The sequence below is a fragment of the Pseudanabaena sp. UWO311 genome, from assembly GCF_006937785.1.
Taxonomy (GTDB): Bacteria; Cyanobacteriota; Cyanobacteriia; order Pseudanabaenales; family Pseudanabaenaceae; genus Pseudanabaena.
In genome coordinates this window covers 1-55,537 of sequence record NZ_SJEE01000017.1, presented here as the reverse complement: position 1 = coordinate 55,537, position 55,537 = coordinate 1, and the positions used below count along the sequence as shown (strand labels likewise).

The following is a 55,537-nucleotide window of genomic DNA, read 5'->3' as shown; positions in this document are numbered from 1 at the left end:
CTTGCTGTCGCGATCGCAGAATCATGCATCTCTGGCAAACTCACGGCACAAATCAAACTAGCCAATCTTGAAGGCAATCACCTTACTCAACTCCTCTTTGGTGAAGGCGCGAGTAGAATAGTGGTATCCGTGAAAGAATGCGATCGCAATGCTTGGGAAACCTATCTCACTAGCCAGCTAAGCAATAACTGGCAATATATTGGCATTGTCAGCGATGCAGCAAGAGATTTGGAGATTATTGTTGGAGGAGAGAAGGCGATTTCTGTATCTTTATCTCAAATCACAAAAAACTTTAATGAGGCAATTCCCAAACGTATGGGACATATTTTGTAAAGAAGCAACATAAAAAGTTAAGCAGCGCGGAGCGCTGCTTAACTTTTTATGTTGTTAGAACCAAGTGCGATCGCTTATGGCTGCTTGCATTTTGCTAATCGCCTCATCCACAGAGATTACACCGAGCTCACCATGCTTGCGGCTGCGAATGCTGAGAGTGCCAGCATCAACTTCTTTCGCACCAATTACTGCCATTACAGGTACTTTCTCCATCTCAGCTTTGCGGATTTGCTTCGCCATGCGATCGCCGCTATGGTCTAGCTGGACTCGCAAACCTGCGGCTTTCATCTTGGCGGCAACTTGCTCAGCATATTCCATTTGACTGTCAGAAACCGCAATTAGCTTAGCTTGCACAGGAGCTAACCAAAGAGGAAAATCACCAGCATAGTTTTCAATCAGTACGCCGATGAAACGCTCGACGGAACCAAAAAGTGCACGGTGAATCATGATTGGTTGATGACGTACACCATCTTCACCAACATATTCCATCTTGAAGCGATCGGGCAAATTGAAATCTAGCTGAATTGTCGAACATTGCCAACGGCGACCGATCGCATCTTCGATCTTGATATCAATCTTTGGACCATAGAAAGCGCCACCACCTTCATCGACCACATAGTCCCAGCCCTTATGATTGAGAGCCTGTTTTAGCGCCTCAGTAGACTTTTCCCAAATCTCGTCAGAGCCAACATATTTTTCGGGACGGGTCGAGAGATTGATCTCATAATTCTCAAAGCCAAAGGTCGAGAGAATTAATTCCGCAAGATTGAGTACGCCAATAATTTCCTGTTCGATTTGTGCCTCAGTACAGAAGATATGCGCATCATCTTGCGTAAAGCCGCGCACACGCATCAGCCCATGCATGGTTCCAGAGCGCTCATAACGATAGACTGTGCCAAGCTCAGCATAGCGAATCGGAAACTCTTTGTAGGAATGTAAAGTGTCTTTGTAAATCAACACATGGAACGGACAGTTCATCGGCTTAAGCTGATAAACTTGATGCTCCACTTCCATCGGCTGAAACATACTTTCGCGATAGAAGTCGTTATGCCCTGAAATTTTCCACAGGTCAAGGTTTGCCATGTGGGGAGTGGTTACTGCCTCATAGCCATTCTGGGCATGAGTATCTTTCCAGAATGCTTCGATGGTGTTGCGGATAATCGCGCCGCGAGGATGCCAGAAAACCAAACCGCCACCAGCTTCTTCTTGAATGCTGAATAGTTGCAGATCTTTGCCGATGGTGCGGTGATCGCGACGTTTGGCTTCTTCGAGCATTTGGTGATACGCCTGAAGTTGTTCAGGAGTTTCCCAAGCCGTGCCATAAATCCGTTGTAGCATTGGATTCTTTTCGTCGCCGCGCCAGTATGCTCCTGCAATGCTTTCTAGGGCAAAAGCATCGGGATTAATATCGCCAGTAGCATCTAGGTGGGGGCCAGCACACAAGTCCCACCAAGGCTGTTTTTCAAATTTTTCAGGATCGCCAATGAAATAACGGCTAATATTTTGCCCTTCAGGAATGGCAGCTAGCAATTCAATTTTGTAAGGCTCATTTAGTTTCTCGATTTCGGTAAGCATCTCAGGACGTGGTAATTCCTGACGCACAAGGGGTTGATTCCACTTGATGATCCGCTTCATTTCCTTAGCGATCGCCTTTAGATCACTGGGTGTAAAATGCTCAGAGCGATCGAAATCGTAATAAAAGCCATTTTCAGTTGCAGGGCCGATAGTCACCTTAGCATCGGGATATAACTTTTGAACTGCCATTGCCATCACATGAGAGCAGGTGTGGCGAATCCGCGCTAGTTTTTCGGTATCGGCTTGCCGCAGGATATCACTAGGTTTAATATCACTAGGTTTGCTTTCGCTGGGCTTTACTGCAACTGCATCCATAACTTGATGTCGTGACCTTATTTATTACAAGAATTATCGAATACTATACTTAGAGTCTACCATCTTAACTTTTTTCGCTGAGTATATGATTAATGATGTGAAGCAAAAGCTATTCTCATGCTAAAAGCTGATTTTGAGATTTTTAGCCATAGGCTCTAAAAAAACAAAGGCAGTTTCATATAGCGCTTTGCGCTCAAACCAGAACCGAAATAAATTTATTGAAAGTGTTGCATCGCAACACTTTCAATAAATTTATTTCGGTTCGGTTGATCGGAAATTGCTGTAATTAGCATCGACGGGTATAGCGATCGCGACTCTATCGATGCTGTTATCAACAAACTTTATTCTTTATTTTAGTTGCCATGACTAATGCTGATTCCGAGCAATTTCTTGATACCTCAAGCCAAATCATCACAGTAAGTCCTGATTGTGAAACCTCCACCTTGCAAAAACTTCCCTATTTTGTTGGCATCTCTGGGGCTACTGCGGGATCAAAGGGGATTTCGATGAATTTGGTGATTATTCCCGCAGGAGGCTCCGCTGAGCCACATTTCCACCGTGACTATGAAACCGCAATTTATTTGGTCAAAGGAAGGGTGGAAACTCGCTATGGCAAAGGTTTACAACATTCAGTAATTAATGAAGCAGGTGATTTTCTGTTTATTCCTGCTGGTGTGCCCCATCAACCGCATAATCTCAGCGATACTGAGGCAGCCCATGCGATCGTTTCACGTAACGATCCCAACGAACAAGAAAATGTAGTTCTTTATAATCCCGATATTGAGTAGTCAAAAAAATGGATATTCACGCCCTAAGAGAAGATTACAAGCAAGGAGAGCTTAGACGCAAAGATCTTCACGATGATCCCTTCAAGCAATTTGAAAAATGGTTTCAGCAAGCCTGTAACGCCGAGTTACTAGAACCAAATGCCATGACCCTATCGACAGTTTCTGCACAAGGTCAGCCATTTATGCGCACGGTATTGCTGAAATACTTTGATGCCAATGGATTGGTTTTCTTTACAAATTATGAGAGTCGTAAAGCAACTCAGATGAATGCAAATCCAAAGGTTTCTATTCTGTTTACTTGGTTGCCACTTCAAAGGCAAGTCCATATTACAGGAACTGCTGAGAAAGTAACTACTGCCGAATCATTAGAATATTTCACCTCTCGCCCTAGAGGTAGCCAGTTAGGAGCTTGGACTTCTCAACAAAGCTCCGTGATTTCTTCAAAACAACTTCTGCTGATGCAATTTGAACATATGAAGAACAAGTTTTTGGATGGAGAGATACCTCTACCAGATTTTTGGGGTGGCTATCGGGTCGTTCCTGATAGTTTTGAGTTTTGGCAGGGCTGTACTAATCGCTTGCACGATCGCTTTTTATATACTCACCAAGAAGAGCAAGCATGGCAAATTCAAAGGCTAGCGCCTTGATATAAAAGCAATAGAGTGCGTAGCACTCTATTGCTTTTGATCGTAAAATTCAAGCTTCAGGAGGAGTTGATGCAGGTATCTGAGGAACAAGTTGCGATCGCTGAGATTCTGAAACTAATCCTATCAAGATTTCTTTTACTTCTAGCTGCTTCTTTGCATTAGTGGAGACGTAGTTAACTCTAATTACAGAATCGCTAAAAGGTATGTCAGCAGAAGATTGAGAATAAACATCAATACGAGGAGTCGGCATATCAGTCTGACTTGACAACAAAGCAGAGGCTACTGCCATATCATCCATATTTAAGAGCCGAATGATTTCATCCCTAGATTCTTCAGTTGCACTGCCAATCAATTTTGTTTCTCCATACCATTCATTACCTTCTTCGTTGAATGGTTCCTTTGCAGCAGCAAAAGGAATAGAAGCAGCCAAGAAACCAACAATCCCTAACTCGATCAACCAGAGTAAATAAGTAAAAGTATCATTGAGTTTAAGTTTGCTACTGCCTCTACTAATGCTTGTCCCTTCTTTTGCAGACATTTTCAAGAAGCCAACAAATCCTGAAGAACCCGTCTCTTGTTGCAAAAACACATTAATTTGTTCGTTTGCTAGATTCTTATCTGTAACGTTGTACTCTCGCTCCATGATTGATGCAGTTTCTTGTTGAAAATTCATGTACTGCCCATACATCAGAGCCCCATAGGTAACAATACCACCCAAAAGCCCCATTCCAAGAGCGACAAGCGGACTCCGAATTTTTCCTTTTTTAACGGCAAATCCCAATACACTTCCTGTGGCAAATCCCATACCCATTGGGAATAGAACAATGAAGTAAATAAATTTACCGATAAATGCAGTTGCTCCGCCGATCGCTACACCTGAGACCAAAGAAGAGACAGCTAATATAGCAACACCCTGTGATGGCGCAATATTGCTCGGTTGGTAATTTCTCATGATTGATTGAAAGCTATAGTTTGTATAGATTTAATCCCGCTATTTTGCCGTAGTTTATAACGTTTAAATAATAAGAAATTTAATATTGAGTAACTACTCCTTTCCCATTCGAGAAATAGCGGTGCGGGGTAAAGCCCCGCACCGCTATTTCTTGGTTTTATCTATTAATGGGAAGAGAATAGTTATTAGCGATCACCAATAGGCATATAGGTTACATCATGTAATCCTGTATAAACTTGAGTTGGACGGAACAGGCGGTTATCGGAAAGCTGTTCTTTCCAGTGAGCTAGCCAACCAGGCACACGGGCGATCGCAAAAATAGTTGTAAACAAATTACTAGGAATTCCTAGTTTTTTGTAAACCAATCCCGAATAGAAATCCACGTTAGGATGAATCCCCTTGCTAGCTAACTTCTCATAGGCTTGCTTTTCTAGTTCTAGAGCAATGTCATAGTAAGGATCATGACCAAACTCATCAAACATTTTATGAACTAAGTCCTGTAAAACGATCGCTCGTGGATCTTTGACTTTATAAATACGATGTCCAAAGCCCATGAGCTTTTCTTTGCGCTCAATCTTTCGCTCAAGGTAAGCAGTCACATTCTCAACTGAGCCAATCTCTTCGAGCATCATCATTACTTGCTCATTAGCGCCGCCATGTAAAGGGCCAGCAAGAGTACCGATTGCTGAAGTCATCACCGCATAGGGATCAGTCAAAGTTGAAGCAGTTACTAAAGCCGCAAAGGTCGAAGCATTAACAGTATGTTCTGCATGAAGAGTTAAACATACATCAAAAATATAGGCTGCGAGAGGATCAGGAACCTTCTCGTTTAACATGTATAGGAAATTAGAGGCATAGTCCAAATCATCGCGAGGCATCACGGGATCATTGCCTTGACGCATCATATGAAAAGCTGCCACCATCGTCGGTACTTTTGCTAGCAGTCTTACTGTCGCCTGATAAATGTAGTCTGCATCATGGAAATTCCCCAGAGGATAGAACATTCCTAATGCTGCGACACTTGTTTGGAGTGCATCCATGGGATGAGCATTATCAGGAAATGACTTAATCATGTCGCGAATGCGATACTTAATTCTTCTTCTATGGGTGAGATCATGCTCAAACTCTTCTAGTTCCGTAGCTTTAGGCAATTCACCGAAGATTAGTAAGTAGCTGGTTTCAAGGAAATGGCTATGCTTGCAAAGATCCTCAATGCGGATACCTCGATATTCCAGCAAACCCGCTTGACCATCAACATAACTTATATTTGACTGGGTTGCAGGAACCCCCTCTAAGCCAGGCTTATATTCTCCGATCGCCATATCTTAAGCTACCTTACATGATTAGTTTTATTTATTTCTTAGCTTATTTTATCGTTATGTATGCTTATGACTGTACATACCTAACAATAAACCCAAATATCAAGAGAGGACGCTTAGCGTCCTCTCTTGATATTTGGGTTTTACGCTGAAATTATTGGAAAGGATTGTTACCTTGCTTACCAAATAGGGAAGCTTCACCCTTGATTACAGCTTTTCCAAGGTTAAAAGCTGCCCATGCAGCTACCAAAACAATCGGGCCTAATACTATTAATACTCTTAAATCCATATGTTTATACCGATTAACTAGAAATTGATTTTAGTACTCATTATGACAGCAAATCTGAAAGTTGAACCCTAAAAAGTCGATGTGAGAGCAAAGCTTGCACATTGACTTTTTAGGGTTTTGCCAATTCGTGATATATGTCATTTGTCTAAATTTTAATTTTTATGGAATACTGGCAAGCTTTTGTTTTAGGGATCGTGCAAGGACTAACTGAATTTTTGCCGATTAGTAGTACAGCTCATTTGAAGGTGGTTCCTGCAATTTTTGGGTGGAAAGATGCTGGTCTATCTTTTGATGCTGTGATTCAACTTGGTAGTATTGCCGCAGTTGTCGGCTATTTCTGGAAAGATCTTAGCAATATTACACTAGGCAGTATCAAAGCTGTCCGATCGCAAAACTATAAGTCCCAAGAATTTAAGTTAGCAGTGGCGATCGCCCTCGGAACAATCCCAATTTTATTTGGCGGCTTACTAATTAAAGTTTTTGTCCCAGACTATGACAAATCACCTCTGCGGAGTCTGACCGCGATCGCGATCGCTTCAATAGTAATGTCAAGTTTGCTTGCCCTAGCGGAGATATTGGGTCAGCGAGGTAAAACTGAAAAGCGTCAATTTCATAGAGTCCGAGTAATTGATGGCATTTTGATGGGGATAGCACAAACAATGGCACTTGTGCCAGGAGTTTCGCGTTCAGGCTCAACTTTAACCGCAGGTTTGTTCCTAGGATTAGATCGCGTTGCTGCTACTAGATTTTCCTTTTTGCTAGGTATTCCTGCGATCACTATTGGTGGGCTGGTTGAGTTAATCAGCTTGATCAAAAAAGGGTTTGGTGACGTTGGTGCAGGACAGCTTGCGATCGGGCTATTCTCTTCGGTAATTTTTTCGTATTTAGCGATCGCATGGCTTTTGAAATTCTTTCAAACCCATACAACATGGGTATTTGTCGGCTACCGCTTAATTTTTGGAGCTTTATTACTTACAGGTGTGAGCTTAGGCTGGCTCAAATAAAAAATAAGGGAGTGCTTTGCACTGCCTTATTTTTAAATAAATCTTCAATAATTCTCAATTATGAAAGCCAATTTTTATAATGAAATAAACAAATAAATCTTCGCGCAGCGAAGATTTATTTGTTTATTTCATGTATAGTTGTAGATCGCACGATCTTTCATGCTCGGATCGGGTTATTTAGAAAATTGGTGAAACTAGATAATACTAATTTCCCAATACCTGTACGGCATCTACTGAATATTTAAACACCATGAGTTACGCAATCATTGAAACAGGCGGTAAGCAATATCGCGTCGAAGTCGGCAGATTTTATGACGTTGAGCTACTTGAAGCCGAAGAAGATAGTAAATTGACAATTGATAAAGTTTTGTTTGTCAATATGGATGGCGACATTTCTATTGGTCAGCCCATTGTTGATAGCGCTAGCGTAGAAGTTACCGTAATGCGCCATCACAAGGCGAAAAAAGTAATCGTATACAAAATGCGTCCTAAGAAGAAAACTCGCAGAAAGAATGGTCACCGTCAGCCATTGACTCGGATCATGGTTGAAGCAATCAATCTCAGTGGTCAAGCTGCTTAAAACCAGTTATCACATACAAAAGGCGCTTTATACCTTTTGTATGTAAGAGTCTTTAACTATTTAATGAGGATACAAAAAAATGGCACATAAGAAGGGTACGGGTAGTACAAGAAACGGACGTGACTCTAATGCTAAGCGCCTTGGCGTAAAGCGTTACGGTGGTCAAGTCGTTAAGGCTGGTAGCATCCTAGTTCGTCAACGTGGCACTAAGTTTCACCCAGGCAATAATGTCGGTCGTGGTAGTGATGACACATTGTACGCAACTGTTGATGGCGTTGTGACTTTTGAGCGCTTTGGCAAAACTCGCAAGAAAATCAGCGTTTATGCACCTGTAGCTGTAGAAGTTGCAGAAGCAGAAGTTGCTTAGGATCTTACGCAAAATAATCAAACAAAAAAAGAGCGACGGGCTAAGCCCGTCGCTCTTTTTTTGTTTGATTATGGATCGTTTTTTCATTAGAGTTATACCAATTCACAAAAGTGTGACAACACTTTCGTGAATTGGTATAGCAATGTAAGCTTTGCTTAGGACATAAAACCCAAAAGATGAAAGGCAGAGCGAAGCTCTGCCTTTCATCTTTTGGGTTTTGAATTGTCCTATCTATCTCTTACGTTGCTGTATAAGAGGCTGTGCAAAGCACAGCCTCTTATACCAAATTTGTTGTTTTAAGTGATGCGTAATGTTGCAAAAGATTTTTGAGCTTATCAATCTGAATTGGTTTGCTGATGTAATCATTCATTCCTGCATCACGACAGAGATTTTGATCGTCATCAGTTGCATTTGCGGTCATAGCAATGATCACAATTGGAGGGAGTTGTGATTCTGCTTCTTGCTTACGAATATATTTGGTTGCCTCTAAACCATCCATTTCAGGCATCTGAATATCCATCAAGATCAAATCATAGGATTTTTCGGAGATCGCTTTAACTGCTTTTAGACCGTTATTAACTATATCGGCTTGATATCCTAAGTGATTCAATACTCGTTTAGCGACCTTTTGATTGACAGGGTTATCTTCGGCTAAGAGTATTACGAAACTAGATATTGATGAATCGAGTTGGCCTGATGTATCCATAGGTATCTAACCCATAATTTGTGGTACGCGGAAAAAGTCTTCTTCACGATCAGGCGCACAATCAAGCAGGGTCTCGCGATCTGCAAAGGGTTGCAATATATCGGGGCGAGTAATATTGACAGTATTAACGGCTCTAGTTGTCGGTTCAACCCCTTCTAGCAAAGGATCGAGTTCATTTAGCTGCTGGAAGTAATCCAAAATACTATCTAATTGCTTAGTAAAAGAAATTTCTTCAGCTTCAGTTAATTGTAAACGTCCTAAATGGGCAACGTGACGAACTTGCTCTCTGTCAATCATGATTTTTATATAAGTTTAAGCAAATAATAATCTTTAAATAATGGAGGCTTATGTCCATTGTTTAAAGATTGGACAAAAGAACTATGCAACTCTTATGTGAATTTTAGAAGGTAGTCTAAAAGAATAAATTAATGTCGGCTCGACCAGTAGTTTTAAGCCAGTTTTGAGCTTCGATGTAGTTGTTTGGTGCAAGACGAATTGCTCTTACCCAATGCTCGGCAGCAACATTGAAATATTCTTCAGACTGTTCTTCGTCTTGAGCATTTTCACCTTTATGGTGATAAATCACCGCCACATTGTTAAGGGCTTGTGGCATCCGAGGATTAAGATCGATCGCCTGCTCATAAAACTCTAATGCTTTATCATGATCACCGTTGCTGGCATGAATTAAGCCCATGTTGTAATACACATAGCTGCGATCGTAAGAATTTTCCTCAAGTTTAAGAGCTTCTTCATAGTTAGCTAATGCTTCGGCATATTCTCCATCACCTTGAGCGGACATGCCATCTCGATAGTAAGCAAAAGCTTCTTTTTCTCTCTGACTGGCAGGAAAGAGTTTTAAAATCGTGTCGGCAATAACGGTAAAAGTTTGATCGACGAAGTTGTCATTACGTTGCGATCTAGGCATAGTTCTTTATAAATTTGCAGTCAGTTGTTAATTAGCATATCAAAATTAAAACCAATAAAGTTAAGACACCTGCTTCGCGGGTGTCTTAAACTTAGCTAGATGCACTTGTATAAAACTTCAAGGCAAATCGCCAAAATTGATTTGAGGCATAAAGTAACCCGATCGCTAAAAACATAGAACCCATAATCCACATTGGTTCTCCTCTTCCTAAGAGGGTTTCGGCAGGAACCGTTGTCAAAAAGGCGATCGGCACAACAAAAGTAAAAAAGAATCGATAGGATGCGGGATAGGCTGCCATCGGATATCTGCCAGCCTCCATTAAGCCGCGTAAAACTTCCGTAACGTTATAAATTTTTACAAACCAGATGCTCATTGCGCCAAGGATGAACCAAATGCTGTAAAGACTAATGCAGCCAAAAATCAGTGGGATTAAGCCTAAAAGATAATTGTTCACACTTAATCCTAGTTTGGTGCCTGCATAGATCAAAATGCCGATACCAAAAATTAAATTAGGAAATCCCCAAGGTGAGATTGCTCTTGCCGACAACCAAAACTGGCTACTGATTGGCTTTAAAAGCACAAAATCTAATGTCCCTTTCTGGACATGATCCACGATTTTACTTAAGTTCGGCGCAAGAAAAGTGCTAGAGAAACCTTCAAGGATCGTAAATATACCAAGTACAACAATCGCTTCTTCCCATTGCCAACCCGCGAAAGTGTAACCAGTGCGATAGAACAAAAATAGTCCGAACAAACTTCCTGCCAAATTACCAATGCTGCCTAGCGCAGCGATCGCAAAGTTAATCCTATATTCGAGTTCAGCCGCGATCGCGGTTGACCAGAAAAGCTTTAAGGATTGTATATATCTACTCATATTGATTTGCCCACTACAAATTGCGAAGAAAAGCTTCGCAATCCTTCGCAATTTGTGATTTTTGCAATTAATTTAGGCTTAGGCGTAACCACGACCCCTAGGGCGATCGTTGCTACGTTCAGCACGAGGCTTAGCCTTATTAACGCGAAGGGTTCGTCCCATCCATTCGGCTTCGTTTAGCGCCGCGATCGCCGCTTCTTCTTGAGCATCGTCCTCCATATCCACGAAGGCGAACCCCCGAACCCGACCTGTTTCTTGGTCGGTGGGCAATTGCACACGCTTTACGGTGCCGTAGTCTGAAAAGACGCTTGTTAAGTCGTCTTTAGCAGCTTGATAAGACAAATTTCCAACGTAAATAGTCACAGTCAGTTCGCTCCAAAAAAGAGATCGATATAATAATTTAGCCAGTCTTCGGAAAAGACTCGCTCGATCCGAGATCTCACAAATCCAACCTAAATTTCAGCTTTGATATAGTTTACCTTTTACCCGCAACAATTTGCGTAGGCTGTATTACAAAGCTTTGCGCAACTAATGGTAAAGAGCTTACTAACCTTTATAAAGCTATATAAATTCCTTACTAAAAGCGTCGTTTTTGACGATTTACGTTCTCTCGAATCACATCACTTTGAGATTCACCTCAAAATTTCTATCTAAAGACATAGGCTAAATCAATTAGAAAGCCCTCGGAATTGAGGCTAAACCCTTAAGTCTCATAACAAAAAAACAAGAAATTTTAATGACTGAGCCTCACTCCTTATTTTTTTAGTTTTGAGATGTAATACCCTAATAGCAGCCATAAATCATCATCTTTATCAATTACGTTGAATTTAGTTAAAAAAATATGAACAGTCGAAAACATTTATTTGCTTTTGTTTTGACAGCTAGCTTAGGAACTTGTATTTCGCCATCAGTCAGTCAGCCGCCAAAACCAAGCTTAAGCCAGCAAAGTGGTGTAAAGATTACATTACAAGCAAAAATTCCCGAAAAAGGCATAACAAAAATTACTCCGCAAATGATGGAAAGAGCTAAACTCGTTTTCGAGAAGCGCGTTAGTGGGTTAGGAATTTCTGGAGCATCTGTTGCGATCTCTGGTAACAATCAGTTGGTGGTTAAATTACCAAGCATAAAAGATCCTAGCCAAGCTAAGCGAGTAATTGGGACAACTGGGCTGCTTGATTTTCGCAAACAGAAGAAAGGCACAGAAAATGAGCTAAGGGCAAGAGTCCTGAAGCGGCAGGAAGTGATGGCTCAGCGTGAAGTTCTCAAATATTCTGGCGATCAAAAGGCGATCGCGGCAAATGAAGCCGCTTATAAAAAGAGTGTTCAAGCTCTTAGGGACATCTTTGAGAACCCAGTCTTAAGTGGCGATATGATCAAAGATGCTTATGCTGAACCTCTATTCAAAGGTTCTAGTACTTGGAAAATCGCGCTGACATTTGATGATCAAGGAGCTGTTTTATTCGCCAAGACTACTAGCGAAATTGCGGGAACAAATCTGGCTATAGGCATTTTTCTGGATGATAAATTGATTAGTGCGCCAATTGTTGCGGGTGAGTTTCAAGGCAAGGGTATTACTGGTGGGCGTGCTGTTATTGCGGGACAATTTACTAAGGATTTAGCGACTGAAATTGCTTTACAGTTGCGATCAGGGGCATTGCCGATCGCTTTTGAAGTTGTCAAAACTCATTCCTTTTAAGTCCCAAGCCCCGTAGGGTTGCGCCCCTGCGGAGCGCAACCCTACGGGGCTGAGTTTGCAATTAACTATGCTCATCTATATTATTAAAGCTATTTTTTCTCGATCAGGAACGTCAAATTTCTTATAAAAGCCTCACAGAGCTTGGCTTTTATAACTATAGCCAGAAAGTTTAAAGCTATCAAAATGATTTGCGGCGCGAAGCGCCGCAAATCATTTTGATAGCTTTATAACCAATTCAGGGCTGCTATTCGTGGGGTATGATGACAGATGTCTCAAAATATCCTCTGTTTAATCTGGCTCTAAGTAAAGCTCAAACGGCTATACAGAAAAGCTATACAAAAAGCTCCAAAAAAATATGGGTAAACAAAGCCGCCTGCTTGCCTTTGTACTGGCAATTTTAATCGGGGCTGTGTATCTAATCGTAAGTCATCCTCCTAAATTAGGGTTGGATCTTCGAGGTGGCGCACAGCTTACACTCCAAGCAAAAATCAATCCTGAACAAGGTATTAATGAAATTACGCCGCGCATCATGGAAACTGCAAAGTTTGTGGTGGAGCAGCGCATTAATGGCTTAGGAGTCTCTGAAGCAACTATTTTGCTGGCTGGAAATGATCAACTCATTGTTCAGTTACCAGGGGTAAATGATCCTGCTCAAGCTGAGCGCGTAATTGGTACAACTGCCCAGCTTGATTTTCGGAAGCAAAAGAAAGGTACGGAAAGTGAGCTAAGGGCAAGATTGCAAATCCAGCAGGCGGCGACAATTCAGCGTGAAGTCCTGAAAAACTCTACTGATCAAAAGGCGATCGCGGAGAACGAAGCAGCTTATAAGAAAAGTATTGAAGATTTAAAAGGAATCTTTGAACGCACAGGCTTAACGGGCAATATGCTCAAAGATGCCGTTGCTTCACCAACGGGAAATGGACCTGATTCTTGGCAAGTTGCACTGACTTTTGATGATAAGGGAGGTGATCTATTTGCTAAAACCACTAGCGAAATCGGTGGTACTGGTCGCGCTTTAGGAATTTTTCTAGACGATAAATTAATTAGCTCTCCATCAGTAGGTCCTGAATTTCAAGGTAAGGGCATTACAGGTGGTCGAGCAGTCATTACAGGAAACTTCAACTTAGATACAGCCACCGAATTAGCTTTGCAACTACGTGCGGGTGCATTGCCAGTACCAGTGGAAATTGTTGAGAACCGTACTGTTGGAGCAACTCTCGGGGCAGATAGTATCCTTAGTAGTATTTATGCTGGAGTTGCGGGCTTACTACTAGTACTAATTTTCATGGTGCTGTATTACCGTATTTTGGGAGTTGTTGCGGATATTGCACTGATCACCTATGCGATTATTACTTTTTCTCTGTTTGGCGTACTGGGCGTAGTGCTTACTTTGCCTGGAATTGCAGGATTTATTCTTAGTATCGGTATGGCGGTCGATGCGAACGTATTAATTTTTGAACGCACAAAAGAAGAATTAAAGGCGGGACGCACACTCTATAAATCAGTTGAAGCAGGTTTTTATCGAGCATGGTCTAGCATTCTCGATAGTAATGTGACCACTTTGATTGCTTGTGGTGCATTATTTTGGCTCGGTTCGGGATTTGTAAAAGGCTTTGCGGTTACGCTTGGGGTTGGGGTGCTGACCAGTATGTTTACGGCAATCACCCTCAGCCGATCGCTAATGTTAGCTATGATTAGCAATCCGATCTTCCGCAAGCCTGAATACTATGGGATGAAGGCTTTTGGCAAAACCTCAACGACAACGATCGATGTAGATGCAAAAACTGAAGATGAATCTAGCGATCGTAAAAACGACAATAAAAAAGACAATACAAGTGGTGCAGTGTTATGAGATTAGATGTAATCAAAAATGCTCGTCTTTACATCACGATTTCGACAGCAGTAATTTTGGCTGGGATCGTTGCCATGGTGTTATCTTTTCAGCAGCTAGGCTCGCCTTTACGACTGGGCATCGACTTTACAGGTGGCTCCAGCATCACATTGGGCTTGGCTTGCAATGCTGGCAATTGCGGCAAGCCGATTGATGTAAGTGTCGTCAGGCAAGCGATTGAGAGCAAAGGTTTTACCAATAGCGTCATTCAATTAGTTGAGGGAAAAGATCTCAAGGGTGTATCGGTACGGACGGCTCATCTCTCAACTGATGAACGCGAAAAGCTAAAAAATTCTCTCACCGAGGCTTTGAAGCAATATGGCGAAGTTGATCCTAAAAAGTCGCAAATAGATGAGGTTGGCCCCGCGATCGGACAGCAAGGGCTCAGAAATGGGTTACTTGCTCTTGCTTTGTCTTTTTCAGGCATTGGCATTTATTTAGCATTCCGTTTTCAACTAGATTACGCTGCCTTTGCGATTATTGCGCTATTTCACGACATGCTCGTAACTGTTGGGGCATTTTCTTTACTCGGACTAACGATGGGTGTGGAGATCGATAGCTTGTTTATTGTGTCGATGCTCACGATTTGTGGCTTCTCAGTTAATGACACGGTAGTAATCTACGATCGCATTCGTGAAAATGTAAAGCTCGATGCTGGTGCTTCTAACTTTAATCAGTTAGTTAATGCTTCGGTCAATCAGACTCTGGGGCGATCGATTAATACCTCACTAACCGCAACTCTTCCTCTTGTGGCTATTTTCTTGTTTGGCGGTGCAACCTTGCGATTCTTCTCTCTTGCTCTGATTATTGGATTCCTTTCTGGGGCTTATTCCAGTATCTTCAATGCCAGTATTTTGCTGGCATGGTGGCGCAGTCGTCAGAATCCTAACAGTAGTCAACCGACCCTAGAGGCAAATTAATTAAAGAAAAGCTCCCAACGGGAGCTTTTCTTTAATTAAAAACATTTCACACCAAGAATCGTGCTGAGTTATGAATGATCAAAATATCAATGTTGTTCCTGATTCGTCTGCTGAGCAAATATCCGACCAACTTCTAGAGCGCCAAGTCCAACGGTTGATCGAAGTGCAAACCTATTTGCGATGGATATTTGATGTTTTTCTATGGCTAACTATCGGAACTGCGAGTATTTGGGCTTTGCGCTCGGATATTGAGCTATGGATTGCGGCTTTTACATGGGCAGGAGTACGCATAACCCTAGCTTATAATCGTATGCCAATGTTAGGGTTGGGAATATGTGTAGCAATGACTCTAGCGACTTTAGTTTGGCAGAGTTCGATTATTTTGTGGGGAGTTAATCAACGAGAGAAGCGATCGCTAATTAATCAAGTAAAAAGGATACAGGGTAAAGGAAAAAGTCATCCATTATGGCGCTGGGTCTGTGAAGAAAAAATATTATAGCGGGTGCATTGCACCCACTATAATGCCTACTTCTGTTTAAGGACTAATAATGTAATGTCGTCATAAATTTTCTGAGTGCCAATATGCGATCGCAGATCGGCAATAACAGCTTGACGAATAGCGATCGCTGGGTCATCGACATGTTGACAGATGACTTCGCATAGACGATCCAATCCATAAAGCTGTCTTTCTTCATTCTCTGCTTCAGTAATACCGTCGGTATATAGCACCACGACATCACCTTCCTTAAGGTAAATATGCTTTTGAGAGAGAAAATCAAAAATCTCTTCCTCTAGACCAATCGGAAATCCCAAGTCAATCGTATCAAATCTTTCTAGCTTTCCATTCTTGCGCACGACAATCATTTCTTCATGCTGACCACTCAAGATCAATTTTCCATGCTCATAGTCAATCAACGATAGAGTTAAATTTTTATCGGATGACATTCTCTGAACATTGCCGTAAATTGTGCGATTGAGGATATCTAAAAAGCGGACAGGATCGTTCTCTTCACTTTGGAGTAAGGTTCGTACCGCAGTCTGCACCATGATCATTAACATGCCACTTTCTAGTCCATGTCCTGTTACATCGCCAATACCAATTTTAATTCGTCCATTTTGTTGCAGCACATCATAATAATCACCACCAACCTCATCAGCAGGCTCCATAAATCCTGCAATATCTAATCCTGCAATCAAGGCTAATTCTTTATCTTTAGGTAAAATCATTTGCTGAAGTTTGCGCGTTACATCTAGTTCGCTGCTCATCCGTAGATTTTCTAATTTGAGAAGATCGTTTAAAGCCAGAATTTGCTTATTCGCTTTCTCCAACGCAATTTCTGCCATCTTTCGCTGACTAATATCTTCGACAGTTCCTTCGTAATAAACTATTTTGCCATTGTCATCACGTAATGCTCGCACATTCTCGCTAATCCAGATTGTCGTGCGATCGCGTTTATATACCTGTGACTCAAAATTGGTAATCGTATCATTAGCCTCCATTAGAGACTGAAATTGCTGACGGCGATCACGATCAACATAGAGATCACTTTGGATATCAACAATTTCTTCAAGCATTTGCTCAACTGACTCATAGCCATAAATTCGAGCTAAGGCAGGGTTTACACTTAGATATTTACCTTCGACGGTTGTTTGAAAGATCCCATCTACAGAATTCTCAAAGATGCTCCGATATTTTGCTTCGGACTCTCGCAGTGCGATCGCCACACTGTTAAATGATCGGACAACCATCGATAGCTCATCTTTACTATCAAGATTAATTGATATTGCTCCACCCAATGTCATCTGTTTAGCAGCTACGTCTAACTGATGTACAGTTCTCATGACTGACAAATAAAAGCCAATGAATAGATAGAGAATTGCACTGAAGATCACAGCCACAAAAATCAAGATGAACTGCTTTCGCTGCGTAAATCCTTGGATTCGATAGATCAATAGCTCGTCGAGGCGATCGACAATTTGCTGAGAGAGTGTAAAACTATATTTAAATGAGCTTGCTATTGCTTGTCGATAAAAGCCATCAGCTAAAGAGAACTTATTATCTTTGCCGACTATTTGATTTGTATTGGCGATTACCTCACTTAAATTAGCAGCAAAAATGCGAAGAGAGCTGCTTAGCGAATCACGTAAATTACCGCGAGGATTATTTCTAAAGGCGCGTTCCAAATTTGACGTTAAATCGTTGTTATATTCTTCCAACAAACTAAGCAAAGAAATAAACGATTCTTTTTTTAAATTAGTGATTTCTTTGTCAAATAAAATTTCCGTAGAGGTTTGCATCATCTTATTTAAAATCTTTTGCATCTCAGGGAGCTTAACGGCACTCGCATCCATTAGATAGTAAGTATCTAAATCTGGATCGAGAATTAAATTCGAGGAATCAACTACATGAACTCGGAATTGGGCTAGTTTTTCGAGTAATAAATCATGGTTGCGAAAGCCTATAAACCCTGACATGTCTCGTAAGTCTTGCCAAGAAAGCTGAAGATTTTTTAGTTTCTCTCCTGTTTGAATAGTCACACCTAATCGCCTATCAACATTTGATAAGCTTACGAATTCATTATCAATTAGACTTTGTAGATCATCTAATTCCCTTGTCTGCAATTGGAGTGCTTCCGATTGAGCAGTGAGGTTAATGCTTTGCAGGCTCTTGTAAAATTGGTTCTGCAAAATTAATTGTCTTTGTGGAATGTATTGCCATAGTTGACTGATTGGGCGTAGATAGGCATTCCCGTAAATTTCCTTTTGGGTAAACTCTATGCGGCTATCAAGTTCTGACAACAGCAGATTCATCACCAATGCTAGTGGCAACACAAAAAGCAAACTGATCAGAAAAAACTTTTGGGGGTATTTCAGCCGATTCATGATAGCGATCGCTGGTTTGAATAGAAACATATTTTGCCTGAGAGTCAAGATGGGCATCACTTTGCCTTGCTAATCGACTAAGATTCTTTGTCATATTATAGAGATCGCCAAGTTCGGTAAGCATTTTTAAACTTGGACGTTAAGCACAGTCATGAATCGTTAAACCTATTGGGGCATTCTCTTGATGGATTGTATGTCCTCACTACTCATTTTCTCATTCTATAGCCGTTACCAGTCTGGATTTGTACAGCCCCTCGGATGAGGGATGTGCGATTTCTTATTACCACCAGCAGTTTTCTATCAAGCGAGCCAATAAATTTTTGAAAGTGTTGCTTCGCAGCACTTTCAAAAATTTATTGGCTCGCTTGTGAGTGCAAAACGTTGTGTAGCTGTCGCAAAATATACTAGGACATAAAACCCAAGATATTGATGTCGGCGCGGAGCGCCGACATCAATATCTTGGGCTGAAACAAGTGACTGTAGCTATAAAACTGGCTCGACTGAGATCTAGATCACAAATAATTTGGGAACTTATCACAAAGTAGGCAGTCATAATAAATTAAATCTAGGTTAAGATTAGGTTAATAAAACAAATTACGTCTAATTACTCATACCCATAGTCATCGAAATATGTTTCTAACGAAGGTAATATGTTCTGCATATTGGCAACATAGAGCCTTTCAGGATCTTAAGACTATCTAGAGTCACTCTCAGTTGTAATCTACAGAGGGAAGATTATGTCCGCAACCACCAAATGTCTGTTTCCCCAGTCTCGTTATTACGGCACATTTACGCCAGAGAACTTGATGTTTAATGCCAATTTACAAGAGTTTTCCCACCGTGTCAGCATTATTTGCAGTCTAGAGGCTGGCGGCAAAATTTCACCGAAAGAAGCGTATTTGCAAATCGCAGAGCTATGGCAGCAGCTTGAGATATCTCAACGTAATCTCTTTACATGAAAGAAAAAGCGGTGCTTTGCACCGCTTTTTCTTTTTAGGGCGGGATAAGTACATCTAAGATAATGTTAAAGCCCAGAGACAAAACTGTATCGCCTGCGCCGCAGGCGATACAGTTTTTGACTCTGGGTTTTATATCTAATTGTGCTTAGCTGATTATGTGTGGATTTGCCAACAATTTATTTAACTATTGATGTAACTTTCCCGCTTAGTGGTAATCTTATGAATGGCTCGGATCTACGCGATCGCAACGCCCGAATCGTGTCAGGGTCGGAAGACAGCAGCACTAAGGGATGCTTGAGATAGGCGTAGTACCCGGGCTACTTTTTTAGGTTTAGCAATGGGTTCAGGAGAGATTCATGGGTCGGGCGAAAAAAGTCGTACTTGCATATTCAGGCGGCGTTGATACATCTGTTTGCATTCCTTATCTCAAGCAAGAATGGGGTGTTGAAGAAGTCATTACCCTTGCAGCAGACCTAGGACAAGGCGATGAGTTAGATCCCATCAAACAGAAAGCTCTAGATTCGGGAGCATCGGTCTCTCTGGTTAGAGATGTAACTAAAGAATTTGTCACAGACTATGCGTTCCCAGCGATTAAAGCTAATGCGCTTTATGAAAATCGCTATCCATTAACAACGGCTCTAGCCCGTCCTCTCATTGCCAAGATTTTGGTAGAAGCGGCGGAAGAATATGGTGCTGATGCCGTTGCCCATGGATGCACAGGCAAAGGTAATGACCAAGTTAGGTTTGATGTGTCGATCGCTGCACTCAACCCAGACATTAAAGTATTAGCTCCAGCCCGTGAATGGGGAATGAGCCGCGAAGAGACGATCGCCTATGGTGAAAAATTTGGCATTGCTTCACCAGTGAAGAAATCTTCGCCATTCAGTATCGATCGCAACTTGCTTGGACGCAGTATCGAAGCTGGCCCCCTCGAAAATGCTTGGAATGAGCCACCAGAAGAAATTTATGCGATGACCAAGGCGATCGCTGATACCCCCGACGAGCCAACTTACGCTGAAATTGGATTCGAGAAAGGTATTCCTGTTGCGATCGATGGCAAAGCTCTTGAGCCTGTTGAATTGATTACTGCATTGAATGCGATCGCTGGCAACAACGGTGTTGGACGCATCGACATGGTGGAAAACCGCTTAGTGGGGATCAAGTCTCGTGAAATTTACGAAGCTCCCGCGATGTTGGTATTAATCCATGCTCACCGCGATCTTGAAAGCCTTGCTTTGCCTTCTGACTTGGCGCAATACAAGCGTGGTCTTGAAGATACCTATGGCAAGATGATTTATAACGGGCTTTGGTACAGTCCCCTCAAAACTGCCCTCGATGCTTTTATCGATAGCAGCCAAGAGCGTGTATCAGGAACTGTCCGTATCAAGTTCCATAAAGGTAACGCGATTATCGTTGGTCGTCAGTCTGTGAATTCACTTTATGACGAAGACTTGGCTACTTATACTAGTGCTGACCAGTTCGATCATAAGGCTGCTGAAGGATTTATCTATGTTTGGGGTATGCCTATTCGTGTATGGGCCCAGAAAAATAGATAGCTTTTGGCTTTTAGCTTTTGGCTTTTAGCTTTTGGCTTTTTCTCAAGGCGGCGCTTAGCGTCGCCTTTGCTTTTAGTTTTGAGAAAGCTCAAGGCGCTGTAAGATGTCATAAAACTATCAATTAATTAGCAATTAACTGGCAAATTTTTTCTATGACTAAAGTACCTCTACCCGATGAGCGCATTCTTTTTAAAGGTCATCCTGCGGTTATTGGTAGTGTGACAAGGTTGCTGATTTCGATTTTCACCCTAGGTATTGGTGCAATCTGGTATTGGTTGCAGTCGATCAATACGAAATATCTGATTACGTCACAACGAATTGTTATAGAGAGAGGTGTTTTCTCAAAAGATATTGAAACTCTAGAAATTTATCAAGTTGACGATATCCAGTTAGAAATGCCATTCAATCAGCGCATTATGGGCACTGGAAATATGCTTTTGTTAACCCGTGATATTTCTGCCCCCAAGTTGCTATTAAATCGTCTACCAACTGACGTAAGAGAGCTATACGAGCAGATGCGTCCTTGTATTCAACAGGCAAGATTTCGCTTTCATGTGCGTGACGAAGAAAATCCTAGAGAGTATCCTTAAAACCCTAATAGCAAAGGCGGCGCTTAGCGCCGCCTTTGCTATTAGGGTTTTAATTTATTTGGCGATCGCTATAAAACTCAAGCTAAACTAGGTAGAACGTCTTAACTAGTGCCAAGTTTAGCAACAATGACTTCATCATCGATTTCAGTTCGTGAATTGCCGCTGTTCCCTTTACCTGAGTTGGTACTATTTCCGGGACAGTCTCTACCGCTTCATATTTTTGAGTATCGCTATCGCATGATGATCAATACCGTGCTGGAAAGCGATCGCATGTTTGGGGTGGTAATGTGGGACTCGGAGACGGGTAAACCTGCAAATATCGGCTGTGTTGCTCAAATTGTTCAGTATCATCGCTTGCCAGATGATCGCTTCAAGCTTTTGACGATGGGACAGCAGCGCTTTAGAGTGTTGGAATATGTGCGCGAAACTCCCTATCGAGTAGGTTTAGTCGAGTGGATCGAAGACGAGCCTGGTAGCGACGCACCATTTTTATTAGCCACAGAAGTCCGTGAGTTGCTTAATGACGTGATCCGTTTATCGCAAAAGCTCACCGATCAAGAAATTGAGTTACCGAAGATTCCCCGTAGCCCAATCGAATTATCCTATTGGGTCGCCAGTAACTTTCAGGGGGCAAGTTTAGAACAGCAATCATTACTGGAAACCCTCGATACGGCTGGACGTTTGCGACGTGAGGCGGAAATTTTATCTTCAACTAGAAGTCAATTAGCAGCCCGTACAGTTTTGAAAGATACTTTTAAATAAAATCAAATAAATTTTTTGTTGAAAGTGCTGCTTTGCACCACTTTCAACATAGTTCTAAATTTTCAGGAGCAATAACCGTGAAGATCGGCGTACCGAGCGAAATTAAAGATCGTGAATTTCGGGTGGGAATGACTCCTGCTGGGGTAACGGCCTTAACGGCGCGATCGCATCAAGTCTTTGTAGAGACAAATGCAGGAGTTGGCTCTGGCTTTAGCGATCAGGAATATATCCAAGCTGGCGCAAAAATTGTCGCAACACCACAGGAAGTTTACGCCCAAGACATGGTGGTTAAGGTTAAGGAGCCTCTGCCCAGCGAATATGACTTGCTACACCCAGAATTAATTCTCTTTACCTATCTCCATCTCGCCGCCGATCGCCAACTAACGAGCGCATTAATCAAATCAGGCGCAACCTGTATCGCCTATGAAACTGTGCAATTAGATAATGGTCAATTGCCTTTACTAGTGCCGATGAGCATTATCGCTGGTCGTTTATCAGTACAATTTGGAGCGCATTATTTGACCAAGCAACAGGGTGGTAGTGGTGTATTACTAGGTGGCATTCCTGGGGTGAGATCAGGACATGTGGTGGTGCTAGGCGGCGGCGTAGTCGGTACTGAAGCTGCGAGAATGGCGATCGGGTTGGGCGCAAGGGTGACAATTTTAGATGTCAATCTTAATCGTCTCGGAGAATTGGAATCTCTGTTTGGTTCGAGGGTTCAGTTACTGTATAGCACAGCCAGCAATATTTCCGAGGCAGTGATGTCTGCGGATCTGGTCATTGGAGCGGTGTTAATTACAGGCAAACGTGCCCCGACATTAGTAAAGCGTGAACTTGTCCAAAAAATGCGATCGCATTCTGTAATTGTCGATGTTGCCGTGGATCAAGGTGGCTGCATCGAGACGGTGCACACCACATCCCACACTGATCCTGTCTATGAAGAAGAAGGAGTCTTACACTATGGTGTGCCAAATATGCCAGGGGCTGTTCCTTGGACAGCGACTCAAGCTTTGGTTAATGCGACGCTTCCCTATACTTGTGCATTGGCGGATTTTGGTTTGGATGCAATTAAGCGCGATCGCGCTTTGGCAAAAGGCGTAAATATCCAGAATGGAAATATTGTTTATGCGGCGGTTGCCGAAGCATTTCCTGATTTGCCAAAAGCCTAGATCCTGAAGCTATCTTTCTATTAACGTAGTGTCATTACCATACTTTACTCACCACTCCGAGCTAATACCTGACCCGACAGGTAATATTTTCCCTTCAAATATGCTAGGTTAATTTAACGAGAGTTCGACGAACTAAAAGCAAGCAGGAGGAAGAGCAGGCAAGCCTTTGAAGAGAAGATCCAAAGCAGGTTCTCGCGATAGGTATAGGCAACCAAACCAGCCAAAAGGTTAACGAGGAAATTGAAAAAACTGCGATGTCTTGAATGCTCAATCTGAGAAATGTTTTTCAGTTGATCATTGACTGCTTATCGGATGTAAAAAGAGAATGGCGACGTTTCGCGCCGCCATTCTCTTTTTGGTTTTATCAGGAAAATCAACGCATTAGATAAGGTGTTAGCGGTTTACTTTCCTCATCTTGGTAATTGCAGATATTAGTTTCTGAACGATGGATATATTCAACTTCTTCAGTGGACAATACAAGTTCTAGATAGAGTTCTCCCATCCATCCACGAATTTTGCTGAGTTTAAAGAAAAGCTGAAACTGTTGATCACTCAGTAATTCTTGGGTTCTGGCTATTTGTGTAGGTGTCATAGTAGTCCCCCTCGTTCTGAATAACATTTTGAATATCACTATTGTCGATGCGATCGCTAAATTGATTTGTGATTCAATCAATAGAAAATGAAGGATCTTAAACACTCAAAATCACGATTGCAATTACCGTAATGAACGATCTAGATCATTACTGAGATGTGATCTCATAAATTTGTTTCTATTATGCAAAAAAAGAACCAATAGTTTTGTGGAGAGGCAAAGCTGAGCCACAAAACTATTGGTTCTTTTTCGAGAACAAGTAGAGATTGAGCAAAGCTCAATCTCTACTTGTTTATAGACTTGGATAATCTGTATAACCTTTCTCATCACCACCGTAGAAGGTATTGCGATCAGGTGTATTCAAAGGTGCATTAGCAGCAAAACGTTCCACTAGGTCAGGGTTAGCGATGTAGAGACGACCAAAGGCAACCAGATCAGCAGCACCAGATGCGATCGCAGCGTTTCCAGTCTCAAGGTTATAACCACCCGCAGTAATAATCGTGCTATTAAAAATAGGACGGAAGAAGTCAGCACCAAGATCGGGTTGATCTTCAGCAGAGCCAAATCCTTCGACTCTGGGCGCAACTAAATGCAAATAGGCAAGATTAAAGCGGTTTAGTTCCTTAACTGCATACCCAAAAGTCACCGCGCGATTGGAATCATACACGCTACCAAATGTGCCACTAGGAGAAAGTCTCACACCTACGCGATCGCTACCCCATACACTTACAACCGCTTCTGTTACTTCCAATAATAGACGGGCGCGATTCTCAACTGAACCACCATAAATATCGGTGCGCTGATTGGTATTGTCTTGCAAGAATTGATCTAATAGATATCCATTAGCACTATGAATTTCTACTCCATCAAAGCCAGCTTCTAGAGCATTCTTTGCACCGAGGCGATATTGTTCGATGATTTGAGGAATCTCTTCTAATTCCAAAGCGCGAGGCGTGACATAAGGTTTCATGCCTGTATAGGTAAAGATTTCTCCTTCGGGTGCGATCGCTGATGGAGCCACGGGCAACTCGCCATTGGGCTGAAAATCTGGATGCGAAATTCTACCCACATGCCAAAGTTGCAAAAAGATTTTGCCACCTTTTGCATGAACTGCCTCCGTTACCAAGCGCCAGCCTGAGACTTGTTCATCAGAATAAATCCCTGGAGTATTTGGATATCCTTGACCCTGTGGACAAACCTGCGACGCTTCGGTGATTAGCAATCCTGCCGAAGCCCGTTGCTGATAATGCAAGGCATTTAAAGCTGTGGGGACGTTGCCAGCAGCAGCGCGATTGCGAGTTAAAGGAGCCATCACAATCCGATTTGGCAATGTATAACGACCGAGCTTAACCGAAGATAGAAGAGGAGCGCTCATAGGGATAATGTGATGTTGCATAAATTTCTATTGTTCGATTATATGCGAACAATAGAAATTTATGCAACATTATGAGAAAATTAAGACAATAAAAATGGCTTTGCCATTTTTATTGTCTTAATTTTCTCGGCTTTTTGTAATGCGCCAATATCACCACCCCGATCGCGACAATATTTCTTTAACCGACGTTCTCTATGGACTCAGCGATCCAACGCGATTACAAATTGTCAAAATGTTGGCAACCAAAAAAGAGATTACCTGTGGCGAATTTTGTTTGGAAATGAGCAAATCTACACAATCCCACCACTATAAGGTTTTGCGAGATACAGGCATTATGTATACGCGATTAGAAGGGACTCAACATTATAATTCTCTGCGTCGAGAGGATTTAAATGCAAGGTTTCCCAATTTACTAAATTCTATTTTGGATGCTATCAAGTAGAACCTTTACGAAGTGCAGGTTTTGTTAATGTCATTAATGATTCGCGCCCATAGATATAGAACTGTAGGGGCAGAGCATTCCCACAGAAATTTATGAATTTCTAGGCAGTTTTTTTTGGGAAGGCTCTGCCCAAAACCTTGCAACGTAGGGACAAATTATCTGCAAAAGCAAAGAGGGCATAGCATTTGCGGATCAAGATTTCTGTGATGATTTGTAAAATTGTGGCGCAAATGCTATGCCCCTACGGTCTTTCAGAAATAAATTGCTGGGAGCATAAATCAATCAAAACCTTAATTTATATTTTGTTTGATTATCGGATAAATTTGCGTGGCAAGATAATTAAAGACGGTGCTTTGCACCGTCTTTAATTATCTTGCTGAACCGCGATAGATGCGATTAGCTTGCTCAGGAGACATCCATGAAGGTAAATCTCCAGCATTTTTAGTCTCTACTTGCTGTGAACCATTCTGATACGCCGATGGAATGGGAGGAGCATCAGTATGAGTAAAGTTTTCACTTGACGAGCCGTTGGGATTGGCTAACAAAGTTTGTGGAACCTCAAAATCATCGGTCTCAGGATTGTAGGCAAGGACTTCACCTGACTCAATGTCATAAATCCATCCGTAGATTGACATCTTGTTTTGATGCAATTTAGAGCGAATTACTGGATAGGTTTTTAGGTTTTCGATCTGAGTGACGACATTCTCTGCCATCGTGATCGCCATCAGTTCTTCACCTTTAACGTCAGCATAATTTTCTTGAATCAAGCGGCGAGTTGACTCAGCATGTTGCAGCCATTCATAGACCAAAGGCATCTCGGTTCTTAGTTTTTCTAACTTGAGCAACCCTTTCATCGCCCCACAGTTAGAATGCCCACAGATAATGACCTGCTCGATCCCCAGCGCATGGATCGCATATTCGATCGCAGCGCCTTCACCACCATTAGCAGCTCCAAATGGCGGCACTAAGTTACCTGCATTACGGATGACAAACAGTTCGCCAACACCTGACTGGGTAATGAGATGGGGCACTATCCGCGAATCTGAGCAGGTAATAAACAACACACGCGGCTTTTGTCCATCGGCGAGTTGTTCAAAAATCTCTTGATTGGCAGGGAAATAGGACGATTGAAACTTGTGTAAACCCTTTAGTAGCTTTCTCATATACCAGTGTTGACCTTGGATGCCGCAATTTGTCACGTAATTAACTGATGTTACGTCGCAAGAATTCCTGTCATAGCTTAGATCTAGGGCTGGCACGGGGGCGCAGCCCCTACAAAATCTAAATTATTTAGGTAGGGGCAATGCCCCCGTGCTTGCTCTGTCACACTAGCAGCAACAGATCTATCATCTGTGTTTCACGTAACATCAGCTATTACTTTTAGTGTATAGCGGTTTGCGCTCCAGCTAAAAGGCAAAAGCTTTGCTTTGCAAAGCTTTTAATTTTTTATACCTGAGGAATTGTGCACCACATCGATCGCGTCAACTGAAAACCAAGCTTTACTGATATGCGATCGCCATTGATCAGGTATTGATAAGTTTTCTTTAAAATTTCATGAGTGGCGCAGTATATTCTTGCCACTGCATATTTGCGATTAGGCAGTAATACTCGCAAAAGTAACATCGTGCCACTTGACCATGCGATCGTCCGAAACTTGGTGTTCCTCTTTGGTGCAATCCATTGCAAATGTCTGCCACTAGATTGCAAATACGCACCAAAATCGCCCATTACCACAGGTATATTTGTCAGCATAGAGTTTATTGATCAGCTTAACCAAAATAATTATAAAAATATTTAGAAATATTCATCTATTGTCCTTCAAAAATCAATAGCTCTTTGGCTGAAATGATTATTTAGTTTGTAAAAAAAGCTAAAATCGCGGAGATACGCTTTGCGTGTTTTAATTCGTATTGCTGTACACACAAAGGAAATCATGGCAGTAGATCTGACTCGCGTTCAACCACCTCTCAAGGTTTATCCGCCCAAAGCCAATAAATTCATATTAAAAATCATACGAATATTAACGCCATTTTGGTTGCGGTGGCAATGTGGCATCAAGCAGATTGAAACCCGCTATATCGATCGCCTTGTTGAAGCTACAAAAAAGTTTCAGGATGGCAAAGCTCGTTATATGCTTGCTTTTCGTCATCCCACCACGGATGATCCCTTTGCAATGTTGTATTTGCTTGCCTACGCTGTGCCAGAAGAGGCAAGAGATATGGGCATCAAGTTAACTGCATTGCCCCATAGTGGGTTTGTGTACGATCGCGGCATTTCTCTATGGGCTGGAGATTACGTCAATTGGTTATTTCCAGCATTAGGAGGGATTTCCATTTTTCGCGGTAAGCTCGATCGCCTCGCACTAAGTTGGATGCGCAAACAAATTACGCATGGTGATGTGCCTCTCTCGATGGCTCCTGAAGGTGGTACAAATGGCAAAAGTGAAACGGTTGCTGAACTAGAACCAGGAATTGCTCAGATTGGTTTTTGGGCTGCCGAGGATTTGCTCAAAGAAGGGCGTACAGAGGAAATGTTAATCATTCCTGTGGGGATTCAATACGAATATTCGACTAAGGCTTGGGGAAAAATCGATCAAACAATCATCACGATTGAAAAAGAGTGTGGAATTATTAAACCCGCGATTACGCCTGATAACCGCTATCAAAGACTTTACGATTTGGGTAGTTATCTAGTGAAATGGGTTAGCGATTATTACAAAGCTTTCTACGGCAACTATGCCAAAATTAACAGCGAGAATACCAATCCCGATAATTTAGCAGCGAATTTGGAGGAACTAGCTGATCGCATTTTGAGTGTCGCGGAAATGAGTTTTGGGATCAAAGCAAAGGGTTCACCAATTGATCGCTGCCGTCGTCTCGAACAGGCAGGATGGGATCGGATTTTTCGTAATGACATTCAGGATATTGAAAAGTTATCTGGGGTAGAGCGAGGCTTTGCTGATCAATTAGCGCTCGAAGCTAGCTATAGTAACTGGCATATGCGAATCGCTGAAAGTATCATCGGTGTCACCAGTGACTATGTTCGCCAGCATCCTAGCCCTAGTCGCTATATTGAAGTTTTGAAATTAATGTGGAGCGTGTTACAGCGCGTCACCGAGCGAAATCAAGATTCTGCTTTTAAAGAAACTCCTAATTTTGGCGATCGCAAATTAACAATCTCAGTTGCCGAACCTTTATCAGTGTCGGAGCATCTAGCCGAATATCAATCTAGCCGAGCCGCCTCCAAGGAATGCACCCGCAAACTCACTGAAGATATTCATCGTGCGATGAAAGATTTGGTCGTGCCATCGGCTATATAGCTACAGTCACTTGTTTTCGGACAAATCAAAACCCAATAATCGATTGGCGGCGCGGAGCGCCGCCAATCGATTATTGGGTTTTATGTTTCATGTATACAAGCTTTGGCAATCTTCGAGATTGAGGCGCGATCGCGTCGCAATATTCATGGATGAAGTTTCGCCACGAGCGAGATGAATAGCTCCTGCACAGCCAATCATCGCTGCATTGTCCGTACATAAGCTCAAAGGCGGAAAAACAGCCCGAATGTTATGCTCTGCGGCACTGGTCACAAGGCGCGATCGCAAAGCACTATTTGCCGCTACACCACCAACCGCCACGATTGTTGATAAGTTGTGTTCAACTGCACATTTAACCGTGCGAGTTACTAGAGCAGTAGCGACTGTTTCTTGAAAACTGGCAGCAATATCCGCGATCGGTAACTCTTCACCATTGGGACTAAGCTTTTGGGTCAAGCGCAATACTGCTGTTTTTAAACCGCTAAAGCTAGAGTCATAGGGGAAATCAGGAATGCGCCCTTGCGGTAATTTGTATGCCTTGGGATCTCCCGCGATCGCAATCTTGTCAATTGCTGGCCCCCCTGGATAGCCTAAACCTAGCAATCGCGCAACTTTATCAAACGCCTCACCCGCCGCATCATCGCGAGTTTTGCCCATTACCTGATAGTCGGTATAGTCCTTGACTAAAATAATGCTGCTATGTCCCCCTGAAACTAATAGACATAAAAATGGCGGCTCTAAAGTTGGATCAGCCAATAAAGCCGAACAGATATGCCCCTCAAGGTGATGCACCGCTATCAAAGGCTTTTTATGTAACATCGCTAGAGTTTTTGCCGCCGTCACACCGATCATCAGCGAGCCAATCAGCCCTGGTGCAGTCGTCACCGCAATCCCGTCAATCTCAGCCCATGTTTTTCCTGATTCGTGATAGGCAAGGGCGATCGCAGGATTAATCGTCTCCACATGTTGCCGCGCCGCAATCTCAGGCACAACGCCGCCATACAGCGCATGGGTTAAAATTTGCGATGAAACCACACTGCTGAGAATTTGGCGATCGCATACAACTGCCGCCGCAGTTTCATCACAGCTAGATTCGATCGCAAGAATAGTAGGCATTTCTAAACAAAAATTAAGATGATCTAACTGCCGCGTCGCGGCAGTTAGATCATCTTAATTGATAATTTACTTTACAGGATGTGAAGATTGCTTTACCAAGGCGCGATCGCTGATATAGGATCTGAGGCTAAGTTCTCAAACGAAAATCTCGTTATTTTTGCCTATCTTATCAAAGGTAAATTAAGGTCAGTCCATGAAAAGACTTTTTGCTCTCATTCTAGTTATTAGCCTGTGGTTTGGCATTAGCCTTGCTGCAACCCCTGCTGCATACGCAGAATTCTCATTCAATGCTTTGACTCCTTGTGCCACCTCTTCTGCTTTTCAAGATCGCTTGCAAACTGAAGTTGATGGTTACACAGCCCGTCTAGCTAACTTCAAAGCTGGTAGCGGCCCTGCTGAATACCTCAAAGGTAAAATTGCTCAAACCGAAGCTCGCTTTGCAAAATATGCTAGCTCTGGCTTGCTTTGCGGTGAAGATGGCTTACCTCACTTGATCAGCGATGGTCGTTGGAGTCACGCTGGCGAATTCACCATTCCCGCCTTGATGTTTCTATTCATCACAGGTTGGATCGGCTGGGTTGGTCGTGCTTATCTGATTGCAATTCGTAAAGATCCAGCAACCGCAACTCAAAAGGAAATCATCATCGATCTTCCTCTTGCTGTTAAATGTATGCTGACTGGCTTTGCATGGCCCCTTGCCGCGCTCAAAGAGTTTGGCACTGGTGAACTGTTGGCTCCTGAAAATGAAGTTACCGTTTCGCCTCGCTAGTTTCTAAATCTAGCGATCGCTTTGCTAACTTTTCCAGAGTGTTGCGACAAATGTTTTAGTGCTCTGGGGAAAAATCAAAACTATCTAAAAGGAGAACTCCATTGAACGGCTTTTTATCTTCTGCTCCTGTCTTGGCTGCTGTATGGCTTACAATCACCGCTGGTGTATTGATCGAAGCTAACCGCTTATTCCCAGACACCTTGACATTTCCTTTCTAAATCTTTAGAAGCTTTAACTTAAGAGCATTGCTTTTAAATTAAATCCATAGATTTCATAACAAAAAAGAAGTAGAGCGTTAAACGCTCTACTTCTTTTTTGTTTTCTAGATTAATACCAATTCCCTTAAGTGTGACGACACTTTATCGCCTAATAAATCAAAATATCACCTATTACCCCCGTTTAAAGTTTGGCTTTGGTTGCGGTCATCATAAATGGGCGATCGCATCGATCTTCTAGTCTATAAGTTGCCATGAGATCGCCCAATCAATTACTAGTATCATAACCAGTCAATAGCCTCTGTCTTATAGCTTCTCTTTCCTTGAACCAATCAGACCAATCAAGTTTCCATCAAGATCTTTAAATTGGCACATATAAGTTCCATCCTCTCGATCTAATGGCCCTCGATAGAGTGTCGCTCCTAATTGCGTAGCCCGTGCTAGTGCTGCATCAAAATCTGTAACTTGCCAATAGGCGACATGTCCTGCGGCTCCTGATGGAACTTTATCATCTGCTTGATGAAACCACAGGTCTTGCGCTCCGACACGAATAAAGAAATGTTCAGGGTTTTCTAGCCATGTGATCTCAATGTCAAATAATTTAGAATACCAATCGGCAGCAGCACGACGATCAGCAACAAAATACATAACTTCGGAAACATATTTAAACATTATTAACTCTATGGAATTTTTTACAGTTCTAGCGATCGCCTATTCTCTGATTTGCCATGCGATCGCTCAGTAAATTGTTGATATACTAACCAGTCAATAAATTCAGATTTCTTTAATGCTTTGCAGTAGCCAATTTGTAAAAATATTACGCTCTAATTCCCCAGATGCTAAAGCCAAAATAATCACTTCTTGTTCATCAGTAGAGGCATTAATCTCAAGCCCATTTAGCACTAAGAATATTTCCATTGCTGCATGACCTGTACGCTTGTTACCATCCACAAAGGGATGATTCATCACGATTGAGAATCCTAGAGCCGCAGCTTTGTCAACAATTGTGGGGTAGAGATCTTCTCCACCAAATGTCATGCGCGGCTGTGCGATCGCCGATTCCAATGCGCCCAAATCACGGATACCCTCGGCTCCACCTGAGCGCTGGGTAACTTGATGATGGATATCAAGAATTTCTACTAATGTGAGATAACGAATCATGCTAAACGACGGTAGAGTTCAGCATTCTTTTGCAGTACATAACTTACTGCTTCGCTAAACTCCTTTTTGGGGCTAGACAACCAGGTTTCTATGCTTGCTTGTAGTAGAGCTTCTGGGGATACCTGACTCTCTTGAGCTAATTTATGTATTTTTTGAAGTTGCTCATCTGGAAGATTAATAGTAATAGAAGCCATCAAAAACCTCTTAATGTTCTAACTGACTAAGATTATAGCCTTGCGATCGCCTATTCTCTGATTTGCAATGCGATCGCCCAATAAATCAAATTATCTCAGTCCATCAAAGAGATTTTAATTAGAGGCAAGGTTCTTTGCGCCGTGAACTACAGCCAGAATATCTATTCTGTCGGAGCCAACATAATAAATAATGCGATAGTTTGCTTCAATGACTTCGCGTATTTGCTCTAAGTTAATTTCAGGCAACATCCTCCCTGAATTGGGAAATGTGCCAATTTGTTGCGATCGCTGTAATCAAGTCCACTAGTCGAGTCGCATACTGAGGCGAAACCTAAGCATGATAGCTATGAATTGCTGTCAACTGCTCGATCGCTTTGTTTGTCCAAAATACGTTCATGGTTGAAGTCCAAACTGCGATCGCACTTCTTCAACGGATTTCACTCGACCTTCTTGCCTATCTACTAGACCAGCTTCAACGGCTAGAATTACATACACTTGCTGCATGATGTCATCCCAAGTGCAGTTGTCAGGTAATTTTTCGATGAGGCTTTGGGCTTGCTGTTTGACGTTTAGTACTGTCATGGTTTAGCTTCCTCTAAAACTTTATCTTAGTATATTCAATTTAGATTATAGAATGTAGTAATTAACCTCAGAAATAGTAAATCTATGCAAATTAAAGCTGTTATTTGGCAAGAGGATGGCGTTTGGTGTGGTTCTGTTCCTGCGCTGAAAGGTTGCCATACTTGGGGAGACAGCTACGAACATCTATTGGAAATGTTGCAAGATGCTGTGCAGGCATGGTTAGAGGTTGCTAGTGAAAATCAAGATCTAGAAACTGATAAACAACTTGTTGAGCTATCCCTATGAAATCAATTTCAGGTAAGGCGCTTTGCAAAGTTGTTGAGCGCAAAGGATGGGAATTAAAACGGGTTACAGGTAGTCATCACATATACACAAAGCAAGGTTCTGAAGTAATTCTTTCTATTCCAGTTCATGGGAACCGCGATCTGCCAACTGGGACTCTCAAGAGCATTATGAAGGATGCAGGATTAAGTGAGAATGATTTGTAAGTTGTATTAGGTGCGATCGCCTAGTCGATGAGTTGCAATGCGATCGCCTAATAAATTGCCAATGTGATTAGCGATCGCTAAGTTTTTTCAATAATGCGTCGAACTTCTGCAACTTCAATTCCATCCCAAAGTTCAGAGATTGGGTGAGTTCTACCGTTCATAGCATCGTCCCAGCCTTGCTGAAAGCATTCCACCGCAGGATCTAGTTTTTGTTCTTGACTTGCAGTGATTTCTTGATTTAACAAGTCTCTCAGCTTTATTTTCTCTAGCAGTTCTAGAGATCGCATCATGTCGATAAGCGATTCAAAAGGGAGAGATAAATTTACGGTTACTTGGTTTGAAGGATTGTATTTAATCTCAACTTATGACAAAAGTTTAGTGATGTGGTCGAAGGCTGCAAGCTTTGCCGCATCTATTGTCTTGAAATTACCCCGAGCGTGATAAGCCGTCGAATCACCAGCCCCAACTGTCCATGCCCAACCATCAGCACGTCGATAAATGGTAATTCTATAACCATCAGCTTTAATAAGAGGATTGCCATTGCTAGATGTTTTCCAAGCCCTAGATGTCCAACGCTTACGTTTGCTTGCGCGGCTTTTCATGGATGCTTCACGTGCGCGAGATGCACTTAGATCTCCTTCCATATGCCCCGCACAAATACATCCAACTTGAAGCAATCCATCTCCATTTTGATATTCAGGATGTTTCATGTAATGAACAAATCGAATCTTTTGAGACTCACACATTTCACATTCGATTGAAGGCTCACCTAAGTCTTCAATATCTTCGCATACCCAACCTTTATGTGGAATACCAGCAGTAGACCATTTACCACGTTTTGATGATACGAGTTCTTCTTCGTTAATCAACATCATAAATTTATAGCAATTTTCAGATAAAAATAAATTTTCTCGACTCTATTTAGTTAACTTGGCTTGACTTTCTTTTTGCTTTTATTCTGTATCTTTTCAATTTTAGTTGAAAGTCAAAAACTCTTGAGCAATCATCTTAGAAAATATAGTAGTTAAGTAGTTAGACCAAATTATATATAAGTCTAGCCTAGGATTTGCAATGCAATTGCCTAATAAATCACCAATATCCTAATCAATAATTTCTAACAAAAAACATCTGAGAATCATTCATCTCGAATAGAAATTCCTGCTCTCATCAATGCATTATCAAAAGTATCCCATGATGGGTTAGTTTTTTTAAGTGGATGATTAATAATAAGACCTAGATGATAAGCAAAATCGCTAATAGTTAAATTGTTAATACTTTTTGGAATTGGGATTCTATGTCTATTATCTACACAAATACATAAGACATCGAAAACTCTTGTTCCTTCATAGTAAATATAAACTGGCAATCTCATTCCATCCTCTTTAGCAAAGCAATTCATCCAAGGCTCGATAAATCTTTCTTCAATATCGTAGTCTAGAACTATTTGAAGTTTAATATCCCTAGAATGAAAAAATGCTCCTGTTTCGTCATTGTAGTCGAAATCTTCTGGCTGAGAACGCATTATCTGATCAAGAACTTGATCTTTAGTAGTCGTTAATTTCACCCATCCAGAAAAGTGTTTTTGCAGTAAATCAGTATGTCCTGATAACTCTTGACTTATATCTTCCCAAAATAATATGTGAACTCTGAATTTTCTATTCAGTTTACGGATTTCTGCTTGTAACTTTGCATCTCTTAGTGCTGTAGTCATTATCAAATACTCTTTGAGAAGAGGATCAAAGTTTTCGGCTTTTATTATCTCCTTCTCAATAGTTGTAATGCATAGGCTATCTGTCTCCTTGCATTGTACACCAGCATAATCATATCCTCCTAGATGTTTAGGACATCCATAAATATCTACTCCATCTTGTCTTTGCCCTGAACGACCATGACGGGATAAATAGGGGACTCCCCACACTTTCTTCAAAACATCAGTACATATATCCTCAAATTCATCCCAAGATTTAGGGCGCGGAAGATTTGTCGTAGAAGGACTAGGCATAGTTTTTCAGGTTTAGTTACGATTAAGATAATTAATTTCATCAACTCATATTAATTTGAGAAAGCTCAGCTTGAATTTGCGGATCTTGTGCCATTGACGCTAATTCATTCTTAATCCGAATTTGATGCGCTATATGCTCCAAAAGCCATAACTGCTCAGTTATATTGAGAGCGTCTATGGATTTAGTAATAATCTTCAGTTCACTTGACCTTTCTCTAATTAGCATAATTTCTAAACTTGCTTAGCTCTGCTTGATTCAATATGAACAGGAGGTAATGATTAAGATTTACGCCATTCTTGCCCAAGACGAGTTACCTCATCAAAAGTCGTATCATTTTCAAAACTTCCAGCAACCTTTAGCCACCAAGGAGACTTTTTCTGTGTAAATGCAGATAGTATTTGCTTCATTTGCACTATTTCAGCCTCTAAAGTTGCTACTCGTGCTTCCAAAGATTGAGAATCTGCAATTTTTTGAGAGAGCATATAAGTGTTGACTACAAGTTTTGATAGCTATTGTAGCAAGACCTATATGCTATTTTTTGCGATCGCCTCTCTAATCGTAATGATGGGCTTATGCGATCGCCTTGGCTACTGAGTTTTGCTAAACTAGAAATAACTTGAGCGAGATAAAGATAAAATGACTACCTTAGAAATAGCGATCGCCAAAATAAAAAGCTTACCTGCCGAACAGCGCAACGAAGTGATTAGATTTATTGAGTTCTTAGAATTCAAAGTAAACAAACCTATTGATAGTCAAGAAAAGATAAAAACTGAAGAGAAAGAGATCTCTTTTGCTGAAGCCGCCAAAGACTTTATCGGTTGTTTAGATAGCAATCTGGAAGATCTATCTTATAACCCCAAATACATGGAAGGATTTGGCAAATAATGCAAAAAAACGTCATTCTCGATACAGGGGTTTTGGTAGCATTCCTCATGCCTAGCGATAAATACCATCATTGGGCTGTGTCGTCATTGCAAGCGGCTAAATATCCTGTCTTAACCTGTGAGGCAGTTGTAACTGAAGCCTGTTTTTTATTACAAAGAATCCCATCAGGGCGAGAAAAAGTCTTGCAATTAGTCAAGCAAGGATATATTCAAATCCCTTTTTGTCTGAGTGATGAAATTGAACAAATCGAAACCCTAATGCAGCGTTATCAATCAGTACCAATGTCTCTAGCAGATGCTTGCCTAGTCAGGATGTCGGAAATTTATAACCAGACTTCAGTTCTGACAATAGATAGTGATTTTAGAATTTACAGAAAGAATCGCAATCAAGAAATTCCCGTAATTATGCCTGAATTGGATAGATAATTGAGCGATCGCCTTGCCAAATCGTGATGATAGGCATAGGCGATCGCCTACAATCTATGGCTTCTGTTCAGGGAACATACACTTATCAGAATCGCAACCCGCAGGCCCCGCCTCCATCAACTCACCCGAATCATAACGCAACAAACTTGCGTAAAAATCATCAGACTTGCGACGTTCTAGCACCTCAGCACTGAGCTTCTCATAGGTAGCCTTATCAATTGGCTCAAAAGGCAAACGGGGGAAAGTTTGCAGGTCATCGAAACGCGCCAATAGCGCCGCCGAGATATAACCCTCATCATCACGAATCGCTTCGTAAATCTTCTTCCCTAAAGGCTCAATTTCATGTTCGCGCAACTCCAAGGTTGCGGAAGTATTATGACGGGTGTAATGCTTCTGCACCTGCATATAGAAATCAAACTGCGCCATCACATCAAACTTACTGATGTCTACCTTGTCCGCACCGTCAAGGTCAGCCCAAGACACGCTCACAGGAATCTCTACCAGCCATTCTGTACATCTCGGATCGAAAGGATCGTTTAGCAATTGTCCATTCTCATCCTTATCTGATTGCGAAGGAATAATGCTATAGCCATAGTCCATGCAAGCCCGCGCCACAGGATCTTCCTTACGGAAAGTAATCCGACGGATAAAGCGTTGCGCCTTCGGTGGATGCCAACCTGGGGAAGCCCCTGTCAGTAAGGATTTTGTTCCCGCAGGTTGTGTTGTCGTGCAACGATTCGGGCGGCGTAAGCCATGCGCGTCGCAATATTCCCAAACCGTCTGATGTACAATCTCACGCCAGCGATTTAGATAATTGGCTTCCTTCTCTTTGAAGTCTAGACCCTGCACAGTGTCAGGACGACCTGCTTCAAACCAGCGCAACCATTCCACACCAAAGGCATGAACGAAGAAATCAAATAGTCCCGTAAAGGATACACCGACAATCGGATCGACATCACGGCTAAATTGATAGCGCTTCTCGATGAATTGATGATTAAGCAGTGACGCTACTGATAAAGCCCCTGCTTTAAAGGCTGCTTCTTGTTCTTTTTCATCCTTAGGATTAATTAGATTAAGATGCACTTCCGAAAGGTTGCAATGGAAATCAGCTCCCAAAATTTCGCCGCAGGGATTCAGAGCATAACGCTGTAACCGATGCTCTAACTCGCGTTCAGAGACTTCAGGTTGATGCGATCGCAACCATTCTTTGCCTTCTCCTTTCACATAAGCAGCTAAGAAATCACGCTTGAGTTCGGGAGTTGTAATCAAGTCAGCATTAGAACGTGCGATCGCCTCACCTGCCCATTGAATTGCACCTTCCCCAGAATAGTATTGCTTGCGAACTGCATCCACACATTCCTGCTCAGTCGGTTTGCGATGGAAGACACGGGTATGATTCGCCATTCTCAAAGCGTCACGCTCAGGATCGATGCGCCAGTTACCTGCTTCATCCTGCTGCCAGAGATTATCCTTTGCGACAGAGCCTAAAACATCTTCAGAGGAAAATTGACGCATTCCGGCCGATCGCCTAATATTTCCTGCCACGATACAAACTGCGGCTTCATCGATGAGGATGCAGCACTCGACTGAGGTGAGTTGACGACCGATCGCTTTATTTAAAATGTTGGCGCAGCGATCGTAAAGCGTAGGCAACTTAACAGGATTTGCCATACCGCCGAAACCTTTGAGGGCTTCACCACTGGGGCGCACATCGCTGATATCAACAGTGACTTGGACAGGCTTAGCTGCGTCAAACTTTTCATCGCTGCATAGCTCTAATAGAGATTGATAGGACTTGACCCAACCTTGACGACTATCACCAACGAAGAACTTGACAGCATTGTTGGCATAGTCAAATTCGACCTCGGTATTGTGGCGGCGATCGCTAACAGGTGTTGCCCCGATCGCACCGATCACATTTACTTGCAACTGGTTACGGATTACAGGCAATTGGCTAATGTACTGAGGCTCTAATACGCCACCCGTACCAGATCCTTGCATGGCGAGATCCATCATCAAGCCAAAGGAGCGCCAGTCGATCACATTGGTGCTGGTGCAGTTATAAGAGCCTGAGAAATTTTCGGGGCGATCGACCCATTCCGTACCGCCAACCCACAGCCAACGTCCAGAGGTGAGTGACTTTAGCTGTTTCTGCATTTTGTCGATCAGGTCAGCTTGTTCTTTGGTCAGCTTACCGAGCGTCTTTAAACCTGAAAGTGTGCGATCGCATACTTCAGCCCAGCTTTCGCGTTTGTTATTATACTTACGGCTATATGTCCTGAAAAATACAGGATAAGCGGCAGGAGCGCTTTCGGGGAATCTAACCTCTTTGGAGAGGAGGGTGAGTTCTTGCACCATAAAAAATGCTTTTGTTTTAACGATGAGTCAGATAATACCTTAACTCACATTTAGCGTCAAAAGTTAAATAAAAATTATTGATCACACTATTAGTAGGTTTTCTTTTTTGCAGTAGGGTGTGTTAGCCATAGCGTAACGCACGCTTTAACTTTAACCGTGCGTTACGCTGCGCTAACGCACCCTACTACTGGCTACTACTGCTAATCTTCAGAGTTATAAGTCCCTCGAAACAAAATAAGAACTTAAAGTCTTTGCACCCACGCATCGGGCGCAAAGACTTTAAGTTCTTATTTTTCGCTGTAGACTTCTGCGACTTCCCAACCTTCGGGCAAGCCATTTTTTTGATATTTTTCGCACCGATCGAAGTACAACTGCGCCGCCACATCTTGCGGATTGATCTGCAAAATAGCCTGAAAAGATTGCTGGGCAAGGTCAAATTTTTGCTGATAATACAATACAATTGCTTCCTCAAAATCGCTTCTGGTGAGTTTTTTAGTTGTTGTTGCGACACACTGTCGCTATCGTAAATTTCAAAAACAGCAACAGCCTCTTTCTTCCCCTTAACCTTCACGCGATCTAGAAATCTATAGCCGTACTGTTCCATATTTTCTAATTGGAATAGTACCTTTTCACTAATTGCGATCGCTGTTCCATATTGTTTTGTCAATCCTTCCAAACGTGAAGCTAAATTCACGGCATCAGCAATTACCGTACCTTTCATCCGCTGAGTGCCGCCGATTGTTCCTAGCATCAAACTGCCTGTATGCAAGCCTATTCCAATTTTAATCGGTACTTCTCCTCTCTGTTGGCGGGATTCATTGTAAAGAGCCACCTTCTTTTGCATCGCGATCGCACTAAGTACAGCATCATTAGGCGACTCTGGGAAAAGAGCCATCACTGCATCACCGATATACTTATCAATAAAGCCATTGTGGGAATGAATCTCAGGTGTGACGATACTGAGATATTCGTTAATAAATAGGACTTACGCAAATCAACCAAGAACTAAAGTTCTTGGCTCAAAGCTCAAGTCAGTTAAAACTGATTAAAGAAAGCCTCAAACCAACCTGTTTCAACAGGTTTAAGCTTTTAGCCCGCAATTTATTGCAGGGCAGATGCGTAAGTCCTAATAAAGTTAAAGTTCTCCTGTGGCGACAGCCCTTCCTACTGACTGGTAAACGAGCGAATATCAGCGAAAAGAACAGTCATTTCCTGATCACCGATCTATCTGGCACAGGCAAATTTACGCAACATTTTGAAAAAGCAGCGAATATAGTACTTAATACCAAAACACAAAATGGCTGCGCCACTTTGTGTTTTGGTATCATACCCATCAATTGAGGCGCTAAGCCTCAATAATGACACGGACATTGCCGCGTTTTTTATTAACACGACAAGCAGTAGTATCTCCAGAACGCTCAAACTCTAAATCCAGTAATGTTTGTCCGATCCGCAAATTCTGAATTGATAGGCGATTAATGGAGTTAAGTAGACAGGGATCAAGAATCCGAAGCTGATTATTTGGTGCATCGGGGACAAAATTGACCATGACCGCGATTAATTGGAAAATGCTTCCCGTTGCCCAAGCTTGCGGTGAACAGGCGACTGGATATTGGACTGGAAGAGTAAAGCCATCTTGCTCATATCCACAAAACAGCTCAGGTGGGCGGTGATATGGTTGTGCAATGGTCATATCGATTAAACCTTGGGCAATTCTTAACGATTGCTTCACTAAACTATGCGATCGCATACCGACGGCAATCAAACTATTATCATGGGGCCAGACAGAACCGATGTGATATCCCATAGGATTATATGCGGGAGAAAGACTACTCAGAGTCCGAATACCCCAGCCATTGAACATATCAGGAGCATTTAAACGGGCTGCGACACTGATTGCCTTTTCATGATGGAAAATGCCCAAATTTAGGCAATGACCAGGATTAGAAGTAATGCTATCAACAGGCTTGCCTTCTCCATCTAAGGCAAGAGCGCAGTAATCTTGTTCGGGTAGCCAAAAATCTTGATTGAACCGCAATTTTAAATCTTGAGCCTGCGATCGCCAAAGTTCTGCTAGATCAAATAACTGCCTTTTTTCGGCTAATTCACTCATGCGGATCTTTGCCGCATACACATAGCCCTGCACTTCACATAAAGCGATCGCCCCTTCTGCTAATTCTCCTTTACTATTGATGATACAGTTTTCCGAATCTTTCCAGCCCTGATTGAGCAAACCTTTTTTTGAGGAACGATAATAACTGAGATAGCCTGTTTCTTGGCAGTTGCGATCGATCCATGCCATCGCTGAGATTGCGTTTGGCCATAGCTGATCTAAGGTTGCCTGATCGGCAGTCCAAGCATAATATTCGGCATAGAGCATTAACCAAAGAGGCGTAGCATCGATAGTGCCATAGTAAGGAGTGTGTGGAACTTCGTGACAACGCGCCATTTCTCCCAACCTAATTTCATGGAGAATTTTCCCCTTTTGTTCATCTTGCCATTCGTTATCAACTTTTCCTTGAAAATAAGCAAGGATAGAGAGAGTGTCTCGGGCAATCATCGGATCTAAAACTAAAGTTTGTGAAGCAGAAATTATGGAATCCCTCCCAAATAAAGTCGAAAACCAAGGAACTCCCGCCGAGAGAAAATTATGCTTTTCAGATGTCTGTCTAAGCAAATAAATATCCTGAGCGGCGCGATCAATTACCTGATTTAGCGATTTATTATCAGTTTGAATTCTCGTAATTTGCTCTGTCCAAAGTTTTTCTTCCAACAACTCTTCCGTTTTCGCCTGTGCAAAATTTTCGGGGACGCTAACGATTGAGGTTGGACAATTATTCGTGAATAAATGAATACGATATCCTAAAGTCCTCGACTCGTGAGCTGCCAAATCTAAGTGCCAGATGGCTGTATAGCCTTGAATTTCTTGGGGTTGAAAAGAATCAAATTGAATTCGCGATTCCATCAAAGCACCATCTAGTCCCTCATAGGCAAGCACAATTTCCTTAGGTAAGATTTCCGCAGATTTCTGATCATGATTCGGTAGATAGCGAAGAAAATTACCCCTTTTTTCACGCTTAGTTCCTCTCACTTCAAATAAATCCTGAAAATCAGCATCCAAGCTCAAACTAAGCATAAAACTAACGGGATGTGTATTGTAGTTAGTTACTTGTGTTTGCTCAAAAAACCCCCCTTTAATCGCAATTTCACGATGGATATCAATAGTTTCTGCTTTAATTTGATCACCCTTTTCATTGTTGATTTCGGGATTTGAACATAAAACGGTCATCGCAAAGCCTTTTCGTGCAGTGCTACTAAACGAAATAGGCGATCGCCCATTAATTTGTAGCTCTAAGCGACTCAGAAACCTTGTGTCACGACAAAACAAGCCCATACTATCTTCGATCCCACCAAGGCGGCAGCTAAGGTCAGAGATATTCCCCAAGGTATCGGTAATCAAGAATAAATCATCATCTTTCAAAGTCAGTGTGGAAATAGGATGTTCCCCAATTACACAATTCCATGGGGCGATCGCATTGCGATCAATAGGAATATATGTCCTTCCTCCGACTTCAATGGTAACAGGTTCAATTGTTGCTAGTTGTTCTGTATCGGGCATATTACTCAGTTGGCAGTATAGCAAAAATCAAATAAAAAATTAAGCTGACCTAGTAATGCTTGGCATTTTGTAATTCCAAGCTTGCTCATGCATAATTGATCTCGCTAACACATGACGATAGAGTTCACTCAACTGAATAGCCACTCCTGTCCAACTAAATCGTTGATTAACATTAGCTGATGCTTGCTTCCTCATTTTCCTCACCCATAGATCATCAAAGAGAATTCGTTGAATACCCTCAGAAAAAGCTTCTACATCCTTCGGCTCAACTAAGAGTCCTGTTTCTTCAGGAATAATTGTAAACTTCAATCCACCAACATTAGATGCAACTACGGGTACACCACATGCCATCGCCTCAATTGCTACTAATCCAAAAGGTTCATAGTGGCTAGGAATCACGCAAACATCAGCCGCAGTATAATAAAGCGGTAAAACATCATGCCCAATCCTACCTGCAAAAACAGTAGACTCTTGCAGTCCTAATTCATTGACAATATGTTCAATCCTTTTCCTTTCATCACCATCAGGCATATTTTCGGAACTGCCACCAACAATGATTAGTTTGAGATTTTGGAGATTATGGCTTTTGAGCAGAGCAAAGGCTCTTACTAAAGTCTCAATTCCTTTCCTTTCATCAAATCTACCGACATAGAGTATGATTTTCTCGCGGCTATCTAGTTTCAATTTAGTGCGAGCATGAATCTTCGATGTTAGGCGAAAGTTAGTCGTATCAGTTCCGCAAGGAATAACTTCGATTTGCCCGCGAGTTGAGACAAGCGATCGCAAAGTCTCTTGCTCTTGTGGACTAGTTGCCACAACGCAATTAGCGCGTTCTAAGATCTCTCGTTCAATCCTCAATCGAGTGTTCGCAACTTGAGGAATCTCTACTAGAGACTGATATTTTACAGCTCCCAATGAATGATAAGTATGCACCAATTGGATGCCACTAGTTTTTTGCAACTCTAATCCAGCCCAAGCCGATAGCCAGTAATTAGTGTGGATTAAAGGATAATTTAATCCCTGAGTTCTTTGGAATGCTTGAAATGAATCCACAAACTCTGGCATATGTTCAAACAAGCGATCTCTAGGGATATAGGTTTCCGTACCTGCTCTGAGTCGGATCGTTCGACAATGGGCTGAATGCTGCACAATGTCATCATCACTTGCCTTGACTTTGCGAGTAAACATATCTACATGCCAACCCAATGCGGCAAGAGTTTCGCCCACATGACGTACATATACATTCTGTCCACCTGCCTCCTCTAAGCCAATCTCTGCGGCAGGATCAGCATGATCGGAAATCAGCGCGATCGCCTGTCTATTCAAACTCAACATAATATTTTTCTCCTTTTGTATAGTGGTTTGTATTTTGCCTACGGCAAAATGCAAACCCTTACTCTGCTGGTTTTGTTCTTTCCATACGAACCATTTAGAGAGTTGGTGGCGCGAAGCGCCATCAATTCTCTAAATGCTTTGCATTACCAAATCGCGCTTTTGACCATTTCGAGAATATTTCTCTCCCAAAATTTTTTGATATATCGCTTCATAGCCATCTGTCATTAGTTTCGCAGTAAAATTCATGAGGACATGATCTCGACAAGCACGCCGACTTAACTGGGCAGCAAGTGCGATCGCATCTACACATTCGGTCACAGTCTGGCAGAGAAATCCACTTACTCCATGAGCAATCACCTCAGGAGCCGATCCTAAACTCATGGCAATTACAGGGGTTCCTGTGACCATTGATTCAATCATTACAAGTCCAAAGGGTTCTTGCCATGTAATCGGAAACAGCGTAGCAACGGCTCCACCCATGAGCACACTTTTTTGGTGGTGATTAGCCTCACCTAGGAACTCAATTTGACTATTGTCAATATGGGGAAGAATTTTAGTCTCAAAATATTCCAAATCTACAGCGTCAACTTTTCCAGCCATTTTAAGGTGCCATCCTGAACGTTTAGCAATTTCAATCGCTAAATGCGCTCCCTTTTCAGGCGACATTCTCCCTAAAAAAGCTAGATACGATGGTTTTTCTGGCTGGGGATAAAAGCTATAAGTATTAGGAGCAATACCGTTATAAACAGTAGATACATAGTTTAAACCTAAATTAGTATCCCTCTGGGAATTAGAAATACTGATAAAAGGTTGATTCCGCACATGGCTAAATAGCTTCTTATTATCGGGCGTGAAAATGCCATGTAGCGTATGAACTGTAGGTGTTTTCACCAGATTCGTATAAGGTAATGCTACACAACCAACATGGGAATGGATAATGTCAAACTTATCAGCGTTCTCATAAACGCGACTCATATTTAACATGTCATATATATTTGGGTCTTTAACGCTGGTATCTAAACGTAGGGCTCTCGGATGTACGGATTCTAATTTGGCTGAGGTATTGGAATCTCCTGATGCAAATAGAGTGACATCATGACCACGCTTGACTAACTCTTCGGTGAGTAAACTTACTACTAGCTCAGTGCCACCATAGGCGGGGGGAGGAACTTGTTCCCATAGTGGGGAAACTTGGGCAATTCTCATTATGCTTCTCCTATCTATACCCTTTAGACATAGGTGATTATCACGGCTGTGTCTAAAGGTTGTTGTCTTACTTAAGGAGACTATAACTGAGTGATGTTTGAGATAATGTATATCTAAAATCGCTGGAATGTTTGAGTTGTATAGTAATGTATTGAAACTTGATAGAAGCTATAATATCCAACGCAAAGCACTGAATATTATAACCATTGATGATGAACGATCGCTTCTAAAATTCCTTGGGCATAACTTCCTTCAGTGAAGTATATATGATCTTGTCCACGCAATTTTTCTAATTCAGAACTGTAATTTCCTACTACTACGGCATTTGCTCCACTAGTCAGCATTTGCTCATCATTCCCCGAATCACCTGCTACTAGAATGTTTGCCATCGAGAAGTTCCATTTATTCGCGCAATATTTTACAGCATCACCCTTAGAGGCTCTCAGAGGCAATATATCTAAAAACTCCTGATGCGAATAAATTGCCTGAACCTGAAGTTGATGTTTTCGTAGATGTGCTTGAATTTCCCTGATTGAAGGCGATTTTGTGGGATCGACTAGATAACTAATTTTATGAAGACGTTGTCCTTCAGTACTTTGCAACTTAATACCTGACAACTTTGCGATCGCTTGTCGTACGAGTTCAGGTTGCCATTGGTAATTAATGTGTTCGCACCAATCAAGATCTGCTTGCATCTCTTCACCATAGTGAATTTCGCTGCCGACTGAAGTAATCCATAGATCGGGGAGTGAAACTTTCCATTCTTCAAGAATTTGTTTAGCACTTTCAATAGAACGCCCAGTAGCAATACCAAAAGCAATTTCTGATGATTGCAGATAATTCATAAGTTTCGTTAAAGCGATGCGATTCCTTGCAGAATGTATACTGCCGCTTAACAAAGTATTATCAATATCTGATATTAATAAGCGATCGGTTATCAAAAGTTTGTTTGTGTTAGGTTTATGCATTTTCAAGCTCTTTGAGACTTGGTAAATCCATAATATTCGCATCAGCAGGATTTACTTTGAGAAGGTGATGCGTTAGGAGAAAACTAACAATCGTCCAAGTTTGATACAACCTTGCCTGTTGACCAACCCAAACTCCACTTGGCCCATCAAAATATTCTGCCCAATTTTCTTGAGGTAATCTTTTTAAGAGAATCTCATAGTTATCTTGCAGTAGTAAATCGATCGCTACATTATCCACTAATGGCTGTCGCTGTTTATCGCGGAGGGTTGCCATTACAAAAAACCAGAAAAGACAGGGCCAATGTCCTGCGTTGTGATAACACCATGGTAGATTTTTGCGATCGTAGCCAGTCTTTTTACGCCAGTCTTCACTTTCTAAAGGTGGATGGCAAATTCTGAGAGGCATTTGAGCGAATAAATCTGCTCGGTTTTGATACATTAAATGAAATAGCGATCGCTGTTGTGTAGGGCTAATCAAATCAAAAGTTGCACTCAAACAGTTTCCCAATGTAAAAAAACGAAAGTCGGGTCTACCAGTTCTTACATTGCCAATTAAATAGCCACCTCTGTCGCCTAGCCATTCCTGTAACCAATGGGGAATTGTTTCTGTTTGGATATTGTACTCATTCGCCACGCGATCGCCATATTGTTCGGTAGGGCGGCGGCGAATGGTTTGGACAATTTTAGAATTTACCCAATAATGCTTGAGCATATAGCTTCTTAGCTTTTTTAACCAAGCGATCGCATAGGATTTACGATAGATTTGCTGACCCATTAATGCATTTTCAGGATTACGTAAATCTGCCGTTGCTTGTTCGTCATCACATCCCTTCTCCTGCAAATCAATTTGAATTAAGCCCACTGCACTTAATAGAGCACCATACAAAAGTGCCTGTATTTCCAAAGGATTTCCCCATACGTCAAGAGCGCGATCGATCATAAATGCACCATCAGGCACAAATAATGTCGGTGCATCCCGAAAAGAGGGATGCAAAACTAAATTCAGAAGCTTCTGGATACCAATCTGGACTTCTGAAGTTACTGCCCATGCGCGATCGCCAGATCTCTTTACATAGATATAAGCTAAAATCACCCACCACAAGCTCGCATCTACCGAACAAACTCTGCCAATTGCTCTCTGTCCATAATCAGCAACTAGCTTTCCATCAGTCTCCACAAAGCTGGTCGGAAATATTCCTCTAGTATGAAATTGATCGCTTTGTAGTCGTAAACAAGTATTTAAAAAATGTCTGACAATCTCGAATTTTCCTTCGAGTAATAGATAAATCATTACAGGAACATTGTCCCGAATAAAAATCTCGTTATAGTTCAAGTCCTGACTATGGCTATTTCTGGGAATTGAAGCAACAGCACCAACAAATTCTCCATCAATTTTTACTAATGCGTTTTCATACAAAATAGATTTTGCTAGTTGCACTAATAGTTCTTCTTTCATGAGTTGCCTGAGATAAAGTCAGTAGAAGCGAAGCACATATTGAAAAAACGACTTGAGTGCATATCTTCTCTCTAAACATTTATATGAAAAGCGCTATAAAACTTTGTTTTATGTAAAGCATCCTTACATGTATAAGTTTTAATTTAAATATGTCGCCATATTTTTTAAGCATGTTAAAAAAATCAGTGGGTTTGGGTAACATCCTGCTAGTAACAACCAAAGCAACCACATACTCAAAAAGTTGCCAAAGACGAAGAGACCTAGTTAGGGTCAAGATGAGGATAAATCATGAAAGCAGTGCGATTAAATCTTGAAGATAGACAAGCTTGGCAGAAATTGCAGCATGTTCTGACTAGTCTTGCTTCCGATTATATGGATCTAGTGGCTGCTGAGCAAACTGAATTTAAGTTTGAGCAGCAAGTTCTATCCATTGCTTTTACCCTGATTACTTCTGATGCCGATCGCGATCGCCTCAATGAATTCACACAAAGTATTGATCGATATTTCAATCGCCTACAGTTAATTGGGGTGCGGCGCATTGAATGGGAATTTTATGTAATTGGTGAAGCAACGCCATTCTTAGCACAGGGTCGAGACATTCGACTAATCGATGCACCAGCCCCTTTGCCACAAAATGCCCTTGCCCGTAACGAGGCTAGACGCACACCTGTTCGTAATGCTAACGCGAGTTCTCTTTCTAAAGGGAAATCGAAGGTTAGCAATCTAGTCCGTCGTTTTCGTGGCTGGTTGGTTGATCCCAAAACTATTCAAGCAGCCCGTACCGTTAGCCGTATCACGATTCGTGATCCTAGAGGCGCTTTAGATGCAGTGCGCATTAATGCGATCGCTAAGTTTAATGACACGATCCAATGGGTTGATACTTTTCCTTGGGAAACTTGGACAAAGGAAAAAGCACAACAAATCAAACGTCGCCATCAACGCAATTTGGTGCGATCGGTAATTGAAGATGTTCTAATTGTTGGGGTAATGGTCATTGCTGCTCTGTGGCTGATCGAGTCTTTATCTGGCCCATCATTCAACCTGGCGCTGTTGCCTAAGCAACATCATGACAGCAACATGACTAGTGCCCAGTACCGTTGTGGGAATCCTGCTGTAAATCTCAAAAACTATGTCTGCCTAAATCGGGGAATGCGTTACGACCAAGTGGCAAGTATTTTAGGAACTGAAGGAAAGCCATTAGGTATTGATAGCAAGTTTGGAAAAGGGGCAGTAGTAATTAGTTGGACAGGTGCTGACTTAAGTATGAATGCTACTTTTGTCAACGATCAATTAGTCTCAAGGGCATATCGACAACTGACAGCAAGTAAATAAATTAAGTAAAAGGCTCACTTTAAAAGCCTTTTACTTAATTTATTTGCAGAGATGACGCTTTGCGCCGTCTCTCCCTTGTAAACCCAAAAGAGGATGGCAGCACAAAGCGTCGCCATCCTCTTTTGGGTTTTGAGCATTGTTTGTAATACCTATTCACAAAAATGTGGCGACACTTTTGCGAATAAAAAAACAAATCCCGTAAGGGTTTTAAAAACACAAAATGGCTACGCCATTTTGTGTTTTGGTATAAAAAACAAAAATCAGTTTCATAATTAGAATTGCCACTTTTTTGTATAACCAGCAGGAAGTTAATCTTGAAACGATCCCTAAAAATATTAGGTTGTTTAAATTTGTGCGGAATACTCACAAGCATCATGTCAGGATTACCTGCATTTCCAGCGATCGCGGTTAATCCCAATACAAATTTAGTGCAACCTCTCAAAGCAAACAAAGCCGATAAACGAGCCGCTGAAGAATATCGCCAAATGGGACTTGCCTATCGCCGACAAGAACGCTTTGATCAGGCAATCGAGGCTTTACAAAAATCAGTTGCGCTCGACCCCAATAATCTTGATGGGCGGATTATTCTCGGTTGGACACAGCATCTCTCTAAAAAATATGATGATGCGGCTATGTCTCTGTGGGAAGCAATTTATTTGTCCCCAACATCACTGCAAGCCTTTAATGCGATCGGCATTGTTTACTTAGTGCGGGGCGATTTACCTCAATCCGTAGTTCTACATAGTTGGGCTGCCCTGCTTAAGGCAGATAATGAAATTGCCCATTACAATCTCAGTCTGGCTTATCAACGCTTACAACAATATGATCTGGCGATCGCCTATGCTCAGAAAGCGATTGAACTCGAACCGAATAATCCACATCCCTTTGTTGCTAATGCGATCGCGCAATGGACATCGGGTGATCAGGCTAGAGCCAAAAAAACTTTTCGTGAGGCGATCGGTGTTGATGCTCGATATCGTAATCCTGAATTTTTAAATTTTCTCAATGAAGCAGGCTTTAGCAATGATCAAATTCAAATAGCTAAACAAGTTTTAGCAAGCTCATAGATTGCCCTATCCCAATCATAAAAGTCGCGTTGCATTTATTTGAGGTTCCCATCACCAAGAGAGCTGAAAACCTCAAATAATGAGGATTTCTGGCGCTGTGCTGCTCTTTGCTTATTAGATTTTAAATTTCTTAAGATTAGTGAGCATAGCTATAAATTCTCGAAAATGTGAATCTACTATCGAGAATTGGTATTATCCTATATAAAAATATATAAAATATGTGATTATTGCGATCGCACCTGTAATAGTGGTGGGTAAGCTATCATTACTTATCTAGTTTAGAATCTTTTAGAATCTGAAAGATCATGTTTGGGTAGAGCAGCACAGAGGATAGATCGTGGAAAACCCAAGAACATTTCGTATAGATCGCGGCATCGGTCAATATGACTTTAATGATTACTACGCTGTATTGGGCTTACCATTGACAGCAGAATCTTCTCTTGTGCGTAGGCGATATCTTCTAATTGCCAAATGCCTTCATCCTGATATTCATGGGCGATCAAATTCTCAAAAGGAAGTTGCTACTCAATATCTATCCAAGTTAGTTAATCCTGCCTACAACGTGCTTTCCCAAGAAAGAGAGCGAACAGAGTATTCAGCAATCCTAAAACTGCTTGGAAAACGCTTAATGAAGCGCAATCAAAAATTTGTGCCTCAAGCAGACATAGCCCAACAATATTTAATTTCCTCTAAAGATTTTAATTATGAACAAACTGTTCATGAAATTGCCAAAGTCCAGTATCAAGATCTTGGTCAAGCCTTAGAAAAGATTGCTTTATTAAGTGAACTGAATTTAATACATATTCTGCTGCAAGAGGGTTACAAACCTTTACCAAGTTCACCAAGTGCAAGTTCTTCGTCCTATACATCTTCTGTAAAACCTGCTGATGACGAAACCAGATTTCAGACTGGTAACACAGGAGTTAATAGAGCTAGTGCATCTACTAATACGGGTGTTAATAACACAGGGGTTAATAGAGCAGGATCATCTTATTCCAGCGCAGGCAGCAGCTACCAAATGCGAAGCGAGTCTCAAGCACCATTGCGTAATAACAGTAATGCAGCTAATACTTCAGCAAAAAATACTAGCCAAGCTAGTAATATAAACCAAACTAGTAATACAAACCAAGCTAGTAATGGTTCACTTAATCAATATATTCGACAAGCTGAAAACTATATCAATCAAAAATTATGGGCTTCAGCCCTAAAGGAACTGCGAAGTGCTATCCAACTTGATTGCAACAATAGTAAATGCCATGCTTTGCTGGGCTTTGTTTATATGAATCAGAAATTATCTGGCATGGCAAAGGTGAGTTTTTTGCAAGCACTGAAACTAAACCCTGACGAACCTATAGCCAAGCAGTATATTGACCAAGTGAGTGGGACAAATTCTGGCACTAATGCGTCAAAAACAGATCCTAAAGCCAAGAATGACAAAAAGGGCGGATTTTTTGGTTGGTTAGGTGGTGGTTAATTAGCTAGCCTCAAAAGTTGAAAGGCAACGCAATGCGCCGCCTCTCAACTTTTGGGGTTACACAATTTTCGATCAAACGAACCAAGAAAAATTTTAAAAGTGTTGCAAAGCAACACTTTTAAAATTTTTCTTGGTTCGTGTTTGAGCGCAAAGCGCTGTAATACTGACGGCGACTATAATTATGGAAAATTTATCGCAAGCTGAAATTAAATTAGCCATTCAACAAAAAGCGATCGCTCTCGGCTTTAGTAAAGTTGGTATAGCTAGAGCTGAGTCTGGACTTGAGACAGAACGCTTGCAGGAATGGCTAGCACTGGGATATCAAGCAGATATGGATTGGATGACAAATCCCAAGCGGCAAGATATTACGCAGGTAATGGAAGGGGGCAAGTCGGTAATTTGTGTGGCTTTAAATTACTACACCCCTCATCAACATTCAGCCGATCGCAATGTGGGCAAGATTTCCCGCTATGGTTGGGGACGTGACTATCACAAGGTCTTGACCAAGAAGCTCAAAGCTTTGGCAACTTGGTTAAACACTCAAGGGGAAAATATTCAAACTCGATATTATGTGGATACTGGCCCGATCGCGGAAAAAGCTTTTGCCCAAAGAGCAGGGATTGGCTGGATTGGCAAACATAGCAATGTAATTACGCGGGACTACGGTTCCTGGTTGTTTTTGGGAGAGGTGCTGACTAATTTAGAATTAGAGCCTGACACTCCACACACAGATCATTGCGGCACTTGTACACGTTGCCTTGATGCTTGTCCGACGGGAGCGATCGCGCAGCCATTCGTCGTCGATGCTAATCGCTGCATTGCTTTTCACACGATTGAAAATAAAGCCGAGCAGATCCCTGATGCGATCGCAGCTAATTTACAAAACTGGGTAGCAGGTTGTGATATTTGCCAAGATGTTTGCCCTTGGAATCAACGTTTTGCGCAAGAAACTACGGAATCTGATTTTCAACCTTTTCCCCATAATGTAGATCCTCAGTTGGACACTCTAGCAAATATGACTGAACAGGAATGGGATCAAAATTTTACAGGCTCAGCGCTCAGACGGATTAAACGCGATCGCTGGCAACGCAATGCGAAAACAGTAAGTGATAATTTACAGTGATGCTTTGCATCACTGTAAATTAAGGTAGGTTTGCTAAGCCATTTAGCTTGTGTAGATTTATTCTAGAAAACAGCTTAAATTAGAATAATTCCCAAACATCAATTTGAGTAGTTAACCCATCTTGGCTGATCTAAAGATTGTTCGACATATTAAAGACGGTGCTGAGCGTTGGAATGCTTGGCGCGAAAAAACTCAGCCTGAGGTGATCGACTTGCAAAAAGCCGACTTGTCTGGGCTAAAGTTAGTCGGTGCAAATCTGTCCCAAGTCAACTTAACTAAAGCCAACTTTAGTAAGACTGATTTAACTCATGCGGATCTATCGGGAGCGAATTTAAGTGAAGTTGCCTTTGTAAATTCCAATTTAAAGGGAGCCAATTTCAGTGGTGCAATTTTATATCAGGTCAACTTTGGTCAAGCAAATCTTCAGGATGTCAATCTGACTGGTACGGATCTGAGATCGCTAGATCTCAGAGGTATAAATCTTGGAATTGCTAACCTCAGTGGCGCGGACTTACGCGGCGTAAATTTAAGTGGTGAAAGTTTTAAAGGTACAAACTTTAGTGGTGCAAATCTCAGTGGCGCGAATCTGCAAAATACTGATTTTAGTGGTGCGAATTTAAGCAATGCGAACTTAAGTAGAGCCACGCTCAATCGAGCCAAATTACGGGGTACTTTATTAACCCGTGCTAATTTATGTGGGGCTTCCCTCGATTTTGCCGATATCAGTACGGCTGGATGTCTGATGGCAAATTTTAGCGAGGCTATTTTAAATAATGCAATTTTGAATAATGCAAACTTAGGCGGCGCGATCTTAAGTGGAGCACAATTGGTCGGGGCATCTCTATGTAATACATTTTTGAACGATGCTTCAATGAGTCTTGCTAACTTGACTAAAGCGAATCTCAGTGAAGCCGATCTCAGTCAAGCCTATATGTATAAGGCAATTTTGTCACAGTCAACCTGCATCGAAACTAAATTTCGTCATGCCGAGATGCAGGAAGTTGATTTGAGTAGAGCAATTCTTAAACAAGCTAATTTTGCGATCGCAAATCTGCAAAAGGCTTACTTTGGTGGTGCAGATTTGAGTGGTGCGATCTTAATGGGCGCTAATTTAGAGAATGCAAATCTGACTAATGCCAATTTAACTGATGCAGTATTAGAAAGCTCTATTTTGACAGATGCAAATATCCAAGGTGCGATCGGGCTTTCTCTATAAATAGAATCGGCGCGAAGCACCGACTCTATTTATAAATGATAGGATTCAGGGGAGATTTTGGTAACTTTATAAGGATTAGCATGGGAAGCATTGCATATTTGGATTGTCCGACAGGAATCGCGGGTGATATGTGTCTAGGTGCGCTGGTGAGTGCAGGTGTACCTTTAGAGTATTTACAAGATATTGTTCATAAATTAGGACTCGATCGCGAAGTTAAGTTATGGACAGAATCCGTTCATCGTGGCGGTATCGAAGCTACAAAAATGCATGTTGAATTATTAAACTATAACGGCGAAGAGCCACCTACCGTTGCGATTGAACAGAATCATTCCCACGCCAATCATGTTCATTCTCATAGCCATGAGGAACATAGCCATGAGGAACATAACCATGAAGAACATACTCATAAACATTCCCATAAGGATCATTCCCATCAAATTCATCACCACTTACCTGATATTGAGAAGATCATTCGTAATGCTAAATTGCCAAAACAGGTTGAAATTTGGAGTTTAGCAACATTTAAAGAACTCGCGATCGCAGAGGGTTCAGTCCATGGCATTGCACCAGAGGCAGTACATTTTCATGAAGTAGGTGCGATCGATGCGATCGTGGATATTGTCTGTACCTGTGCAGGCTTCGCTTGGCTGGAAGTTGATAAGATCTATTGCTCTGCTTTGCCTGCGGGTGGTGGCTATGTTGATTGTGATCATGGCAAAATGCCAGTGCCAGCTCCTGCCACATTGAAATTATGGGAAATGCATGAGGTGACTACGTTTGATAATGGAATTAGAAAAGAATTAGTTACACCTACAGGAGCTGCGATCGCAGTTACGCTCTGTGAAAAGTTTGGCGAAGTTCCTTTAATGAAAATCAAAAAAGTTGGTCTGGGTGCAGGTACGCAGGACTTAGAAATTCCCAACGCTTTGCGTTTGTGGATTGGTAAGAGCAAAAAAAAACTCTTGAAATAAAGAAACATCGGGCATTGCCCGATGTTTCTTTATTTCAAGGTTTTCAAAGTATAGAAACGATCGCAGTTTTAGAAACGCAAGTTGATGATATGACTGCTCAGGCGATCGCCTATACGATGGAGCTGTTATTGCAGAATGGCGCGTTAGATGTCTATACCCAAGCTATCGGCATGAAAAAATCACGCAATGGGATTTTAATTACAGTTATTTGCCCCTGCGATCGCCAATCTATTTGTGAACAAATTCTCTTTCAGGAAACTAGCACTCTTGGCATTAGATATCGCTTACAAGAGCGTAAAGTTCTCTATCGGGAAATCCACGAAGTAGAAACAGAATTTGGCAAAGCAAGAGTTAAGATTGCATGGCGCAATGGATTTTGTACAATTCAGCCAGAATATGAGGACTGTGCAAAGTTGGCGCGATCGCAAAATATTCCGTTAACACAAGTGCAAGAAATAGTTAAGGTAGCTGGAGAGAAATTTGTAGAAACAAATAAACCAAGAACTCAAGTTCTTGGCTCAAAGCTCAAGTCCACTGAAGTGGACTGTGGAAATATTCTTTAGTCGGTTTCAACCGACTTTAGCTCTTAGCCAGCACTTGAGTGCTGGGCTTGATGAATTAATCAGCCAGAATATGAGGACTGTGCAAAGTTGGCGCGATCGCAAAATATTCCGTTAACACAAGTGCAAGAAATAGTTAAGGTAGCTGGAGAGAAATTTGTAGAAACAAATAAACCAAGAACTCAAGTT

61 protein-coding genes, 1 other RNA gene and 2 pseudogenes (1 of these 64 cut by a window edge) are annotated in these 55,537 nt (G+C 41.8%); 30 read left to right on the top strand and 34 right to left on the bottom strand.

Annotated elements, in window-relative coordinates; genetic code table 11:
- A protein-coding gene (gene purL, locus PseudUWO311_RS14195) for a phosphoribosylformylglycinamidine synthase subunit PurL (RefSeq protein WP_190303503.1) crosses the window boundary here: on the top strand, positions 1-333 show its final stretch. Its footprint begins 1,992 nt before the window's first position; the window shows 333 of its 2,325 coding nt (coding positions 1,993-2,325); the start codon falls outside the window, past its left edge; it ends in the stop codon at positions 331-333.
- Positions 334-387: 54 nt separating this feature from the next.
- On the opposite strand, the gene thrS is transcribed toward purL, so the two are convergent.
- Positions 388-2,223 (bottom strand): threonine--tRNA ligase, encoded by a 1,836-nt coding sequence (gene thrS, locus PseudUWO311_RS14190; RefSeq protein WP_142655915.1) that lies wholly within the window; start codon positions 2,221-2,223, stop codon positions 388-390.
- 362 nt (positions 2,224-2,585) lie between these two features.
- On the opposite strand from thrS, the gene PseudUWO311_RS14185 reads away from it, so the two are divergent.
- Together PseudUWO311_RS14185 and pdxH are read left to right on the top strand one after the other, a co-directional pair.
- Positions 2,586-3,011 (top strand): cupin domain-containing protein, encoded by a 426-nt coding sequence (locus PseudUWO311_RS14185; RefSeq protein WP_142655914.1) that lies wholly within the window; start codon positions 2,586-2,588, stop codon positions 3,009-3,011.
- Between the two features lie 8 nt (positions 3,012-3,019).
- Positions 3,020-3,658 (top strand): pyridoxamine 5'-phosphate oxidase, encoded by a 639-nt coding sequence (gene pdxH / locus PseudUWO311_RS14180; RefSeq protein ID WP_142655913.1) that lies wholly within the window; start codon positions 3,020-3,022, stop codon positions 3,656-3,658.
- A gap of 49 nt (positions 3,659-3,707) precedes the next feature.
- Here pdxH and PseudUWO311_RS14175 read toward each other — a convergent pair whose 3' ends face one another.
- The 3 genes from PseudUWO311_RS14175 to PseudUWO311_RS14165 form a co-directional block, all read right to left on the bottom strand.
- Positions 3,708-4,610: a hypothetical protein gene (locus PseudUWO311_RS14175; protein ID WP_142655912.1), complete on the bottom strand. Its 903-nt coding sequence runs from the start codon at positions 4,608-4,610 to the stop codon at positions 3,708-3,710.
- 185 nt (positions 4,611-4,795) lie between these two features.
- The gene (locus PseudUWO311_RS14170) at positions 4,796-5,932 is read right to left on the bottom strand and encodes a citrate synthase (protein ID WP_142655911.1); all 1,137 of its coding nucleotides are present in this window, start codon (positions 5,930-5,932) and stop codon (positions 4,796-4,798) included.
- 151 nt (positions 5,933-6,083) lie between these two features.
- Positions 6,084-6,218: a photosystem II protein Y gene (locus PseudUWO311_RS14165; protein WP_103670707.1), complete on the bottom strand. Its 135-nt coding sequence runs from the start codon at positions 6,216-6,218 to the stop codon at positions 6,084-6,086.
- A 161-nt stretch (positions 6,219-6,379) separates the two neighbouring features.
- On the opposite strand from PseudUWO311_RS14165, the gene PseudUWO311_RS14160 reads away from it, so the two are divergent.
- From PseudUWO311_RS14160 to rpmA, 3 genes are all read left to right on the top strand, one after another.
- A complete protein-coding gene (locus PseudUWO311_RS14160; protein ID WP_142655910.1) occupies positions 6,380-7,222 on the top strand; it encodes an undecaprenyl-diphosphate phosphatase in 843 nt (280 codons plus the stop codon).
- A gap of 250 nt (positions 7,223-7,472) precedes the next feature.
- Positions 7,473-7,802 (top strand): 50S ribosomal protein L21, encoded by a 330-nt coding sequence (gene rplU / locus PseudUWO311_RS14155; protein WP_142655909.1) that lies wholly within the window; start codon positions 7,473-7,475, stop codon positions 7,800-7,802.
- A 79-nt stretch (positions 7,803-7,881) separates the two neighbouring features.
- A complete protein-coding gene (gene rpmA, locus PseudUWO311_RS14150) occupies positions 7,882-8,169 on the top strand; it encodes a 50S ribosomal protein L27 (protein ID WP_009629204.1) in 288 nt (95 codons plus the stop codon).
- A gap of 277 nt (positions 8,170-8,446) precedes the next feature.
- On the opposite strand, the gene PseudUWO311_RS14145 is transcribed toward rpmA, so the two are convergent.
- The 5 genes from PseudUWO311_RS14145 to PseudUWO311_RS14125 form a co-directional block, all read right to left on the bottom strand.
- Complete coding sequence (locus PseudUWO311_RS14145; protein ID WP_142655908.1) at positions 8,447-8,875, bottom strand: response regulator; 429 nt, start codon at positions 8,873-8,875, stop codon at positions 8,447-8,449.
- A gap of 6 nt (positions 8,876-8,881) precedes the next feature.
- The gene (gene gatC, locus PseudUWO311_RS14140) at positions 8,882-9,172 is read right to left on the bottom strand and encodes an Asp-tRNA(Asn)/Glu-tRNA(Gln) amidotransferase subunit GatC (protein ID WP_142655907.1); all 291 of its coding nucleotides are present in this window, start codon (positions 9,170-9,172) and stop codon (positions 8,882-8,884) included.
- 115 nt (positions 9,173-9,287) lie between these two features.
- Positions 9,288-9,800, bottom strand: a complete 513-nt coding sequence (locus PseudUWO311_RS14135; RefSeq protein ID WP_142655906.1) for a photosystem I assembly protein Ycf3 — start codon at positions 9,798-9,800, stop codon at positions 9,288-9,290.
- Positions 9,801-9,891: 91 nt separating this feature from the next.
- Positions 9,892-10,674, bottom strand: coding sequence for an ABC transporter permease (locus PseudUWO311_RS14130; RefSeq protein ID WP_142655905.1), 783 nt, complete (start codon positions 10,672-10,674; stop codon positions 9,892-9,894).
- A 78-nt stretch (positions 10,675-10,752) separates the two neighbouring features.
- Complete coding sequence (locus PseudUWO311_RS14125; protein ID WP_094528637.1) at positions 10,753-11,037, bottom strand: RNA recognition motif domain-containing protein; 285 nt, start codon at positions 11,035-11,037, stop codon at positions 10,753-10,755.
- Positions 11,038-11,515: 478 nt separating this feature from the next.
- Between PseudUWO311_RS14125 and secD (PseudUWO311_RS14120) the strand changes: the two genes are divergently transcribed.
- From secD (PseudUWO311_RS14120) to PseudUWO311_RS14105, 4 genes are all read left to right on the top strand, one after another.
- Entirely contained in the window at positions 11,516-12,370 is an 855-nt protein-coding gene (secD, locus tag PseudUWO311_RS14120) for a preprotein translocase subunit SecD (RefSeq protein WP_142655904.1), read from the top strand.
- Between the two features lie 355 nt (positions 12,371-12,725).
- The gene (gene secD, locus PseudUWO311_RS14115; protein ID WP_142655903.1) at positions 12,726-14,222 is read left to right on the top strand and encodes a protein translocase subunit SecD; all 1,497 of its coding nucleotides are present in this window, start codon (positions 12,726-12,728) and stop codon (positions 14,220-14,222) included.
- Positions 14,219-15,181, top strand: a complete 963-nt coding sequence (gene secF, locus PseudUWO311_RS14110; protein WP_142655902.1) for a protein translocase subunit SecF — start codon at positions 14,219-14,221, stop codon at positions 15,179-15,181. The genes secD (PseudUWO311_RS14115) and secF overlap by 4 nt, the downstream gene beginning before the upstream one ends.
- Before the next feature lie 70 nt (positions 15,182-15,251).
- Complete coding sequence (locus PseudUWO311_RS14105; protein WP_142655901.1) at positions 15,252-15,680, top strand: hypothetical protein; 429 nt, start codon at positions 15,252-15,254, stop codon at positions 15,678-15,680.
- A gap of 26 nt (positions 15,681-15,706) precedes the next feature.
- Here PseudUWO311_RS14105 and PseudUWO311_RS14100 read toward each other — a convergent pair whose 3' ends face one another.
- Complete coding sequence (locus tag PseudUWO311_RS14100) at positions 15,707-17,992, bottom strand: SpoIIE family protein phosphatase (RefSeq protein ID WP_223807577.1); 2,286 nt, start codon at positions 17,990-17,992, stop codon at positions 15,707-15,709.
- The gene (locus PseudUWO311_RS24415) at positions 17,967-18,188 is read right to left on the bottom strand and encodes a hypothetical protein (protein WP_223807576.1); all 222 of its coding nucleotides are present in this window, start codon (positions 18,186-18,188) and stop codon (positions 17,967-17,969) included. The genes PseudUWO311_RS14100 and PseudUWO311_RS24415 overlap by 26 nt, the downstream gene beginning before the upstream one ends.
- 613 nt (positions 18,189-18,801) lie before the next feature.
- On the opposite strand from PseudUWO311_RS24415, the gene PseudUWO311_RS14095 reads away from it, so the two are divergent.
- From PseudUWO311_RS14095 to ald, 6 genes are all read left to right on the top strand, one after another.
- Positions 18,802-19,023 (top strand): hypothetical protein, encoded by a 222-nt coding sequence (locus PseudUWO311_RS14095; protein WP_190303502.1) that lies wholly within the window; start codon positions 18,802-18,804, stop codon positions 19,021-19,023.
- Positions 19,024-19,248: 225 nt separating this feature from the next.
- An RNA gene (gene ffs, locus PseudUWO311_RS14090) (signal recognition particle sRNA small type) lies at positions 19,249-19,345 on the top strand.
- Between the two features lie 34 nt (positions 19,346-19,379).
- Positions 19,380-20,579 (top strand): argininosuccinate synthase, encoded by a 1,200-nt coding sequence (locus PseudUWO311_RS14085; protein WP_142655899.1) that lies wholly within the window; start codon positions 19,380-19,382, stop codon positions 20,577-20,579.
- Positions 20,580-20,731: 152 nt separating this feature from the next.
- The gene (locus PseudUWO311_RS14080; RefSeq protein WP_142655898.1) at positions 20,732-21,169 is read left to right on the top strand and encodes a PH domain-containing protein; all 438 of its coding nucleotides are present in this window, start codon (positions 20,732-20,734) and stop codon (positions 21,167-21,169) included.
- 126 nt (positions 21,170-21,295) lie between these two features.
- Positions 21,296-21,931 carry an LON peptidase substrate-binding domain-containing protein gene (locus tag PseudUWO311_RS14075; RefSeq protein WP_142655897.1) on the top strand — a complete coding sequence of 212 codons (636 nt, stop codon included), beginning with the start codon at positions 21,296-21,298 and terminating at the stop codon, positions 21,929-21,931.
- 77 nt (positions 21,932-22,008) lie between these two features.
- Positions 22,009-23,100, top strand: a complete 1,092-nt coding sequence (gene ald / locus PseudUWO311_RS14070) for an alanine dehydrogenase (protein ID WP_142655896.1) — start codon at positions 22,009-22,011, stop codon at positions 23,098-23,100.
- Positions 23,101-23,213: 113 nt separating this feature from the next.
- Here ald and PseudUWO311_RS14065 read toward each other — a convergent pair.
- The 3 genes and pseudogenes from PseudUWO311_RS14065 to PseudUWO311_RS14055 form a co-directional block, all read right to left on the bottom strand.
- A pseudogene (locus PseudUWO311_RS14065) lies at positions 23,214-23,402 on the bottom strand (hypothetical protein); the annotation flags it as partial.
- A gap of 71 nt (positions 23,403-23,473) precedes the next feature.
- On the bottom strand, positions 23,474-23,692 hold the full coding sequence (locus tag PseudUWO311_RS14060; protein WP_142655895.1) for a hypothetical protein: 219 nt from the start codon (positions 23,690-23,692) through the stop codon (positions 23,474-23,476).
- Between the two features lie 292 nt (positions 23,693-23,984).
- Positions 23,985-25,067: an alkene reductase gene (locus PseudUWO311_RS14055; protein ID WP_142655961.1), complete on the bottom strand. Its 1,083-nt coding sequence runs from the start codon at positions 25,065-25,067 to the stop codon at positions 23,985-23,987.
- A 139-nt stretch (positions 25,068-25,206) separates the two neighbouring features.
- Here PseudUWO311_RS14055 and PseudUWO311_RS14050 point away from each other — a divergent pair, with 139 nt between their 5' ends.
- Positions 25,207-25,509 carry an ArsR/SmtB family transcription factor gene (locus PseudUWO311_RS14050; RefSeq protein WP_142655894.1) on the top strand — a complete coding sequence of 101 codons (303 nt, stop codon included), beginning with the start codon at positions 25,207-25,209 and terminating at the stop codon, positions 25,507-25,509.
- A 368-nt stretch (positions 25,510-25,877) separates the two neighbouring features.
- Here the strand turns inward: PseudUWO311_RS14050 and PseudUWO311_RS14045 are convergent, their stop codons facing one another.
- Both PseudUWO311_RS14045 and PseudUWO311_RS14040 read right to left on the bottom strand, forming a co-directional pair.
- Positions 25,878-26,672: a carbonic anhydrase gene (locus PseudUWO311_RS14045; RefSeq protein ID WP_142655893.1), complete on the bottom strand. Its 795-nt coding sequence runs from the start codon at positions 26,670-26,672 to the stop codon at positions 25,878-25,880.
- A 283-nt stretch (positions 26,673-26,955) separates the two neighbouring features.
- Complete coding sequence (locus PseudUWO311_RS14040; RefSeq protein WP_142655892.1) at positions 26,956-27,261, bottom strand: hypothetical protein; 306 nt, start codon at positions 27,259-27,261, stop codon at positions 26,956-26,958.
- Between the two features lie 181 nt (positions 27,262-27,442).
- On the opposite strand from PseudUWO311_RS14040, the gene PseudUWO311_RS14035 reads away from it, so the two are divergent.
- Positions 27,443-28,828: a 1-acyl-sn-glycerol-3-phosphate acyltransferase gene (locus PseudUWO311_RS14035; protein WP_142655891.1), complete on the top strand. Its 1,386-nt coding sequence runs from the start codon at positions 27,443-27,445 to the stop codon at positions 28,826-28,828.
- Between the two features lie 87 nt (positions 28,829-28,915).
- Here the strand turns inward: PseudUWO311_RS14035 and tsaD are convergent, their stop codons facing one another.
- Entirely contained in the window at positions 28,916-29,941 is a 1,026-nt protein-coding gene (tsaD, locus tag PseudUWO311_RS14030) for a tRNA (adenosine(37)-N6)-threonylcarbamoyltransferase complex transferase subunit TsaD (protein ID WP_142655890.1), read from the bottom strand.
- Positions 29,942-30,134: 193 nt separating this feature from the next.
- Between tsaD and PseudUWO311_RS14025 the strand changes: the two genes are divergently transcribed.
- Positions 30,135-30,710 carry a Photosystem I reaction center subunit III gene (locus PseudUWO311_RS14025; protein ID WP_142655889.1) on the top strand — a complete coding sequence of 192 codons (576 nt, stop codon included), beginning with the start codon at positions 30,135-30,137 and terminating at the stop codon, positions 30,708-30,710.
- A 101-nt stretch (positions 30,711-30,811) separates the two neighbouring features.
- Positions 30,812-30,928 carry a Photosystem I reaction center subunit IX gene (locus tag PseudUWO311_RS14020; RefSeq protein ID WP_103667310.1) on the top strand — a complete coding sequence of 39 codons (117 nt, stop codon included), beginning with the start codon at positions 30,812-30,814 and terminating at the stop codon, positions 30,926-30,928.
- A gap of 303 nt (positions 30,929-31,231) precedes the next feature.
- Here the strand turns inward: PseudUWO311_RS14020 and PseudUWO311_RS14015 are convergent, their stop codons facing one another.
- From PseudUWO311_RS14015 to PseudUWO311_RS13995, 5 genes are all read right to left on the bottom strand, one after another.
- A complete protein-coding gene (locus tag PseudUWO311_RS14015; RefSeq protein ID WP_142655888.1) occupies positions 31,232-31,597 on the bottom strand; it encodes a VOC family protein in 366 nt (121 codons plus the stop codon).
- A gap of 102 nt (positions 31,598-31,699) precedes the next feature.
- Positions 31,700-32,086, bottom strand: a complete 387-nt coding sequence (locus PseudUWO311_RS14010; RefSeq protein ID WP_142655887.1) for a type II toxin-antitoxin system death-on-curing family toxin — start codon at positions 32,084-32,086, stop codon at positions 31,700-31,702.
- Entirely contained in the window at positions 32,083-32,280 is a 198-nt protein-coding gene (locus tag PseudUWO311_RS14005; RefSeq protein WP_142655886.1) for a DNA-binding protein, read from the bottom strand. The genes PseudUWO311_RS14010 and PseudUWO311_RS14005 overlap by 4 nt, the downstream gene beginning before the upstream one ends.
- A 114-nt stretch (positions 32,281-32,394) precedes the next feature.
- Positions 32,395-32,529 (bottom strand): type II toxin-antitoxin system RelE/ParE family toxin, encoded by a 135-nt coding sequence (locus PseudUWO311_RS24410; protein WP_411729884.1) that lies wholly within the window; start codon positions 32,527-32,529, stop codon positions 32,395-32,397.
- A gap of 144 nt (positions 32,530-32,673) precedes the next feature.
- Positions 32,674-32,862 carry a hypothetical protein gene (locus tag PseudUWO311_RS13995; RefSeq protein ID WP_142655885.1) on the bottom strand — a complete coding sequence of 63 codons (189 nt, stop codon included), beginning with the start codon at positions 32,860-32,862 and terminating at the stop codon, positions 32,674-32,676.
- Positions 32,863-32,946: 84 nt separating this feature from the next.
- Here PseudUWO311_RS13995 and PseudUWO311_RS13990 point away from each other — a divergent pair, with 84 nt between their 5' ends.
- Positions 32,947-33,147: a type II toxin-antitoxin system HicB family antitoxin gene (locus PseudUWO311_RS13990; protein WP_142655884.1), complete on the top strand. Its 201-nt coding sequence runs from the start codon at positions 32,947-32,949 to the stop codon at positions 33,145-33,147.
- Positions 33,144-33,350 carry a type II toxin-antitoxin system HicA family toxin gene (locus PseudUWO311_RS13985; protein ID WP_142655883.1) on the top strand — a complete coding sequence of 69 codons (207 nt, stop codon included), beginning with the start codon at positions 33,144-33,146 and terminating at the stop codon, positions 33,348-33,350. Before PseudUWO311_RS13990 ends, PseudUWO311_RS13985 begins: the two co-directional genes overlap by 4 nt.
- A gap of 77 nt (positions 33,351-33,427) precedes the next feature.
- Here PseudUWO311_RS13985 and PseudUWO311_RS13980 read toward each other — a convergent pair whose 3' ends face one another.
- From PseudUWO311_RS13980 to PseudUWO311_RS13960, 5 genes are all read right to left on the bottom strand, one after another.
- Complete coding sequence (locus PseudUWO311_RS13980; RefSeq protein WP_142655882.1) at positions 33,428-33,640, bottom strand: hypothetical protein; 213 nt, start codon at positions 33,638-33,640, stop codon at positions 33,428-33,430.
- Positions 33,641-33,712: 72 nt separating this feature from the next.
- A complete protein-coding gene (locus PseudUWO311_RS13975; RefSeq protein ID WP_142655881.1) occupies positions 33,713-34,225 on the bottom strand; it encodes a hypothetical protein in 513 nt (170 codons plus the stop codon).
- Between the two features lie 260 nt (positions 34,226-34,485).
- On the bottom strand, positions 34,486-35,352 hold the full coding sequence (locus PseudUWO311_RS13970; protein ID WP_142655880.1) for a hypothetical protein: 867 nt from the start codon (positions 35,350-35,352) through the stop codon (positions 34,486-34,488).
- 40 nt (positions 35,353-35,392) lie between these two features.
- Entirely contained in the window at positions 35,393-35,578 is a 186-nt protein-coding gene (locus PseudUWO311_RS13965; RefSeq protein ID WP_142655879.1) for a hypothetical protein, read from the bottom strand.
- A 53-nt stretch (positions 35,579-35,631) separates the two neighbouring features.
- Entirely contained in the window at positions 35,632-35,835 is a 204-nt protein-coding gene (locus PseudUWO311_RS13960) for a hypothetical protein (RefSeq protein WP_142655878.1), read from the bottom strand.
- A 154-nt stretch (positions 35,836-35,989) separates the two neighbouring features.
- On the opposite strand from PseudUWO311_RS13960, the gene PseudUWO311_RS13955 reads away from it, so the two are divergent.
- Both PseudUWO311_RS13955 and PseudUWO311_RS13950 read left to right on the top strand, forming a co-directional pair.
- Positions 35,990-36,238 (top strand): hypothetical protein, encoded by a 249-nt coding sequence (locus PseudUWO311_RS13955; protein ID WP_142655877.1) that lies wholly within the window; start codon positions 35,990-35,992, stop codon positions 36,236-36,238.
- Positions 36,238-36,663, top strand: coding sequence for a type II toxin-antitoxin system VapC family toxin (locus tag PseudUWO311_RS13950; protein ID WP_142655876.1), 426 nt, complete (start codon positions 36,238-36,240; stop codon positions 36,661-36,663). Before PseudUWO311_RS13955 ends, PseudUWO311_RS13950 begins: the two co-directional genes overlap by 1 nt.
- 54 nt (positions 36,664-36,717) lie before the next feature.
- Here the strand turns inward: PseudUWO311_RS13950 and nrdJ are convergent, their stop codons facing one another.
- From nrdJ to PseudUWO311_RS13915, 7 genes are all read right to left on the bottom strand, one after another.
- Positions 36,718-39,021 (bottom strand): ribonucleoside-triphosphate reductase, adenosylcobalamin-dependent, encoded by a 2,304-nt coding sequence (gene nrdJ / locus PseudUWO311_RS13945; RefSeq protein WP_142655874.1) that lies wholly within the window; start codon positions 39,019-39,021, stop codon positions 36,718-36,720.
- A gap of 184 nt (positions 39,022-39,205) precedes the next feature.
- Positions 39,206-39,916: an adenylate/guanylate cyclase domain-containing protein gene (locus tag PseudUWO311_RS13940; RefSeq protein WP_411729878.1), complete on the bottom strand. Its 711-nt coding sequence runs from the start codon at positions 39,914-39,916 to the stop codon at positions 39,206-39,208.
- 450 nt (positions 39,917-40,366) lie between these two features.
- Positions 40,367-42,640, bottom strand: a complete 2,274-nt coding sequence (locus PseudUWO311_RS13935) for an amylo-alpha-1,6-glucosidase (RefSeq protein ID WP_142655873.1) — start codon at positions 42,638-42,640, stop codon at positions 40,367-40,369.
- 39 nt (positions 42,641-42,679) lie between these two features.
- Positions 42,680-43,975: a glycosyltransferase family 4 protein gene (locus tag PseudUWO311_RS13930; protein WP_142655871.1), complete on the bottom strand. Its 1,296-nt coding sequence runs from the start codon at positions 43,973-43,975 to the stop codon at positions 42,680-42,682.
- 129 nt (positions 43,976-44,104) lie between these two features.
- Positions 44,105-45,181, bottom strand: a complete 1,077-nt coding sequence (locus PseudUWO311_RS13925) for a glycosyltransferase family 4 protein (protein ID WP_142655869.1) — start codon at positions 45,179-45,181, stop codon at positions 44,105-44,107.
- 197 nt (positions 45,182-45,378) lie between these two features.
- Positions 45,379-46,149 (bottom strand): HAD family hydrolase, encoded by a 771-nt coding sequence (locus PseudUWO311_RS13920; RefSeq protein WP_190303501.1) that lies wholly within the window; start codon positions 46,147-46,149, stop codon positions 45,379-45,381.
- Entirely contained in the window at positions 46,142-47,605 is a 1,464-nt protein-coding gene (locus PseudUWO311_RS13915) for a glycoside hydrolase 100 family protein (protein ID WP_142655865.1), read from the bottom strand. Before PseudUWO311_RS13915 ends, PseudUWO311_RS13920 begins: the two co-directional genes overlap by 8 nt.
- A 288-nt stretch (positions 47,606-47,893) precedes the next feature.
- Here PseudUWO311_RS13915 and PseudUWO311_RS13910 point away from each other — a divergent pair, with 288 nt between their 5' ends.
- The 6 genes and pseudogenes from PseudUWO311_RS13910 to larC all read left to right on the top strand — a co-directional run bounded on the left by PseudUWO311_RS13910 (position 47,894) and on the right by larC (position 55,351).
- Entirely contained in the window at positions 47,894-48,937 is a 1,044-nt protein-coding gene (locus PseudUWO311_RS13910; protein WP_142655863.1) for a hypothetical protein, read from the top strand.
- 374 nt (positions 48,938-49,311) lie between these two features.
- Positions 49,312-50,004 (top strand): tetratricopeptide repeat protein, encoded by a 693-nt coding sequence (locus PseudUWO311_RS13905; protein ID WP_142655861.1) that lies wholly within the window; start codon positions 49,312-49,314, stop codon positions 50,002-50,004.
- Between the two features lie 337 nt (positions 50,005-50,341).
- Positions 50,342-51,478 (top strand): J domain-containing protein, encoded by a 1,137-nt coding sequence (locus PseudUWO311_RS13900; protein ID WP_142655859.1) that lies wholly within the window; start codon positions 50,342-50,344, stop codon positions 51,476-51,478.
- 181 nt (positions 51,479-51,659) lie between these two features.
- On the top strand, positions 51,660-52,601 hold the full coding sequence (gene queG, locus PseudUWO311_RS13895; RefSeq protein ID WP_142655857.1) for a tRNA epoxyqueuosine(34) reductase QueG: 942 nt from the start codon (positions 51,660-51,662) through the stop codon (positions 52,599-52,601).
- A 121-nt stretch (positions 52,602-52,722) separates the two neighbouring features.
- Complete coding sequence (locus tag PseudUWO311_RS13890; RefSeq protein ID WP_142655855.1) at positions 52,723-53,817, top strand: pentapeptide repeat-containing protein; 1,095 nt, start codon at positions 52,723-52,725, stop codon at positions 53,815-53,817.
- An 80-nt stretch (positions 53,818-53,897) separates the two neighbouring features.
- A pseudogene (gene larC, locus PseudUWO311_RS24905) lies at positions 53,898-55,351 on the top strand (nickel pincer cofactor biosynthesis protein LarC).
- Positions 55,352-55,537 lie beyond the last annotated feature (186 nt).

Bases quoted from the DNA above. Each gene is read 5' to 3' on its own strand.
- thrS (WP_142655915.1), bottom strand. From the start codon at position 2,223: ATGGATGCAGTTGCAGTAAAGCCCAGCGAAAGCAAACCTAGTGATATT.
- PseudUWO311_RS14185 (WP_142655914.1), top strand. From the start codon at position 2,586: ATGACTAATGCTGATTCCGAGCAATTTCTTGATACCTCAAGCCAAATC.
- pdxH (WP_142655913.1), top strand. From the start codon at position 3,020: ATGGATATTCACGCCCTAAGAGAAGATTACAAGCAAGGAGAGCTTAGA.
- PseudUWO311_RS14175 (WP_142655912.1), bottom strand. From the start codon at position 4,610: ATGAGAAATTACCAACCGAGCAATATTGCGCCATCACAGGGTGTTGCT.
- PseudUWO311_RS14170 (WP_142655911.1), bottom strand. From the start codon at position 5,932: ATGGCGATCGGAGAATATAAGCCTGGCTTAGAGGGGGTTCCTGCAACC.
- PseudUWO311_RS14165 (WP_103670707.1), bottom strand. From the start codon at position 6,218: ATGGATTTAAGAGTATTAATAGTATTAGGCCCGATTGTTTTGGTAGCT.
- PseudUWO311_RS14160 (WP_142655910.1), top strand. From the start codon at position 6,380: ATGGAATACTGGCAAGCTTTTGTTTTAGGGATCGTGCAAGGACTAACT.
- rplU (WP_142655909.1), top strand. From the start codon at position 7,473: ATGAGTTACGCAATCATTGAAACAGGCGGTAAGCAATATCGCGTCGAA.
- rpmA (WP_009629204.1), top strand. From the start codon at position 7,882: ATGGCACATAAGAAGGGTACGGGTAGTACAAGAAACGGACGTGACTCT.
- PseudUWO311_RS14145 (WP_142655908.1), bottom strand. From the start codon at position 8,875: ATGGATACATCAGGCCAACTCGATTCATCAATATCTAGTTTCGTAATA.
- gatC (WP_142655907.1), bottom strand. From the start codon at position 9,172: ATGATTGACAGAGAGCAAGTTCGTCACGTTGCCCATTTAGGACGTTTA.
- PseudUWO311_RS14135 (WP_142655906.1), bottom strand. From the start codon at position 9,800: ATGCCTAGATCGCAACGTAATGACAACTTCGTCGATCAAACTTTTACC.
- PseudUWO311_RS14130 (WP_142655905.1), bottom strand. From the start codon at position 10,674: ATGAGTAGATATATACAATCCTTAAAGCTTTTCTGGTCAACCGCGATC.
- secD (WP_142655904.1), top strand. From the start codon at position 11,516: ATGAACAGTCGAAAACATTTATTTGCTTTTGTTTTGACAGCTAGCTTA.
- secD (WP_142655903.1), top strand. From the start codon at position 12,726: ATGGGTAAACAAAGCCGCCTGCTTGCCTTTGTACTGGCAATTTTAATC.
- secF (WP_142655902.1), top strand. From the start codon at position 14,219: ATGAGATTAGATGTAATCAAAAATGCTCGTCTTTACATCACGATTTCG.
- PseudUWO311_RS14105 (WP_142655901.1), top strand. From the start codon at position 15,252: ATGAATGATCAAAATATCAATGTTGTTCCTGATTCGTCTGCTGAGCAA.
- PseudUWO311_RS14100 (WP_223807577.1), bottom strand. From the start codon at position 17,992: ATGAATCTGCTGTTGTCAGAACTTGATAGCCGCATAGAGTTTACCCAA.
- PseudUWO311_RS24415 (WP_223807576.1), bottom strand. From the start codon at position 18,188: ATGCTTACCGAACTTGGCGATCTCTATAATATGACAAAGAATCTTAGT.
- PseudUWO311_RS14095 (WP_190303502.1), top strand. From the start codon at position 18,802: ATGTCCGCAACCACCAAATGTCTGTTTCCCCAGTCTCGTTATTACGGC.
- PseudUWO311_RS14085 (WP_142655899.1), top strand. From the start codon at position 19,380: ATGGGTCGGGCGAAAAAAGTCGTACTTGCATATTCAGGCGGCGTTGAT.
- PseudUWO311_RS14080 (WP_142655898.1), top strand. From the start codon at position 20,732: ATGACTAAAGTACCTCTACCCGATGAGCGCATTCTTTTTAAAGGTCAT.
- PseudUWO311_RS14075 (WP_142655897.1), top strand. From the start codon at position 21,296: ATGACTTCATCATCGATTTCAGTTCGTGAATTGCCGCTGTTCCCTTTA.
- PseudUWO311_RS14060 (WP_142655895.1), bottom strand. From the start codon at position 23,692: ATGACACCTACACAAATAGCCAGAACCCAAGAATTACTGAGTGATCAA.
- PseudUWO311_RS14055 (WP_142655961.1), bottom strand. From the start codon at position 25,067: ATGAGCGCTCCTCTTCTATCTTCGGTTAAGCTCGGTCGTTATACATTG.
- PseudUWO311_RS14050 (WP_142655894.1), top strand. From the start codon at position 25,207: ATGCGCCAATATCACCACCCCGATCGCGACAATATTTCTTTAACCGAC.
- PseudUWO311_RS14045 (WP_142655893.1), bottom strand. From the start codon at position 26,672: ATGAGAAAGCTACTAAAGGGTTTACACAAGTTTCAATCGTCCTATTTC.
- PseudUWO311_RS14040 (WP_142655892.1), bottom strand. From the start codon at position 27,261: ATGCTGACAAATATACCTGTGGTAATGGGCGATTTTGGTGCGTATTTG.
- PseudUWO311_RS14035 (WP_142655891.1), top strand. From the start codon at position 27,443: ATGGCAGTAGATCTGACTCGCGTTCAACCACCTCTCAAGGTTTATCCG.
- tsaD (WP_142655890.1), bottom strand. From the start codon at position 29,941: ATGCCTACTATTCTTGCGATCGAATCTAGCTGTGATGAAACTGCGGCG.
- PseudUWO311_RS14025 (WP_142655889.1), top strand. From the start codon at position 30,135: ATGAAAAGACTTTTTGCTCTCATTCTAGTTATTAGCCTGTGGTTTGGC.
- PseudUWO311_RS14015 (WP_142655888.1), bottom strand. From the start codon at position 31,597: ATGTTTAAATATGTTTCCGAAGTTATGTATTTTGTTGCTGATCGTCGT.
- PseudUWO311_RS14010 (WP_142655887.1), bottom strand. From the start codon at position 32,086: ATGATTCGTTATCTCACATTAGTAGAAATTCTTGATATCCATCATCAA.
- PseudUWO311_RS14005 (WP_142655886.1), bottom strand. From the start codon at position 32,280: ATGGCTTCTATTACTATTAATCTTCCAGATGAGCAACTTCAAAAAATA.
- PseudUWO311_RS24410 (WP_411729884.1), bottom strand. From the start codon at position 32,529: ATGTTGCCTGAAATTAACTTAGAGCAAATACGCGAAGTCATTGAAGCA.
- PseudUWO311_RS13995 (WP_142655885.1), bottom strand. From the start codon at position 32,862: ATGACAGTACTAAACGTCAAACAGCAAGCCCAAAGCCTCATCGAAAAA.
- PseudUWO311_RS13990 (WP_142655884.1), top strand. From the start codon at position 32,947: ATGCAAATTAAAGCTGTTATTTGGCAAGAGGATGGCGTTTGGTGTGGT.
- PseudUWO311_RS13985 (WP_142655883.1), top strand. From the start codon at position 33,144: ATGAAATCAATTTCAGGTAAGGCGCTTTGCAAAGTTGTTGAGCGCAAA.
- PseudUWO311_RS13980 (WP_142655882.1), bottom strand. From the start codon at position 33,640: ATGATGCGATCTCTAGAACTGCTAGAGAAAATAAAGCTGAGAGACTTG.
- PseudUWO311_RS13975 (WP_142655881.1), bottom strand. From the start codon at position 34,225: ATGATGTTGATTAACGAAGAAGAACTCGTATCATCAAAACGTGGTAAA.
- PseudUWO311_RS13970 (WP_142655880.1), bottom strand. From the start codon at position 35,352: ATGCCTAGTCCTTCTACGACAAATCTTCCGCGCCCTAAATCTTGGGAT.
- PseudUWO311_RS13965 (WP_142655879.1), bottom strand. From the start codon at position 35,578: ATGCTAATTAGAGAAAGGTCAAGTGAACTGAAGATTATTACTAAATCC.
- PseudUWO311_RS13960 (WP_142655878.1), bottom strand. From the start codon at position 35,835: ATGCTCTCTCAAAAAATTGCAGATTCTCAATCTTTGGAAGCACGAGTA.
- PseudUWO311_RS13955 (WP_142655877.1), top strand. From the start codon at position 35,990: ATGACTACCTTAGAAATAGCGATCGCCAAAATAAAAAGCTTACCTGCC.
- PseudUWO311_RS13950 (WP_142655876.1), top strand. From the start codon at position 36,238: ATGCAAAAAAACGTCATTCTCGATACAGGGGTTTTGGTAGCATTCCTC.
- nrdJ (WP_142655874.1), bottom strand. From the start codon at position 39,021: ATGGTGCAAGAACTCACCCTCCTCTCCAAAGAGGTTAGATTCCCCGAA.
- PseudUWO311_RS13940 (WP_411729878.1), bottom strand. From the start codon at position 39,916: ATGGCTCTTTTCCCAGAGTCGCCTAATGATGCTGTACTTAGTGCGATC.
- PseudUWO311_RS13935 (WP_142655873.1), bottom strand. From the start codon at position 42,640: ATGCCCGATACAGAACAACTAGCAACAATTGAACCTGTTACCATTGAA.
- PseudUWO311_RS13930 (WP_142655871.1), bottom strand. From the start codon at position 43,975: ATGTTGAGTTTGAATAGACAGGCGATCGCGCTGATTTCCGATCATGCT.
- PseudUWO311_RS13925 (WP_142655869.1), bottom strand. From the start codon at position 45,181: ATGAGAATTGCCCAAGTTTCCCCACTATGGGAACAAGTTCCTCCCCCC.
- PseudUWO311_RS13920 (WP_190303501.1), bottom strand. From the start codon at position 46,149: ATGCATAAACCTAACACAAACAAACTTTTGATAACCGATCGCTTATTA.
- PseudUWO311_RS13915 (WP_142655865.1), bottom strand. From the start codon at position 47,605: ATGAAAGAAGAACTATTAGTGCAACTAGCAAAATCTATTTTGTATGAA.
- PseudUWO311_RS13910 (WP_142655863.1), top strand. From the start codon at position 47,894: ATGAAAGCAGTGCGATTAAATCTTGAAGATAGACAAGCTTGGCAGAAA.
- PseudUWO311_RS13905 (WP_142655861.1), top strand. From the start codon at position 49,312: ATGTCAGGATTACCTGCATTTCCAGCGATCGCGGTTAATCCCAATACA.
- queG (WP_142655857.1), top strand. From the start codon at position 51,660: ATGGAAAATTTATCGCAAGCTGAAATTAAATTAGCCATTCAACAAAAA.